Origin of the sequence: Vitiosangium sp. GDMCC 1.1324 (genome assembly GCF_003044305.1) — a bacterium.
GTDB lineage: Bacteria > Myxococcota > Myxococcia > Myxococcales > Myxococcaceae > Archangium.
Genome location: NZ_PZOX01000001.1, coordinates 519,043 through 576,448, shown reverse-complemented (window position 1 = coordinate 576,448; position 57,406 = coordinate 519,043). Strand labels below are relative to the sequence as shown.

General features: G+C 66.8%; 48 protein-coding genes (2 of these 48 running past the window's edge). 29 read left to right on the top strand and 19 right to left on the bottom strand.

Annotated elements, in window-relative coordinates; genetic code table 11:
- The 3 genes in view from DAT35_RS02175 to DAT35_RS02165 are tightly spaced (at most 53 nt apart) and all read left to right on the top strand, a layout consistent with a single transcriptional unit that may run on beyond the window.
- A protein-coding gene (locus DAT35_RS02175) for a DUF1552 domain-containing protein (protein WP_108065188.1) crosses the window boundary here: on the top strand, positions 1-1,322 show its 3' portion. Its footprint begins 22 nt before the window's first position; the window shows 1,322 of its 1,344 coding nt (coding positions 23-1,344); its start codon lies off the left edge, out of view; it ends in the stop codon at positions 1,320-1,322.
- Positions 1,323-1,375: 53 nt separating this feature from the next.
- A complete protein-coding gene (locus DAT35_RS02170; protein ID WP_108065187.1) occupies positions 1,376-1,942 on the top strand; it encodes a hypothetical protein in 567 nt (188 codons plus the stop codon).
- On the top strand, positions 1,939-2,298 hold the full coding sequence (locus DAT35_RS02165) for a hypothetical protein (protein ID WP_108065186.1): 360 nt from the start codon (positions 1,939-1,941) through the stop codon (positions 2,296-2,298). Before DAT35_RS02170 ends, DAT35_RS02165 begins: the two co-directional genes overlap by 4 nt.
- A gap of 55 nt (positions 2,299-2,353) precedes the next feature.
- On the opposite strand, the gene carB is transcribed toward DAT35_RS02165, so the two are convergent.
- Positions 2,354-5,581 (bottom strand): carbamoyl-phosphate synthase large subunit, encoded by a 3,228-nt coding sequence (gene carB / locus DAT35_RS02160; RefSeq protein ID WP_108065612.1) that lies wholly within the window; start codon positions 5,579-5,581, stop codon positions 2,354-2,356.
- 154 nt (positions 5,582-5,735) lie between these two features.
- Here carB and DAT35_RS59770 point away from each other — a divergent pair, with 154 nt between their 5' ends.
- From DAT35_RS59770 to DAT35_RS02145, 3 genes are all read left to right on the top strand, one after another.
- A complete protein-coding gene (locus DAT35_RS59770) occupies positions 5,736-6,452 on the top strand; it encodes a hypothetical protein (protein ID WP_199242774.1) in 717 nt (238 codons plus the stop codon).
- 77 nt (positions 6,453-6,529) lie between these two features.
- The gene (locus DAT35_RS02150) at positions 6,530-7,024 is read left to right on the top strand and encodes a hypothetical protein (RefSeq protein WP_108065185.1); all 495 of its coding nucleotides are present in this window, start codon (positions 6,530-6,532) and stop codon (positions 7,022-7,024) included.
- Positions 7,025-7,027: 3 nt separating this feature from the next.
- On the top strand, positions 7,028-7,597 hold the full coding sequence (locus DAT35_RS02145) for a hypothetical protein (protein WP_146209542.1): 570 nt from the start codon (positions 7,028-7,030) through the stop codon (positions 7,595-7,597).
- A gap of 37 nt (positions 7,598-7,634) precedes the next feature.
- On the opposite strand, the gene coaD is transcribed toward DAT35_RS02145, so the two are convergent.
- From coaD to DAT35_RS02115, 6 genes are all read right to left on the bottom strand, one after another.
- Positions 7,635-8,117, bottom strand: coding sequence for a pantetheine-phosphate adenylyltransferase (coaD, locus tag DAT35_RS02140; protein WP_108065183.1), 483 nt, complete (start codon positions 8,115-8,117; stop codon positions 7,635-7,637).
- Between the two features lie 33 nt (positions 8,118-8,150).
- Positions 8,151-8,708: a 16S rRNA (guanine(966)-N(2))-methyltransferase RsmD gene (gene rsmD, locus DAT35_RS02135; RefSeq protein WP_108065182.1), complete on the bottom strand. Its 558-nt coding sequence runs from the start codon at positions 8,706-8,708 to the stop codon at positions 8,151-8,153.
- Positions 8,708-9,763, bottom strand: coding sequence for a hypothetical protein (locus DAT35_RS02130; RefSeq protein WP_369945022.1), 1,056 nt, complete (start codon positions 9,761-9,763; stop codon positions 8,708-8,710). Before DAT35_RS02130 ends, rsmD begins: the two co-directional genes overlap by 1 nt.
- Positions 9,764-9,863: 100 nt before the next feature.
- Entirely contained in the window at positions 9,864-10,976 is a 1,113-nt protein-coding gene (locus tag DAT35_RS02125) for a hypothetical protein (RefSeq protein ID WP_199242773.1), read from the bottom strand.
- Complete coding sequence (locus DAT35_RS02120; RefSeq protein WP_108065180.1) at positions 10,973-12,613, bottom strand: hypothetical protein; 1,641 nt, start codon at positions 12,611-12,613, stop codon at positions 10,973-10,975. Before DAT35_RS02120 ends, DAT35_RS02125 begins: the two co-directional genes overlap by 4 nt.
- A 165-nt stretch (positions 12,614-12,778) precedes the next feature.
- Positions 12,779-13,780: a cation diffusion facilitator family transporter gene (locus DAT35_RS02115; protein WP_108065179.1), complete on the bottom strand. Its 1,002-nt coding sequence runs from the start codon at positions 13,778-13,780 to the stop codon at positions 12,779-12,781.
- Positions 13,781-13,889: 109 nt separating this feature from the next.
- Between DAT35_RS02115 and DAT35_RS02110 the strand changes: the two genes are divergently transcribed.
- The 5 genes from DAT35_RS02110 (at position 13,890) to DAT35_RS02085 (ending at position 21,080) form a co-directional block, all read left to right on the top strand.
- Positions 13,890-15,473 (top strand): sigma 54-interacting transcriptional regulator, encoded by a 1,584-nt coding sequence (locus DAT35_RS02110; RefSeq protein ID WP_108065610.1) that lies wholly within the window; start codon positions 13,890-13,892, stop codon positions 15,471-15,473.
- 4 nt (positions 15,474-15,477) lie between these two features.
- Positions 15,478-16,467, top strand: coding sequence for an alpha/beta fold hydrolase (locus DAT35_RS02105; RefSeq protein WP_108065609.1), 990 nt, complete (start codon positions 15,478-15,480; stop codon positions 16,465-16,467).
- Positions 16,468-16,674: 207 nt separating this feature from the next.
- Positions 16,675-18,516, top strand: coding sequence for a translational GTPase TypA (typA, locus tag DAT35_RS02100; protein ID WP_108065178.1), 1,842 nt, complete (start codon positions 16,675-16,677; stop codon positions 18,514-18,516).
- Between the two features lie 819 nt (positions 18,517-19,335).
- A complete protein-coding gene (locus DAT35_RS02090) occupies positions 19,336-19,761 on the top strand; it encodes a toxin-antitoxin system YwqK family antitoxin (RefSeq protein WP_108065176.1) in 426 nt (141 codons plus the stop codon).
- Positions 19,762-20,201: 440 nt separating this feature from the next.
- Positions 20,202-21,080: an OmpA family protein gene (locus tag DAT35_RS02085; protein ID WP_108065175.1), complete on the top strand. Its 879-nt coding sequence runs from the start codon at positions 20,202-20,204 to the stop codon at positions 21,078-21,080.
- Positions 21,081-21,155: 75 nt separating this feature from the next.
- On the opposite strand, the gene DAT35_RS02080 is transcribed toward DAT35_RS02085, so the two are convergent.
- Positions 21,156-22,475: a pectin acetylesterase-family hydrolase gene (locus DAT35_RS02080; protein ID WP_108065174.1), complete on the bottom strand. Its 1,320-nt coding sequence runs from the start codon at positions 22,473-22,475 to the stop codon at positions 21,156-21,158.
- A gap of 169 nt (positions 22,476-22,644) precedes the next feature.
- Between DAT35_RS02080 and DAT35_RS02075 the strand changes: the two genes are divergently transcribed.
- The 8 genes from DAT35_RS02075 to DAT35_RS02040 all read left to right on the top strand — a co-directional run bounded on the left by DAT35_RS02075 (position 22,645) and on the right by DAT35_RS02040 (position 29,719).
- On the top strand, positions 22,645-23,436 hold the full coding sequence (locus DAT35_RS02075) for a YopT-type cysteine protease domain-containing protein (RefSeq protein WP_158501513.1): 792 nt from the start codon (positions 22,645-22,647) through the stop codon (positions 23,434-23,436).
- Between the two features lie 24 nt (positions 23,437-23,460).
- Positions 23,461-24,450, top strand: coding sequence for a YopT-type cysteine protease domain-containing protein (locus tag DAT35_RS02070; protein ID WP_108065172.1), 990 nt, complete (start codon positions 23,461-23,463; stop codon positions 24,448-24,450).
- A gap of 44 nt (positions 24,451-24,494) precedes the next feature.
- Entirely contained in the window at positions 24,495-25,436 is a 942-nt protein-coding gene (locus tag DAT35_RS02065) for an alpha/beta fold hydrolase (protein WP_108065171.1), read from the top strand.
- 216 nt (positions 25,437-25,652) lie between these two features.
- Entirely contained in the window at positions 25,653-26,219 is a 567-nt protein-coding gene (locus tag DAT35_RS02060; RefSeq protein ID WP_158501512.1) for a GNAT family N-acetyltransferase, read from the top strand.
- A 70-nt stretch (positions 26,220-26,289) separates the two neighbouring features.
- Positions 26,290-27,153 carry a TauD/TfdA family dioxygenase gene (locus tag DAT35_RS02055; RefSeq protein ID WP_108065169.1) on the top strand — a complete coding sequence of 288 codons (864 nt, stop codon included), beginning with the start codon at positions 26,290-26,292 and terminating at the stop codon, positions 27,151-27,153.
- 47 nt (positions 27,154-27,200) lie between these two features.
- On the top strand, positions 27,201-27,776 hold the full coding sequence (locus DAT35_RS02050; protein WP_233261255.1) for an FcoT family thioesterase: 576 nt from the start codon (positions 27,201-27,203) through the stop codon (positions 27,774-27,776).
- 22 nt (positions 27,777-27,798) lie between these two features.
- A complete protein-coding gene (locus DAT35_RS02045; protein WP_158501511.1) occupies positions 27,799-28,134 on the top strand; it encodes an acyl carrier protein in 336 nt (111 codons plus the stop codon).
- Positions 28,135-28,141: 7 nt separating this feature from the next.
- Positions 28,142-29,719 (top strand): long-chain-fatty-acid--CoA ligase, encoded by a 1,578-nt coding sequence (locus tag DAT35_RS02040; protein ID WP_108065167.1) that lies wholly within the window; start codon positions 28,142-28,144, stop codon positions 29,717-29,719.
- 32 nt (positions 29,720-29,751) lie between these two features.
- Here the strand turns inward: DAT35_RS02040 and DAT35_RS02035 are convergent, their stop codons facing one another.
- From DAT35_RS02035 to DAT35_RS02015, 5 genes are all read right to left on the bottom strand, one after another.
- The gene (locus DAT35_RS02035) at positions 29,752-30,708 is read right to left on the bottom strand and encodes a hypothetical protein (protein ID WP_108065166.1); all 957 of its coding nucleotides are present in this window, start codon (positions 30,706-30,708) and stop codon (positions 29,752-29,754) included.
- Positions 30,709-30,888: 180 nt separating this feature from the next.
- Complete coding sequence (locus tag DAT35_RS02030) at positions 30,889-32,322, bottom strand: DUF4215 domain-containing protein (RefSeq protein WP_108065165.1); 1,434 nt, start codon at positions 32,320-32,322, stop codon at positions 30,889-30,891.
- An 8-nt stretch (positions 32,323-32,330) separates the two neighbouring features.
- On the bottom strand, positions 32,331-33,293 hold the full coding sequence (locus DAT35_RS02025) for a hypothetical protein (protein WP_108065164.1): 963 nt from the start codon (positions 33,291-33,293) through the stop codon (positions 32,331-32,333).
- Between the two features lie 53 nt (positions 33,294-33,346).
- Positions 33,347-36,091, bottom strand: a complete 2,745-nt coding sequence (locus DAT35_RS02020; protein WP_233261254.1) for a serine/threonine-protein kinase — start codon at positions 36,089-36,091, stop codon at positions 33,347-33,349.
- A gap of 350 nt (positions 36,092-36,441) precedes the next feature.
- Positions 36,442-37,854, bottom strand: a complete 1,413-nt coding sequence (locus DAT35_RS02015) for a PLP-dependent aminotransferase family protein (RefSeq protein ID WP_108065162.1) — start codon at positions 37,852-37,854, stop codon at positions 36,442-36,444.
- A gap of 179 nt (positions 37,855-38,033) precedes the next feature.
- Between DAT35_RS02015 and DAT35_RS02010 the strand changes: the two genes are divergently transcribed.
- Positions 38,034-38,453, top strand: a complete 420-nt coding sequence (locus DAT35_RS02010) for a DoxX family membrane protein (protein ID WP_108065161.1) — start codon at positions 38,034-38,036, stop codon at positions 38,451-38,453.
- On the top strand, positions 38,450-39,919 hold the full coding sequence (locus tag DAT35_RS02005) for an aminotransferase class V-fold PLP-dependent enzyme (protein WP_108065160.1): 1,470 nt from the start codon (positions 38,450-38,452) through the stop codon (positions 39,917-39,919). Before DAT35_RS02010 ends, DAT35_RS02005 begins: the two co-directional genes overlap by 4 nt.
- Before the next feature lie 84 nt (positions 39,920-40,003).
- Here DAT35_RS02005 and DAT35_RS02000 read toward each other — a convergent pair whose 3' ends face one another.
- Both DAT35_RS02000 and DAT35_RS01995 read right to left on the bottom strand, forming a co-directional pair.
- Positions 40,004-41,644, bottom strand: coding sequence for a M4 family metallopeptidase (locus tag DAT35_RS02000; RefSeq protein ID WP_158501510.1), 1,641 nt, complete (start codon positions 41,642-41,644; stop codon positions 40,004-40,006).
- Positions 41,645-42,214: 570 nt separating this feature from the next.
- Positions 42,215-42,526 carry a hypothetical protein gene (locus tag DAT35_RS01995; protein WP_108065158.1) on the bottom strand — a complete coding sequence of 104 codons (312 nt, stop codon included), beginning with the start codon at positions 42,524-42,526 and terminating at the stop codon, positions 42,215-42,217.
- A gap of 32 nt (positions 42,527-42,558) precedes the next feature.
- Here DAT35_RS01995 and DAT35_RS01990 point away from each other — a divergent pair, with 32 nt between their 5' ends.
- From DAT35_RS01990 to DAT35_RS01970, 5 genes are all read left to right on the top strand, one after another.
- On the top strand, positions 42,559-43,647 hold the full coding sequence (locus tag DAT35_RS01990) for a metallophosphoesterase (RefSeq protein ID WP_108065157.1): 1,089 nt from the start codon (positions 42,559-42,561) through the stop codon (positions 43,645-43,647).
- Positions 43,648-43,799: 152 nt separating this feature from the next.
- Positions 43,800-44,831 (top strand): histone deacetylase family protein, encoded by a 1,032-nt coding sequence (locus tag DAT35_RS01985; protein WP_108065156.1) that lies wholly within the window; start codon positions 43,800-43,802, stop codon positions 44,829-44,831.
- Positions 44,832-44,840: 9 nt separating this feature from the next.
- Positions 44,841-45,245, top strand: a complete 405-nt coding sequence (locus tag DAT35_RS01980) for a DUF2721 domain-containing protein (RefSeq protein ID WP_108065155.1) — start codon at positions 44,841-44,843, stop codon at positions 45,243-45,245.
- Between the two features lie 222 nt (positions 45,246-45,467).
- Complete coding sequence (locus DAT35_RS01975; protein WP_108065154.1) at positions 45,468-46,538, top strand: TauD/TfdA family dioxygenase; 1,071 nt, start codon at positions 45,468-45,470, stop codon at positions 46,536-46,538.
- A gap of 450 nt (positions 46,539-46,988) precedes the next feature.
- Complete coding sequence (locus DAT35_RS01970; RefSeq protein WP_108065153.1) at positions 46,989-48,038, top strand: hypothetical protein; 1,050 nt, start codon at positions 46,989-46,991, stop codon at positions 48,036-48,038.
- Between the two features lie 15 nt (positions 48,039-48,053).
- On the opposite strand, the gene DAT35_RS01965 is transcribed toward DAT35_RS01970, so the two are convergent.
- Positions 48,054-48,467, bottom strand: coding sequence for a MarR family winged helix-turn-helix transcriptional regulator (locus tag DAT35_RS01965; protein ID WP_233261253.1), 414 nt, complete (start codon positions 48,465-48,467; stop codon positions 48,054-48,056).
- A gap of 146 nt (positions 48,468-48,613) precedes the next feature.
- Between DAT35_RS01965 and DAT35_RS01960 the strand changes: the two genes are divergently transcribed.
- From DAT35_RS01960 to DAT35_RS01950, 3 genes are read left to right on the top strand one after another with little or no spacing between them, the layout of a single operon-like run.
- Entirely contained in the window at positions 48,614-50,005 is a 1,392-nt protein-coding gene (locus DAT35_RS01960; protein ID WP_108065151.1) for a TolC family protein, read from the top strand.
- The gene (locus DAT35_RS01955; RefSeq protein ID WP_108065607.1) at positions 50,002-51,162 is read left to right on the top strand and encodes an efflux RND transporter periplasmic adaptor subunit; all 1,161 of its coding nucleotides are present in this window, start codon (positions 50,002-50,004) and stop codon (positions 51,160-51,162) included. Before DAT35_RS01960 ends, DAT35_RS01955 begins: the two co-directional genes overlap by 4 nt.
- 30 nt (positions 51,163-51,192) lie before the next feature.
- Entirely contained in the window at positions 51,193-54,348 is a 3,156-nt protein-coding gene (locus DAT35_RS01950) for an efflux RND transporter permease subunit (RefSeq protein WP_108065150.1), read from the top strand.
- A gap of 69 nt (positions 54,349-54,417) precedes the next feature.
- Here the strand turns inward: DAT35_RS01950 and DAT35_RS01945 are convergent, their stop codons facing one another.
- From DAT35_RS01945 to DAT35_RS01935, 3 genes are all read right to left on the bottom strand, one after another.
- Entirely contained in the window at positions 54,418-54,921 is a 504-nt protein-coding gene (locus DAT35_RS01945) for a DUF3291 domain-containing protein (RefSeq protein ID WP_108065149.1), read from the bottom strand.
- 97 nt (positions 54,922-55,018) lie between these two features.
- Positions 55,019-55,801, bottom strand: a complete 783-nt coding sequence (locus DAT35_RS01940) for an alpha/beta fold hydrolase (RefSeq protein WP_158501509.1) — start codon at positions 55,799-55,801, stop codon at positions 55,019-55,021.
- Between the two features lie 48 nt (positions 55,802-55,849).
- Positions 55,850-57,406: the 3' portion of an SBBP repeat-containing protein gene (locus DAT35_RS01935; RefSeq protein WP_158501508.1), read on the bottom strand. The gene runs 984 nt beyond the window's last position; the window shows 1,557 of its 2,541 coding nt (coding positions 985-2,541); the start codon falls outside the window, past its right edge; it ends in the stop codon at positions 55,850-55,852.

Here is a 57,406-nt window from a genome sequence, read left to right as displayed (position 1 = left end):
GCAGGACCTTCCTCCAAGGCCTGGGCGCCGCCGTGGCGTTGCCGACCCTCGAGGCGATGCTGGACTCGAATGGCACGGCGCTCGCGGCGGGTACGCCCTTGCCGAGGCGGTTCGCCACGTTCTTCTTCGGTGATGGGGTCATCCTCGACAAGTGGACGCCCGCCGGCACTGGCGCCAACTGGCAGCTCAGCCCGGCGCTGGCACCACTGGTCAACGTGAAGAGCTACGTCAACGTGGTGTCGGGCCACCAGGTGAAGACTCCGAACAGGCGTGGCCACCACAATGGCCAGGCGGGCATCCTCTCCGGATACCCCTTCATCGAGCTGTCCGCTCCCACCGCCAACTACGCCTCGAAGTTCGGCGGGCCCTCCATCGATCAGGTAGCGGCCAGCACCATCGGGCAGGGCACCACCTTCCGCTCGCTGGAGCTGGGCGTCTCCAAACGGATCGTCGCTGGGGAGGGGCCGACGCTCCAGTACATCTCCCACAAGGGGCCGGACCAGCCGATGCAGCCCGAGTACAACCCGGCGGCCCTCTTCACGCGGCTGTTCGGCAGCTTCTCGTCGTCCCAGCAGCTGGATCCCCGGGCTGCCCTGCGCGCCAACGTGCTGGACGCGGTGCGCGGCGATGCGAAGCGGCTCCAGGACAGGCTGGGGAGCGCGGATCGGGCCCGCTTGGACGCGCACCTCACCTCCATCAGCGAGCTGAGGCAGCAGATCCTCGCCCTGCCTCCGCAATACACCTCGGCCTGCGTCAAGCCCCAGACGGTCACTCAGACGAACAGTGACTCCGAAGGAAAGGAGCCACTGGAGGAGGTGTCCAAGGCCATGTCGGATCTGCTGGTCATGGCGTGGGCGTGCGACCTCACCCGAGTGGCCAGCTACATGTTCTCCGGCGGAGTCTGCGACACGGTGTTCCACATGCTGGGGCAGAACCGGGGGAACCACGATCTCACCCACGACCCGAGCGCGCAGGATCAGGTGCACGACGCGGTGGTCTGGACGGTGAAGCAGTTCGCCTATCTGCTGGAGAGGCTGAAGGCGACTCCGGAGGCGGGGGGCAACCTGCTCGACAACAGTTGCCTGCTCTTCACCTCGGACGTGGCCGAGGGAATCGCCCACTCCATCACGGACTACCCCCTGCTGGTGGCGGGGCGAGCCGGTGGGTACCTGAAGTCCACGGGCATCCACGTGCGCTCCACCAGCAACGAGAACACGAGCAACGTCCTGCTCACCTGCCTCAAGGCGGTGGGCACCGGAGTCACGTCGGTGGGAGGCAGCGAGGGCTACAGCGACACCGAGTGCACCGCCCTCAAGGCCTGAGCCGCCCGCCTGCTTCTTGCCGGGGTAGGATTGCGGGCATTGGAGGAAGAAGCATGAACATCCGATGGCTCGTGGTCGTGGTTGCCCTCGCAACCACGACCTCCCTGGCATCGCCCGTGAATGGGACTGCCGAACAGATTTCCAGGGCCGTGCTCCAGATGCCGGACACGCTCAAGGCCAGGATGTTGGCCGCTCTGGCCCGCGGTGACCTCTCTGGTGCCATCAGTCTGTGGCAGTTGGAAACAGGGAGGGATGCCCCCAAATGGCTCCTGGCCTTCCAGTCCGCATTCAGCGCGGACAATCAAAAGGCCGGCCCCTGCATCCAGGTTGCCAGGAGCATCTTCGATGGATTCCAGCGACTCGGAAAAACCCCTACCTATGTCCGGTTCACAGCCACCGGCACACGGTGGGGAGACGACTTCATCGCCTTCGAGCTACGTGCGGGTGATCCTCGTAGCACCATCCAGATCTCGAACAATGCAACCCACTACGCCGTACAGATTGGGGATCGCATCTACGATGCCATGACAGAACCCACAGGGCTCGTCATGACCGAATACATGAAGCGATTGTTCTCGCCTGGAAGCCTTTCCATGCAGACCGTGAGTCAGTTGCCATGAGTCCCGTTCTGCGCGCAGGCAGTCTGTTCGAGCACATGCGTCACATCTGCGAGCGTCCGAGGATGTTCGCCCCCGACTTCACTCTCGACCATCTCCACCTCTACATCCAAGGCTACGAGGATGCGCGAGGAGATGAGGACCTCCCGAGCCAGTACCACCACTTCAGGGAGTGGATCTACAAACAGCACCCGACGTGGCGCGACTCACCGGAATGGTGGGCGCGACACGTCTTCAAGGCGAACTCTGGTGATCTGGATCGGACGCTCGATGACATCATCCGGCTCCTGGATCAGTTCCTGGCAACCGACGGGGCTGAATTCGTCCATTTCCCCGTCCGGCAGACCCAGGAAGACTGAAGCAACCCGGGAGCCGGATTCCCTCTCCCCGGAGGGAGAGGGACAGGCCTGGAACCTACTTCTTGCCGAGGTAGTCCTGGAGCGGACGCACCGTCTGCTCCTTGTGCAGCAGGGCCTCCAGCGCACCCACCGCCATCCGCGCCGCCTGCACTGTCGTGTAGTACGGCACGCTGTGCATCAGTGACTCGCGCCGGATGGAGAAGCTGTCGGCGATCTCCTGCTTGCCGAACGTCGTGTTGATCACCAGGACGATCTGCCCGTCCACGATCTTGTCCACGATGTGCGGCCGACCCTCCGCCACCTTCAGCACCTTGTCCGTCTCGATGCCCTTGGTCGCCAGGTAGTCGTGCGTGCCGCTCGTGGTCACCAGCTTGAACCCCAGCGCCCGCAGCCGCCGCGCCAGGTCCACCACCGCCGGCTTGTCGTCGTTCTTCACCGAGATGAAGACCTTGCCGCTCCTCGGCAGCTTCACGCCCGCCGCCTGCTGGCTCTTCGCGAAGGCCGACGGGTAGTCGTCCGCGATGCCCATCACCTCGCCCGTCGACTTCATCTCGGGTCCGAGAATGACATCCACTCCGGCGAAGCGCGCGAACGGGAACACGGACTCCTTCACCGCCACGTGCCGGAACTCCGGCTCGCGCGTGGCGCCCAGCTCCGCCAGCGTCTTGCCCACCATGCACAGCGACGCCAGCTTCGCCAGCGGCATGCCCGTGGCCTTCGAGATGAACGGCACCGTGCGGCTCGCACGCGGGTTCACCTCCAGCACGTAGATCGCCTTGCCCTGGATGGCGAACTGCACGTTCATCAGGCCCACCACGCCCAGCTCCTTCGCCAGGGCAATGGCCTGATCCTTCATGCGCTCCACCAGGTCCGGCGACAGCGAGTGCGGAGGCAGCGTGCACGCCGCGTCACCCGAGTGCACTCCCGCCTCCTCCACGTGCTCCAGCACGCCGCCCACCAGCACCGCGCCCGTCTTGTCCGCCACCAGATCCAGGTCCACCTCGATGGCGTCCTTGAGGAAGCGGTCGATCAGCACCGGGTGCTCCGGCGACGCGCTCACCGCCTCGCGCATGTAGCGCTCCAGGCTCTGCTGGTCGTAGACAACCTCCATCGCCCGGCCACCCAGCACGTACGAGGGCCGCACCATCACCGGGTAGCCGATCCGCTCGGCCACGCGGTAGGCCTCCTCGTGGCTGCGCGCGACACCGTTCTCCGGCTGCTTCAGCCCCAGCTTCTCAATCAGCTGCGCGAAGCGCTCGCGGTCCTCTGCCCGATCGATGGCGTCTGGCGGAGTGCCGAGAATCGGAAGCCCGGCCTTCTCCAGCGGCACGGACAGGCGCAGCGGCGTCTGGCCACCGAACTGCACGATGGCCCCCACTGGCTTCTCGCGCTGCGACACCTCGAGCACGTCCTCGATGGTCAGCGGCTCGAAGTACAGGCGATCCGACGTGTCGTAGTCCGTGGACACCGTCTCCGGGTTGCAGTTGACCATCACCGTCTCGTACCCCGCCTCGCGCAGCGCGAAGGCCGCGTGCACGCAGGCGTAGTCGAACTCGATGCCCTGGCCGATGCGGATGGGACCGCTGCCCAGGATGAGCACCTTCTGGCGCCCGGTGGGCGGTGCCTCGTCCTCCTCCTCGTAGGTGGAGTAGAGGTACGGCGTGTAGGCCTCGAACTCGGCGGCGCAGGTGTCCACCCGCTTGTACACGGGCCGGATGCCCTTGGCGTGCCGGCGCGCGCGCACCTCGGCCTCGGTGCAGCCCAGCAGGTGCGCCAGGTACTTGTCCGAGAACCCGTCCGCCTTCGCCTCGCGCAGCACCGCGTCCGGCACCTTGTCCAGCTTGCCGAACTCCTGGATCTGCCGCCCCTCGTGCACCAGGCCCTGGATGTGGCGCAGGAACCACGGATCGATGGCGGAGAGCTCGAAGACGTCCTCCACGGACATGCCCTCGCGGAAGGCCTGGGCCACGTACAGCGGGCGCTCGGGCCGGGGCACGCGCACGTAGTCGCGCAGCACCTTGCGCCGCTCCTCCTTGTCCTCGGGCAGCTCGGGCGACTCCAGGCCCGTGCGGCCGGACTCCATGGAGCGCATCGCCTTGAGGTAGGCCTCGCGGAAGGTGCGGCCAATGGCCATCACCTCGCCCACCGAGCGCATGCTGGTGGTGAGGGTGCGGTTGGCGTGGGGGAACTTCTCGAAGTTGAAGCGCGGCACCTTCACCACCACGTAGTCGAGCGTGGGCTCGAAGGAGGCGGGGGTGTCGCGGGTGATGTCGTTGCGCAGCTCGTCCAGCGTGTAGCCCAGGGCCAGCTTCGCGGCCACCTTGGCGATGGGGTAGCCCGTGGCCTTCGAGGCCAGCGCGCTGGAGCGCGACACGCGCGGGTTCATCTCGATGACCACGATGCGCCCGTCGCGCGGGTTGACGCCGAACTGGATGTTGGAGCCGCCCGTGTCGACGCCGATCTCCCGGATGATGCGCAGCGAGGCCTCGCGCAGCCGCTGGTACTCGCGATCCGTGAGCGTCTGGGCCGGGGCCACGGTGATGGAGTCACCGGTGTGCACGCCCATGGGGTCCAGGTTCTCGATGGAGCAGACGATGATGACGTTGTCCGCCGAGTCGCGGACCACCTCGAGCTCGTACTCCTTCCAGCCCAGCACGCTCTCCTCGATGAGGATGGTGGAGGTGGGGCTGGCCTTGAGGCCGGAGCGGCAGATGGCCTCGTACTCCTCGCGGTTGTAGGCGATGCCGCCGCCGGTGCCACCCAGGGTGAAGGAGGGCCGGATGATGGCGGGGAAGCCGATCTCGTCGGCCAGCCCGAGCGCCTGCTCCATGGTGGTGGCGTAGCCGCTCCTGGGCAGCGCGACACCAATGCGCTCCATGGCCTGCTTGAAGAGCAGCCGGTCCTCGGCCTTGTTGATGGCCTCGAGCGAGGCGCCGATGAGCCGCACCCCGTACTTCTCGAGGATGCCCTGCTCCGCGAGCGCCTTGGCGAGGTTGAGCGCCGTCTGGCCGCCCATGGTGGGAAGGATGGAGTCGGGGCGCTCCTGCGCGAGGATGCGCTCGGCGACCTCGACGGTGATGGGCTCGATGTACGTGCGGTGGGCGAACTCCGGGTCCGTCATGACGGTTGCCGGGTTGCTGTTCAGGAGGACGACTTCGACGCCCTCCTCCCGCAGCGCCTTGATGGCCTGGGTCCCTGAGTAGTCGAACTCGCACGCCTGCCCGATGACGATCGGGCCCGAGCCAATGACGAGAACCTTCCGGATATCGTTTCGCTTAGGCATCGAGGGGGGGCCCATAGCAACGTTCGCCCCCGCTTGCACGAACCGTGTGAAAGCGGTAGCCGAAGCGTCGGAAATAGAGCCTGCCTGAAGGCAGAGGGGTCGGTCCCAGGCGGCCGGGCGCTCTGCTAGGCTGGCTCCGTTTTCCGGAGGTTTCATGCGTCGCTGGTCTCTGGCCCTGCTCCTGTCCACCGCGTCTCCCGTCCTGGCCCAGGAGGCGCAGGAAGCTCCCGCCGCGCCAGCGGCCGAGCCAGCCGCCGCTCCCGCGGCTCCGGCCACCGAGCAGGCCCCCACGGGTGAAGCGGCGCCCGCCGAGAAGCCGGCCCGCCGGCGCCGCGCGAAGCAGGAAACCCCCGCCGAGGCTCCAGCACCCGGCGCACAGGCTCCGGCCCCCGCCGCACAGCCGCCAGCTCCCACCGCACAGGCTCCCGCGCCCCCGGCTCCAGCCCCGGCGCCCACGGCCGCGGCACCGGCCGCCGCGCCTCAGCCCGGCAGCGTCCAGGAGCAGGTGCGCGAAGAGGCCCGCTATCTGGTCAGCTACCTGCTCACCAATGACGTGCGCAGCACCGTGCCGATGCTCGCCTTCCCCTTCCAGCTCGAGGAGCGGCGGTTCGACACGCCCGAGTCCCTGGTCGTCACGTGGGTGAAGCAGCTCCGCAACAAGCGGACGGACCTCATCACCCTGTACGACATCGAGGTGCTGACCTACGCGGAGATGGAGAAGAAGTACGGCAAGCCCCCTACCCGGCTTGGCGCCATCGTCCCGCGTGGCACCGAGGTGTACGCCGCCGTGGCGAACCTCTCGGGGCGCGCGGCGGTCATCCTCTACCGGCAAGATGGTCCGGACTGGAAGGCGTTCGCCTACACGGACTGACTCAACTCCGGCGGACTCACGTCCACTATGGGTCCTCCTCTCCTATACTCAGGGTCTGTCCGCGAGAGGGAGGATGCATGCGCTACGAGGGCTTGCTGCTCGTCGTCTCCATCCTGTTCAGCATGGGGTGCGGCCATGATCGCTCGGCTGTTCTCCGAGTGCCCGCAACTCCTGCCGGGCAGGAGCGTCCTGCGCCCGGTCTCGAAACCGAGGACGAGGGCGTGCGCGTCAAGGGGGGCACCCTCTCATCCCGCATCTCGGTGCTCATCGCCAACGGGGAGTTCGCCGAGGCGGAGGCACTGATCGCAGAAGGCACGGCATCGGGGCTCCTCTCTCAGCCCCAGGCGGCCCGATTGTTGGAACGTATCGCCCAGTTGAACACGAAGCTGGGCGAACTTCCCGCGAGGCTCCAGCGGGCTCCGGACTTCCCCTCGCAGCTCAAGGACTACACCCTGTTCCAGATCAAGCGGATGCTGGAGGCAGGCGACTTCAGCCTCGCGACAGAACCCCAGTTGAGGATGGCCAAGAAGCTGCTCGAGAACCCGGACCGCTTGATGGACAAGGTGAGGTGAGCCGTGGGGCATCCCAGCCTCGACGAATTGACGGCGATGTTCCAAGCGGCACGGAAGGCGGGCGCAGTCGACAAGAACAATCCAGAGCAGCTACGGCTCCACCGTGAACTGCTGGCCGCCTGTCCCGCATTTACCCCCAACCTCCTGCGCCTCGCCCGACTGCTGCAGCTCATCGATCAGCCCGGCGTGGACGCCCAGGAGTCATTTGCAGAAGCCCAACGGCTGCTAGAACAGGCCGTTCAGAGCTCGGAACGAAGCGCTCCCTCGCTGGTGGAGCTCGGGTACTTCCTGGACGACATCCGCAACGCGCCCGAGGCCGCGTTCAAGCTCTACCAGGAGGGAGCGGCGAAGGCGCAGGAGACACTCGAATATGCCTGGGCGGGGATGATCCGGCACTGGACGGATCTGCGCACTCACGAGTCGCTGTCACAGGCTCTCCAGCTCGGGGAGCGAGCCCTGAAAGCCTTCCCCGAATCCGAGCGCATCCTCTACTACGTGACGGATGCGCGGCGTTACGCCGCGCAGCAGGGCCTTCTCCCTCCGAACTTGAGTGACGGCCCAACCACCGAGTGAGGTGGTAAACACCGCGGGGAGCATCCCGCCGCGGCGCTCAGCCCTGCTTCGCGTACTTCGCGCGCAGGCTCTTCCATACGTTCGGTGGCACCAGACTCTGCACGTCACCTCCGAACGAGGCCACCTCGCGCACCAGATTCGATGACACGTAGAAGTAGTCCTCCCCCGTCATCATGAAAACGGTCTCGATGTCGGGGGCCAGCTTGCGGTTCATGTTCGCCAGCTGGAACTCGTACTCGAAGTCCGAGACCGCCCGCAGGCCGCGCAGCAGCACGTTCACGCCTCGCCGGTTCGCGTACTCCACCAGCAGGCCGTGGAAGGCGTCCACCTCGACGCGCGGATCCGCGCACGCCTCGAGAATGAGCTGCTTGCGCTCCTCCTCGGTGAACAACGGCACCTTCTTCGGATTCACCGCCACCGCGACGATCACGCGATCGAACATCTTGAGCGCGCGCTGGATGATGCTGAGGTGGCCATTGGTGAGCGGATCGAATGAGCCCGGGTAGATGGCGATGCGCATGCACGCCCAGTCTCGACGCACCACGCCAACGGGTCAAGGAATGCGGAAGAGACTCACCAGCGTGTCCCCGAACCGCCGCTGATCCACCCGCTCGAACCCCTCGTGGGACTCGGGGGCCGCCTCCCGCTTGTCATGCTCGATGACCACCGAGCCCCCGGGCGCCAGCACCCCGTGCCGCGCCAGCCCCTCCAGCACCGTCTCCACCACCCGCGCCGCATACGGGGGGTCCGCGAAGATGAGCTCGAACCTGTCTCCCCGGCGGCCGAGCGTCTCGAGCGCCCGCTCCACCGGTTGCGCGAGGACTTCCACCCGCGCGCCAAAGCCCAGCGTGTCCGTGTTCGTCCGGCAGAGCGACAGCGCCTCCCGGTCCGAGTCCACCAGCACCGCCCTCGAGGCCCCTCGCGAGATGGACTCCAGCCCTAGGGCCCCCGTCCCCGCGTAGAGGTCCAGCACCTTCTGCCCCTCCAGCCACTGGCCGAGCACGTTGAAGATCGTCTCCCGCACCCGATCCGCCGTGGGACGGATGTGCTTCGACGTCGCCTTGGGGCCCGCCAGCGCCCGCCCTCTCGCACTGCCCGCCACGATGCGCATCAGTCGCCCCGGTTCTCCGCCAGGAAGAGCATCGACTTCCATCCCGTCCGCGACGCGCCCAGCGCCGCCAATACCTCGGAGGCCTCGGCGAACGTCAAGGCCTCCAGCCGCGAGGCATCCCGCGCATCCAGCGGCGCGAGCTGCTCGCCCAGCACTCCCAGCAACTCCCCCGCTCCCAGCCCGGCCTTCTCCGCCTTCTGCTCCAGGCTCGTGCGCACCGCCTCCGGGTAGGCGGCCAGCGCGAGCCGCTCGAAGGGCGCCGCGCACTCCACCTTCTTCACCCCCGCCGCCACGTACGTCGGCAGCACCCGGGTCGATCGCCGCCCCGCCTCCCCCACCGCCACTCCCGTTCCATGCTGCCCGGCCAGCTCCACCAGGTTCTGGAGGAACTGCACGTCCAGTTCCTCTTCACCCAGGAGCGTCTCGGGCACCCGGAGGAAGCGCACGTCCAGACCCTGCCGCTGGAACCCTTCCAGCAGCGCGCGGGCGCCCTCCAGCTCGTCGCCCGCGGAGCTGGCCGGCAGGGACACCTCCAGCGACAGCTCGCGCTCCAGCACCGCGACGGCGAGCCTCCGCACCACCTCCACCGCCATGTCAGCCTCGAGCCGCGTCACGTCCAGCGACACCAGCGAGAAGCCCGCGTCCACCAGGCGGAAGATGCCCTCCTGGAGCTGCGCCAGCGTCTCCGGCTCCACCTTCGTTACCCTCACCGGGCCGGCCTGCAGGAAGAGGGGCCGGGCGTGACCATCCGCCTCCGCCACCTGCTGCACCGCCGTCACGAAGCGCTCGGCCGCGCCCCGGTCCGAGAGCGGATGCGGGCACAGGACACCCAGCACCGCGTCCTCGCCCCGAGCCGCGGCCAACAGCCCCGGCAGCATCGCCCGGCTCGGGACAGGCAGGCACGGCAGCGCCGCTGGCACCTTCTCGAGCGCCTTCACCAACTCGCGGGGGTTGAGCACGGGAAGCCGCGAGGCGGTCCCCAGCCGCGCCACCACGCTCGTCGGCCTCAGCGTCAGCACCTTGTCGAGCACGTTCATCCGAGGGCCGAGAATCATCCGCTCCAGATGGGGGCCGCAAGCTCGATGTGGGGAATTTCGTTGAGACCCCTACCTCTGCCCTCCACCCGCCTGCCAGGGAGGCCGCGTCCCGAGCGCTTCAGCGCACGTGGCGAGGCAGAGGTTCCAGCGCCGCCCTCACCGTCGGCTTTGCCCCGGCAACGCCCTGGGGCGCGGCCTTTTCACGGCGGCAACCCGTGAGCGGCTGCACCTGGCTCTTGCCGATCCGGCATGCCACTCCCGTCAGCTTCATGTTCACGAAGTCGGCGATCTGCGCCCCGAACTGGATGGGCCGCCCGTTGACGAGGATGTCCCCCACCACGAAACCGCGCTCGGACGGCACCTCGAAGACGGCGCGTACCGGCTTCTGCTTCGTGCCCCGCACGTATTTCCAGAACTCCTGGGCGTCCGAGCCGTCCGGCGTCTGCCACCCGGCGGTGATGAGCTCCGAGAAGTAGAGCCCCACCGGGTTGGCCAGCGTCACGTCCGCCTTCTGCCGGGTCAGGCTGTTCACCATCGCCCCGATGTGCGGATCGCTGTTGCGTCCCGGCTCCCCGTACGTGCCGCACGCGATGAGCTCCTGCTCGTCCGTGAGCATGCGCGCATTGATGACCCGCACCACGCTCGCCCCCGCCGCCAGCTCGATCTCCGCCCCCAGCGTGTTGGAGCGCTGAATGAGGTGCATCACTCCCTGCGACGTCGAGCTGTTCCAGGGGTTGCGCGGGTTGTACCGGCCCTTGACGAACAGATCCTTCTCCTGCACCCGCGGGCTCACGTGTTTCTGGTACAGCTCCACCAGCTTCTTGGGCGCCGTGGCCGCCAGGAACTGCCAGTACTCCGGCCCCTCACAGGTGAAGGTGACGCGGGTGATCTTCCCCGAGCCCTCATCCCGGGTGACGCTCCACTCGCAGTACTCGTCCTGCACGTCCCGGGAGGCGTCCGCCCTGCGCCAGCGCTGCACGTCGGACACGGACGACTCCTGGACCTGCTTGGGGAATCCCGTCCAGGTGATGTCCAGCTCCTGCGCGTCGTCCGCCGTGTCCGTCTTCAGCGGGTTGTAGAACTGCGCCCGCGGGCCATCGAACTCCAGCTGGTCCGGGAAGCCGCGGATGGCTCCGTCGATGCTGTCGGAGATGAACTCGCTCCACGCCTGCCGCTGCGAGGCCGTGAAGTCGTCGAGGAAACCCGGCGGATCGAACTGGGTCAGCTTCATGGCGTCTCCTGGGGTGGTGAGGAAGAAGAGGCACGGAGGCGCACGCCTCCATCCGGCAGCATCTCCAGCGGCGGCTCCGAGGCTGGGATGTTCGACACCGGGACCGTCAGCCGGAACTCGTTGAGCGGCAGCATGCGGAACTCGCGCCGCCGGGACTCGGCGAGCCGGAAGATGGCGTCGTAGCCCTCGGGCGACTCCAGCCGCGTCTGCAGCGCCTGGAAGTACGCCTCCAGGCGTTGGGAGAAGGCGCGCTCCCAGTCCGCCGTGCCCCACAGACCGAGCAGCTCGTGCTCGGGGCTGTCCGTGGGCAGCGCCCCCGCCGCCGCGGTGATGGAGGCAAGCATCGAGTCTTCCAAGTCGCAGCTCCCGTCCGCCCGGCGCCTGGCCGTCGGCGGGACATGGCGCATCAGGGCCGCCCGGCGCGGGGAGTAGACGGGGTTGGGGAAGTCCACCATCAACAGGCAGGTGGCGAAGCGGCGCGAGAGGATGCGTTGTTGGAGGAGCTGGTTGAGCACATCCAGGTCCTCGAAGGCCGCCTCGGGCACGGGGAAGGCGAAGTGCGCATCCCCCGGGAGGCGGGTGGTGCCGTCGTCCAGGGCCACGTCGTAGCGCCGCAGGGCCTCCAGGTAGAGCCGGCCCGGTACGCTGGGAGGGAGCGGGTCCGCCGGCAGCATCACCTGGTTGAGCAGCGCGTCCGTGTTGAGGAAGAAGCTCGGGGGCAGCGCAAGCCGCTCGTCCGGGGTGATGCGCCGGCTCTCCTTCGTCGAGGTGACGAGGTTGACCGTGGTGGTCTCCAGCACCTGCCGCATCAGCAACGGCACGTCGCGCAGTGTCCCATCCGGCTCGCTGGAGCGCCGCAGGCGGGCCCGGTTCCAGCGGGTAATGCCTGGCTGCACCGTGGAGAGCTGCAGCACGTGGGCGCTCGCGCGGTCGCGGAACAGGGGCTCGGAGCGCAGCGGATCATCCGGGGCGAGCGCCGCATCCACCGTGGCGCTGACGCTGTGCCAATGCAGCCAGGGCGCCTTCAGCTCCTTCATCACCAGGCCGCCGTTGACGTGGCTGTCGAAGGGGCCGTTGCCGCGCGACGGGGCGACCAGCGCGAGGCGCGAGTCCCCGCTCCAGATCCAGGCCGGGTGCTGGCGCTGGTAGAAGTGGAACACCTCGTGGACCGCATCCCAGGCCGCCACCTGGAGGAAGATCTGCTCCGACTCCACGGCCGTCCCGGTGCTGATGAGCAGATCCACCTGACTGCCGGACGCGCGGGTGACGACCAGGCGGAACTGCCGATCCAGCTCCTTCTGCTCCTCGGACCAGGGAATGTGCGCGCCATCGCCCACCACGTAGCTGACCTGGCGCGGCAGCCCCTCCGGGGTGCCATTGAAGGCGTCCAGCGCCGCGAGCAGCTCCCGCAGGGTCCGCGGGAAGGAGCCCCGGAGCAGCACCAGGCGCGCCAGCGGATCTCCAAGCTGCGCAGTGGCCTCCGCCTCGGGAAAGGGCTCCGGCCTCGCATGCACCCCCAGGACGAAGCGGTAGAGGCGCGGCTCCAGCGCGGGTGGGGCCTCGGCGGTGAAGCCCAGCATCCGGGTGGGAAAGGACCGGTAGGACCGGCCTGGAACCTCGCGGAGGTTGGGGCTCACCCTCGCCTCCCGTGCCGCTCGCGGCGCTGCTGGCTCCCAATGGCTCGCATGGCTCCCCCGTCAGGTCGCCATAGTGGGCACACGGAACCCGGACGGAAGCGCCCCCCCGGGTCGCGACACACTGTCCGCTGTGGAACCCGCGCCCGCTCGTCCAGGCGCGAGGGTTCAGTGCACCTCGCCCAGGTGGGCGTAGGTCTCGCTCTCGATCTGGATGGTCGTGTGATCGATCCCGAACCGATCGAAGAGCTCGTGCTTCACCGCGGAGAGGATCTCATCGTTGTTGCAGACCATCGGATCCCCCACCACCAGGTGCGCCGAGAGCGCGTACATGCCGCTGGCGATGGTCCACACGTGCAGGTCGTGCACGTCACGCACCCCCTGCACCTTCACGAGCAGCTCCTTCACCGCGGCCATATCCACGTGCGCCGGCACCGCCTCCAACAGCACGTCCACCGCGTCGCGCACCAGCCTCACCGCCCCCACCACGATCACCACCGAGATGAGCAGCGAGATGAGCGGATCGATCGCATACCAGCCCGTCAGGTACATCACCCCGGCGCCCACCAGCACGCCCACGCTGGAGAGCGCATCGCCCAGCACGTGCAGGAAGGCCCCGCGCACGTTCATCGAGTGCGTCCGGTGCAGGAAGGCCAGCGCTCCCAGGTTCGCCAGCAGGCCGACCGTCGCCACGATCGCCATGGGCCCCAGCCGGACCTCGGTCGGCGCGCGGAAGCGCTCCCATGCCTCCACGACGATGATCACGGTGATTCCCAGCAGCAGCACCCCATTGAGGAGTGCGCTCAGGATCTCCATGCGGTAATAGCCGTACGTCTTCTTCAGATCCGCTGGCTTGCCCGAGAACCACAGCGCCAGCAGGCTCAGCCCCAGGGCGCTGATGTCCGTGAGCATGTGGCCCGCATCGGACATGAGGGCCAGGGAGTTGGTGATGTACCCCCCTACCGCCTCCGCCACCGCGATGGTGCCCGTGAGCACCAGCGCGAACAGCAGCCGGGTGCGATCCTTCCTCCGCTCCTCCTTCAAGGAAGGATGCAGACGTTTCGCGGGTTTGCCATGCCCATGCGCATGCCCATGGCCCCCGCACGCATCCTCGTGCTCGTGGTCATGGTCATGGTCGGACTCACCGTGGGTGTGGGGAGATGTAGTCACGTGCGGATGATGTGCGAACGCTCCTCCACGGAGACGCGCGAGCAGGTAGAGTCCAGAAACATCGCGAGTTCAAGGTTTTTCCCTGTTGAACATCCCCAAGGCACTGCAGATGGTCTCCGAGAAGCACCAGAACCTGCACACCATCATCATGCTGCGGGAAATCATCCGCAAGTGGTGGAGGGCGGAGCTCCACTTCGCGGACCGCAACGGACTGGTGATGGATTGGCAGCGGGGAGGGGATATTCCGCCCACGCCCAACGAGTGCTGCCGCCTGTCGCTCAGCTCGAGGGAGGGCTTGCGGCGCTGCAACCATTCGGTGCGCCAGCTCCACGAGCAGTTCCGGGCGAACCGGCGCCTGCGCCGCGCGCTCGTGCACCCGTGCCACCTGCAGTTCAGCCTGGTGGGCGCGCCCCTCTACATCCATGACGAATACGAGGGCTTCCTGTTCGTGGAGGGCTTCCTGCGCGAGCCCTTCTCGGAGCGCGAGCGCGAGGCCCTGCGGGCGCGGCTGCGCGAGCTGCAGCCGTCGGCTCCGGACGTGGAGCGCGCGGTGGAGCGCCTGCCCGTGCTGGGCGATGAGAATCTGGAGAAGCTGACGGATCTGCTCGAGTACGGCGCCAGCGAGATCGCCGCCTTCGAGGCCGAGCGCGCCCGCAAGGAGGAGCGCGAGCGTCAGTCGCTCTCACAGGGCGGCGGCGAGCACTACCGCTTCGAGGACATCATCGGCCGCTCCGGCCCGATGCAGGAGATCTTCAAGCTGCTGCAGAAGGTGTCCAACTCGGAGGCCACCGTCCTCATCAACGGCGAGTCGGGCACGGGCAAGGAGCTGGTGGCGCGCGCCATCCACGCCAACGGCCCGCGCAAGAGCGGCCCGTTCGTGGTGCAGAACTGCTCGGCCTTCAACGACAACCTGCTGGAAAGCGCTCTCTTCGGCCACATGCGCGGCTCCTTCACCGGCGCCATGCGAGACAAGAAGGGCCTCTTCGAGGTGGCCGATGGCGGCACCTTCTTCCTGGACGAGGTGGGGGACATGTCCCCTGCCCTGCAGGTGAAGCTCCTGCGCGTGCTGCAGGAGGGCACCTTCCTGCCCGTGGGCGGCACCGAGCCGCGCGAGGTGGACGTGCGCGTCATCGCCGCCACCCACAAGGACCTGGGCGAGATGGTCAAGCGCGGCGAGTTCCGCGAGGACCTCTACTACCGCATCAACGTCATCCGCGTGCACCTGCCTCCGCTGCGCGAGCGCCGGGATGACCTGCCGCTGCTGGTGGACCACTTCCTGCGCAAGCACCACCGCGAGGGCCAGCGCGCCCGAGGCCTCTCCTCCGAGGCCATGGCCCTGCTCGGCATGTACGCCTGGCCGGGCAACGTGCGCGAGCTGGAGAACGAGATTGAAAGGCTGCTGGTGCTCGGTGGAGACCAGGAGTGGCTGCCCGCCGAGCTCATCTCCAGCCGCATCCGCGACGCGGTGACGCCCGGGGGCGTGTCCGTCCTCACCGCGCGCGCCGCCGGCAAGCTGCACGAGGCCGTGGAGACGCTCGAGCGCGAGATGATCCACCAGGGACTCTTGAGGACGGGCAATAACAAGAGCCGGCTGGCGCGCGAGCTTGGCATCAGCCGCTCCAACCTTATCTTGAAGATCGCGAAGTACGGTCTCGACAAGGGCCTCCCGCCCGACGCCGAGGCGGATGCGTGAGCCCATGAGCCACTACTTCCGGCAGGACTTCCTCACCGTCCCCGATGGGGCGTCGCTCTACTACCAGGTGCAGGGCGAGGGCGAGCCGGGGATGGTGCTGTGCGACGGCCTGGGCTGCGATGGCTTCGTCTGGAAGTACCTGTCGCCCTACCTGGAGCAACGCTCTCGCGTGCTGCGCTGGCACTACCGGGGCCATGGCCGCTCGGGCCTGCCCCGGGAGCGCGAGCGCATCGGCATGCTCTACACCTGTGATGATCTCAACCGGGTGATGGACGCCGCGGGCATCGGCCAGGCCGTGCTCTTCGCCCACTCCATGGGCGTGCAGGTGGCGCTCGAGTTCCACCGCCGCTATGCCCACCGCGTCCGGGGGCTCGTCCTCATCTGCGGCAGCTACGGCACCCCGCTCGACACCTTCCACGACGGCAACTGGCTCAAGCGGCTCTTCCCCCTCATCCGCCTCACCGTGGAGAGCTTCCCCCAGCCCGTTGCCCGGCTCACCCGCGCCCTGCTCAGCACCGAGCTGGCCATGCAGGTAGCGCTCTCCGTGGAGCTCAACCGCTCGCTGCTCGCCAAGAACGACCTAGTCCCCTACTTCACCCACCTGGCCAACATGGACCCGGTCGTCTTCGTGCGCACCCTGGAGTCCGCCTCCCACCACAGCGCGTGGGATCATCTCCCCCACGTGGACGTGCCCACCCTCATCATCGCGGGCGAGCACGACAAGTTCACCCCGGCGTGGCTCTCGCGGCGCATGGCCGCCCACATCCCCGACGCCGAGTTCATGATGGTGCCCCAGGGCACCCATGCGGCCCCGCTGGAGCACCGCGACCTGGTGGAGCTCCGGGTGGAGCGCTTCCTGCGCGAGCACCTGCCCTCCTCCCCGCCCGCTCCCTCCCGGCAGGACGGCTCCGCCCCGGAGCATGTCGCCTCCCCGCCTACCCGGCAGGAGGACCCTCCGGCGGCCGTCCCCCTGTCCTCGGTGACGAAGGCGTGATTTTCGGGGGGTTGGCCCGAAGCTCCCGGCAGGCCGCCCGCGTACCTTTCTTCCAGCCACGTTGCAGGTGGAAGACCCCCGGCATATAAGCGCCCGCCCTCCGCGTTCCTGTGGGGTTCACACAGGGTCCCCTCGCGGGGACTGGGCGGCTGTTTCGCCCATTCACGACTTTCTCAGCCGGAGGACTCAGCTCCGGCTCGCCTCGCCATGATTGCCCGAGAGAACATCCGCAACGTCGCCATCGTCGCTCACGTCGACCATGGCAAGACCACCCTCGTCGACCACATGCTCCGCCAGGCGGGCATCTTCCGCAGCAACGAAGCCGTGGCTGAACGGGTGATGGACTCCAACGACCTCGAGCGCGAGAAGGGCATCACCATTCTCGCGAAGAACACCGCCGTCACCTACAAGGGCAAGCAGATCAACATCATCGACACCCCGGGCCACGCGGACTTCGGCGGTGAGGTGGAGCGCGGACTGCGCCTGGTGGATGGCGTCATCCTGCTGGTGGACGCGGCCGAAGGCCCTCTGCCCCAGACGCGCTTCGTGCTCAGCAAGGCGCTGGGCATGGGCCTGAAGACGGTGCTCGTCATCAACAAGATCGACCGTCAGGACGCCCGCCCCAAGGAGATCCTGGATCAGGTCTACTCGCTCTACATCGACCTGGGCGCGGACGACCACCAGCTCGAGTTCCCCGTGCTCTACACGATCGCCCGCCAGGGCCAGAGCTCGACCTCGCTGGAGCAGCCGGGCAAGAGCCTGGAGCCGCTGTTCGAGGCCATCCTCTCGCACATCTCGCCCCCGCCGGCGCCGACCCAGGAGCCGCTGCAGCTGCTGGTGGCCAACCTGGACTATGACGACTACGTGGGCCGCCTCGCGGTGGGCCGCGTCCAGGCCGGCCGGCTCACGCCCAACATGCCCGTGGCGGTGATGCGCGACGGCGGCAAGGTGGAGCAGGGCAAGATCGTCAAGCTCTACGGCTTCCAGGGTCTCAAGCGCACGGAGATCGCGGACGCCGGCCCCGGGGAGATCGTCTCCATCGCGGGCATCGAGGCCATCTCCATCGGTGACACCATCGCGGATGCGGAGAAGCCGGTGGCCCTGCCGCGCATCACCGTGGATGAGCCCACGATGATGATGATCTTCAAGGTCAACGACGGGCCGCTGGCGGGCAAGGAAGGCAAGTACGTCACCAGCCGCAACCTGCGCGAGCGCCTGTACCGCGAGGCCTACCGCAACGTGTCCATCCGAGTGGAGGACACGGAGACGCCGGACGCCTTCCGCGTGGTGGGCCGTGGCGAGCTCCAGCTGGCGGTCATCATCGAGACGATGCGCCGCGAGGGCTACGAGCTGACGGCCTCCAACCCGGAGCCGGTGACGAAGACGATCGACGGCGTGCTGCACGAGCCGATGGAGCTGATGTTCTGCGATGTGCCCGAGGGCAGCGTGGGCGCGGTGACGGAGCGCCTGGGGCCTCGCAAGGGCCGCATGACGGACATGAGCGGCCTGGGTGGCGGGCGCACGCGCCTGCAGTTCCGGATTCCGGCGCGCGGCCTCATCGGCTTCCGCTCGGAGTTCCTCACCATCACCCGCGGTGAGGGCATCATGAGCAGCCAGTTCGACGGCTACGAGCCCTGGTTCGGCTACATCCCCAAGCGGGCCAACGGCGCCATCGTGTCGGATCGCCTGGGCGAGACGGTGCCCTACGCGCTCTTCAGCATCCAGGAGCGCGGCCACCTCTTCGTGGGGGCGGGCGTCACCATCTACGAGGGGATGATCATCGGCGAGCACGTCCACCCCTCGGAGCTGAACGTCAACGCCTGCCGCGAGAAGAAGCTGACGAACATCCGCGCCGCCGGCCGCGACGAGAACGTCATCCTCACCCCTCCGCGCGAGATGGGGCTGGAGAAGGCACTCGAGTGGATCGCCGACGACGAGCTGGTGGAGGTGACGCCCAAGTCGGTGCGCATGCGCAAGAAGGCGCTGAGCTCCGGCGAGCGCTACCGCGCCGAGCGCGACCGCAAGCGCGAGGAGCGCGGCGAGGCGTAGCACCTCCCCTCTCCTCCTGAATGAAGATGGGGTCGCCCCGGGCAGCAGGGGCGGCCCCATTGCATTTTGGAGCACGCTCCGAGGGCCCTGATGTGCGCGCCCACAGTCAGCGCCGGTCCGTTGTGCACTGGGCAGCATCGCGAGCCTGTCAGTCTCCCTTGAAATCATGGAATGCGGGTTTCCGTGGAGGACTGCCTGTGCGCTATATGGGACTGATGCTGTGCGGCTTGCTGGTCGCTTGCGCGACGACGAGGCCTTCCCAAGGAGAGCAGGGAGCCGTTGCCGAGAGGCTGGAAACCCTGGAGGACGAATGCGGCGAAACCAGCGTGCTCGCCCTCTGCGACTCGGAGGGTTGCGAGCTGTTTTGGTGCCAGGCCGTGGCACCCTACCTCGCGTCAGGCCAGCCGCTGCAGAGCCCCGGCGGTAGATGGGGGCGCCTGCCTGGTTCCATCGGCCTGCGCACGGAGACGAAAGCCCCGCACGCCCGCTCCGCGACCTTCTCCATCAGGCGAGTCAGCCATGCGGGCGACTCCCCCCAACCCGAAGCGCCAACGGCCGAGGGGGTTCGTGTCTTCAGCGGGCGCGATGTGATCCAGCAACTCGTCCGCCTGGGGAAGCCTGGGGACGTGGCGGCCTGGTGGGGCTCGGAGCCCGGGGCCCACCCTGACCAGTGGCTCCACCCGCTCTCCTACTGGGAGCGCGAGTATCTTCAGGCCATGACCTCGCCTACCGTCCCCGCGCCCCTGCGCATGCGGTCACCGATCGACCCCGGAAATCTGACTCCGAAGGAAGCTCGAGAAGCGGAGTCAGGATCCTGCCATGACAGACATGCCTCGCGTTGACTTCGAAGATCTCGACCTGGGTGATAACCAATTGATCACGTGGAAGGACCAGCCCTTCACGGGTATTGCTGTCGAGTTCTTCCCGAACGGCACTCTTTGCAGCGAAGTGCCTCATCTTGATGGAGTCAGGCATGGATTGTTGCGCGCCTGGTATCCCTCCGGCCAGCTCAGGAAAGAAGCGAGCCTCTGGCAGGGAGGTGTCCACGGGTATAAGCGCGAGTGGGACGAGCAGGGACGCCTCATCTCCGAAATGATAGGCGAACTCGGGATACGAACCTCAGAGAAGACGTGGGATGAGCAAGGCCGGTTGATCAGGGACTGGCACATAGGTCCCAATGACGACATGTATGAGATATTGAAAATCAAGCGGGAATTGTGGGGCCATCTTGCCCCTCCGCTCTGAGCGCAGCACGGGCTCCCGCTGTCCGGCCGCGCTCCGCTCCAGCGCCGTGAGCATCGCGAGCGCTCGATCTCCCAGGGCGCGGTCCTTCCGCCCCAACTCCGCCAGGACCTGTCCCCACGCGAGCTCCACCTGGGGCAGCCGGGGATCTCCCGACGCACGTGCCCCTGTCTTCCTCCAGAATCCAGCGTCCATGTCTCCTCCTCCCGCCCCCATGTTCGTGCCCGGACGGGCGCCTTCATATGACTCATCTGATGCTCCCTCGCCCGCCTGGCGGGCCTGGCATCGGGCCGGTGAAGAAGACTTCGACGAGCCAGTGAAAGTTTTTGAGTGTCACTGTCGTGTTTTCCTACGTCGGCTCCGCAGGTGGGGAACATGCTCCCTCTCCCTCGCATGAGCTTGGAGATATAAGAACGCTCCTCATTCAACCCAAGGAGCCTCGAATGCGCGTGCGCTGGTGTGTCCTCTTGTTGGTTCCATTGGTCGGCTGCGTTTCGCAGAAAGCGTTTGATTCGAAGTCGCTGGAAGCGCGGAACCTCCAGCAGCAGTACGACGAGAAAGCGGAGCAGGCAAAGGCCCTGGAGCAGAAGCTCGCCGAGGCCACGGCCGCCAACAAGGCGGCGGAGAAGGAGAAGACGGAGCTGGAGTCCTCGCTGTCTCAGAGCGACGCGGAGCGCCGTGCGCTGCGCAAGCGCGTGGACGAGCTGACAGCGCTCAACCAGGAGCTGTCCCGGAGCACCGAGAAGCTCGCCGCGGCCAAGGAGGCGCTCGAGAAGAAGTCCAGCGAATACGAGAACCTCGCCAAGAGCCTCAAGGACGAGATCAAGACCGGAAAGATCGAGCTGTCCGAGCTGAAGGGCCGGATGGTGGTGAAGATGAAGGACAAGATCCTCTTCTCCTCCGGCAGCACCAAGCTCAACAAGGAGGGCCAGGAGGCGCTGGAGAAGGTGGCGCAGGCGCTCAAGGACGTGCAGGGGAAGCTCATCCGGGTCGAGGGCCACACGGACAACGTGCCGGTGCCGTCGGACGCGAAGACGGAGTTCGCCTCGAACTGGGAGCTGTCCACCACCCGCGCGCTCGTCGTGGTGAAGCTCCTCCAGGAGCAAGGGGTGCCGCCCACGATGCTCTCCGCGCTGGGCTATGGCGAGTACCAGCCCATCGCCTCCAACCAGACGGCGGACGGGCGGAGCCTGAACCGGCGCATCGAGATCGTCCTCGCCCCGGCCGAGCAGGCCCCGTCCGCGGTGGTGGCCGCCTCGGCGAAGAAGCCCGCGGCTCCGGCTCCGGCCCCCGCCGCCAAGCCCGCCGCGAAGAAGAAGTAGCGGCGCTTCCGGCGGAGGCACTCACGGCAGAGAGGCTCGCGGCGCACATGCACCGCGAGCCTCCGTCAACTCAAGCTAGCCACCGATGGCGCCGTTGATGAGCGGCGCGACGATGCCCATGCCAGGGTCCTCCGCGTTGTACCCGTTGGCGGGCTCGTAGATGCGGATGCGCTGGTTCTCGTTGATGAAGCGCTGGAGGAAGGTCTCCATGGGCACGAACTCGCTGTAGCACTTATAGGTCTGCCCCCACGGCCACTCGAGGTACTCCCACCAGTTGTGCTTCTTCTCCATCTGCTGGCAGGCGTGCGCGCCGATGAAGGTGATGATCGTGCTGCAGTGGCTGGCGTTGATCGCCCGCTCATGCGGGATGAAGTAGCTGTAGTTGTTGTAGAGGTTCAGCTCCGCGACCAGCTTGTCCTGATCTTCCTTCCAGAAGCGGAGGATCGTCTCCTTGTCGTTGGGCGTGTAGAAGCGCTCGTAGGAGAAGCGCGAGTAGTTGTAGTCGCGCGAGTAGCCCGTGTAGGCGAGCTGATCGCTCGGGAACTCCATGGCCAGCATGCGGTTGATGGTGCCCATGTTGTTGCGGTCGAACGAGGCCGGCAGCAGGCCGAGCACCGAGTCCAGGTTCCACGACTGGCGGATCTTCGTGTGCAGCGGGCGTGAGCGGTCATCGACGTTGGGCGCCAGGTAGATGGGGCCCGAGTCGTTCAGGAAATAGCCACGCGCCGGGTTGATGCCGCGGCGGATGAAGTAGTAGCCGGCCGAGGTGGCGGTGCCGCCGGCGCTATATCCGGTGACCAGCAGCTTCTGGACGCTGGGGAACTGCGTCTTCGCGTGGTTGATGGCCGCCATCGTGTTGGCGTAGCCCGAGTGGTGCCAGGTGAGCGGCGGCTGCGCTCCCGTCGAATCCGTGTAGGTGGCCACGTTGTTGCCCACGTGCACGTCGCCCGTGCAGTAGGGCAGGTAGACGATGTTCCAGTCCTTGGTCGCGATGTCGGTGCGGCTGCGGAAGGGCAGGCCCGGATCGGCGCCGTTCACGAGCGGCGACACGTACTTCGCCGTGAACTGCTGCATGTAGTCGTCCACGATGCCGTTCGGGTTGGCCGCACCGAGGATGCCCGCGCGCCCGCTACAGGTGTCGTAGTCCCAGCACGCACCACCACCTTCGAGGAAGAACAGCAGGTTCTTCGAACCGGAGGTGCTCCGGTGAATGAAGAACTTGTACTGGGAGCCGTTGCCACAGACCGTGCCCGGCAGCGCCACCTTCTCCCAGTTGTAGTTGTTGCCACCGTCCACCAGCACTTCGACGAGGGCGGACACCAACACTTCCGCGCGCGCGGTGCTCGGCGGGACCGCGGCGGCGAGTAGAAGACCCAAAACCAGATGCTTTTTCATCCACTTCCTCCTTGGGGTAACTGCAAGAGGGGCCCACGACTGTAGCACTCTCCGTGAATAGTCGGAGCTTCCGTATTCGCGGAGACTTCCCTCTTCCCCAGATTACAAAAATACAGGAGGGACCCCTCTCGCTTCCGGTCTAGCCATGGTATCCTGCTTTCCGAGCGCCATGGACTATTCCAAATACACTTCCACGAAGACCTTGCTGGCGGCGGCCCTTCCCGTGAGGTCCTTCTTTTTCGACCAGGGGAAGGATTGGGTGAATGTCCGGTGGCACGGGGGGGTCTGCGACGCCGCCACCCTGGACTGGGTGCGCCGCAAGGCCTTCAACAAGAGGAGCCTCGGCAGCAAGAAGTATGAGACGGGGTGGATCTGGAACGGAGAGGACCGCCGGAAGCTGGGCGCCAAGCATGTGCTGCTCTCGCAGATCTTCCGCGAAGAGGTGACGGCGGCGGTGAAGAAAGCCCCCAAGCTCGGCGGGCTCATGTTCGGTCAGAGCGGCGCGGCCAAGGCCCAGACCGAGGCGTACCAGGGCTTCGTCGCGCGCTTCCATGGGAACGCGGCGCGCAAGGAGCGCAAGGCGAAAAAGGGCATCGTCCAGCTCGAGTCGGGGTTCGAGAAGATGACGATGGTGAGCCCTGGCAGCGCCGACGGCATGGCGACACGCGACGCGCGTGAGGGGGTCGTGGGGGCGCTCCTCGACACGAAGGAACACCCGGCCGAGGTGAACGGCCAGGCGTGGTGGGGTCTCATGATCGCCCTGCTGCCCTCGGAGGATGGTAGTGGCCATGCGGTGGGCCTGTTCCAGCGCGATGGCTCCTACTGCTTCTTCGATCCCAACCACGGAGAGTACGACTTCGGCAAGGATGCGGCGAGTCTGGTGTCGTTCGTCTCGAGCCTGTGGTGTGTGGCCTACGACGAATACGCGACCATCATTCCGCGCTACCTGGCGCCCATCTGACGCACTCGAGGAAAGGTAATCCACATGGCCTGGGATTGTGTGAGTTGTGGCCGTTCCAATCCAGACAAGTCGGCGGAGACCCAGTCGTTGCTCAAACCCGCGGTCTTCAGCCGGACCTGCCGCTACTGCGGAACGAAGCTCAAACCCAAGCGGGTGATGGAGGAATTCCTCGCGCTCGCGGACGAGCACCGCTTCGACATCGAGGCCTGGATTGAACAGGGCTCGAACCTGGGCATCCAGACCACGATCCACAAGTCGGGGGTGTGCCACGCGCTGGTGGTGGACTGGCTCAAGCAAGAGATAGAAGGCTCGGCCTCCGATTTCGTGCACCCCTTCCTCGTGGTGGACGGTCTGCTCGTCCACGGCGGCATCATTCCCAAGCGGTACGTGGATGAGCAGACCGCGTACCACAAGGAGAAGACCCAGCTGGGGGCCAACAGCCACAAGCTGTCAGAGATGATCGCCACCCACAAGAAGGAGAACGCCGCGTTGGTCAATCGGTACAAGCAGATCCTCCCGGAGCTGCAGAAGCCGGTGACACCGCAGAACGTCGACCACATCACAAAGCTGACCACCGAGGCCCAGGGGCTCAACGAGAAGATGAAGCAGTTGCAAGCGGAATCCTCCGCCTTCCAGGAGATGGTGACGAAGCTGCAGTCGACCGACCCGGACCTCGGGGGGCTCAAGGGCAACAAGCTGGGCAACTTCACGGAGGTGAAGATCGACAGCTTCCAGACGCTCGCCAAGTCGCTGTGCATGGCTTGCAATAGCGCGGGCAAGAATGCCTACTTCAAGGTAGACCTGTCTTCCAAGAGCGGCTCGCACACCATCGGGTGGATGATTGGTGCCGACTTCCGCTTCGCCCTGATGGATCCGAACACGGGCTTGTGGCGCGCTCGGAGCCCGGGAGACCCCTCGAAGTTCCTGCTGGCTCTCTTCAAGATGACGTACGGCGGAATCTTCAAGGACGACTACGTCGGCGGGAAGCTCACCATCTACAAACTCTCGGCCTGACGTCGGGTTGACACGAGCGCATCCCTGGACAGGTTGATGCGCTCATGTCGAACTCCTCACCGTTTCGCAATGAAGCCGCTCGGACCCGATACCTGGCGGCCTACGACGAGTGGAGCACGCGATGGCCCCTGCCCTCGGACGTGCGACTCGTACCGACGTCCTACGGCTCGACGTTCGTCCGAGGCTCGGGTCCCACGGACGCACCGGCCATCGTGCTGCTACCGGGCGCCGGGTCCACCTCCCTCATGTGGGCGCCCAACGTTCCCGCGCTCGCCACCCATCACCGCGTGTGGGCGGTCGACAGCATCGCGGACTACGGCCGCAGCGAGCCCTCGCGCCCGGTACGCACGGCTCAGGACTTCGTGACCTGGCTCGACGAGCTCACCGGAGTGCTGGCTCCAGACCAGCCCTTCGGCCTCGCGGGAGTCTCCTATGGGGCATGGATCGCCGCGCAGTACGCGCTGGCACGACCCGGGCGTCTCTCGGCACTGGCGCTCATCGCACCGGCCGGAACGGTGATGCCGCTGGGCCTGGGCTTCATGTTCCGAGCGGTGTCGTGCGCGCTGCCCTCCCCCTTCTTCACCCGTCGCTTCATGACGTGGCTCGCCCATGATCTGGCGACGAAGGACGCGGCCAGCCGGTTGCTCCTCGAGCAACGCGTCCAGGAGGGGTACCTCGCGATTCGCAGCTTCAAGGCACGCCGGCTGGTCGAGCCCTCGATCCTGAGTGACGAGCAACTGCGCGGCCTGCCCACCCCCACGCTCTTCATGGTGGGAGAGAACGAGCGCATCTTCTCCGCGACCGCCGCGATCGAGCGCCTGCGCCGCGTGGCACCTGGCATCGACATCGAGCTCGTTCCAGGGGCGGGGCATGACGTCACCCTCGTTCAAGCCGAGCGCGTCACGGCCCGCCTCATGGACCTGTTCGGTGGTGGCACCTCATTGCCAGCGGCAACCGGGCGAGTTGACCCCGCGCCCGTCCGATGAGGGGGAACCGCCCCTCTGCCACAGGAGCTCCAGCCGCCCGTGAGGTTGAGCGGACACCTGGCGAGGGGCCTCTCCGCACGCCGTAGAACATGACTCCCGTCACCTCTCCTTTGGATCGACTCCACCCAAAGGACACGGCGATTCCCGCCAGAGGTGATCATGAGAAATTCCGCCACATCTCTTCAGGATGCGGCCCCGGCAGACGCCGGGTCTTCGATGTCACGGCATGGCATCACCCTCCGTTGGCCCGAGCGGCTCGACGAGGAAGAGGCCCTGCGGCTCATCGAGCTGATGAACGCCGTCATCGAGAGGGATCCCATCATCGGATTCTCCTCCAGCATCGACCGCGAGAGCGGCCTGGAGCTGATGGCGGACGTCGACCATGACGTCGCCAAGGGCAACTCGCACCTCCTGCTCGCCTCCGCCCGGGATCGGAGACTCCTCGGAATGGGGCTCCTGCGGCAGAGCAAGCTTCCCCACTGCCGGCACCTGGTCGAGGTCCAGATCGGGTTCATCCACCCCAGCGTGCGTGGGGGCGGGCTCCTCGAAGCCATGTTCTCGGAGATCGTCCGAAAATGTCAGACATTGGGGGCCGAGCTCTTGATGATCGACGTGCAGGAGGGGACGAGATCCGAGCGGCTCTGGAGAGTCTTCGGCTTCCGCCCCTATGGAAGGCTCGAAGACTACGCCCGGGAGGGCCAACGGACTCACGCTGGCATCTACATGTACCAGTACGTGGCCGACCTCGCGAAGCGCTTGGGACCCGACACAGAACACCCATGAACCCCAACCAGGCAGCCACCACGATGTCGGAGTGGTGACTGCCATTGACTGAACGAACCTCGGAGATTCCATGAAGCTCATTCCCCCTACCGCAGGAAAGCTCGGCGCGGAGCTCACCGGCATCGATGTCAGGAACCTGTCCTCGGACATGGCAGTCCAGCTCAGACTTCAGCTCTACGAACACCGGCTCATCGTCATTCGGGACCAGAATCTGTCGAAGCAGGAGTACATCGACTTCGCGAACAAGCTCGGCCGGCCCCAGGTCTACTTCCAGAAGAACTACCACCACCCGGAGCATCCCGAGATCTTCGTCTCGTCCAACGTCCTCGAGAACGGCCAGAAGGTCGGCGTCGCGGGCACGGGCCGGTACTGGCACACGGACTACCAGTTCTTCCAGGACCCCCTCCCGTTCGTCATGGTGTACCCGCAGATCCTCCCGAACACCCGGCGGGAGACCTATTACATCGACATGCAGCGGGTCTATGAAGAGCTCCCTGACGAGCTCCGGGCCTACGTCGAGAACACGCAGGCCATCCACGACGGGAAGTGGCGCTACAAGATCACCCCCGAGGACATCGACCGGGCCCTCATCGACATCCTCAACGACGTCAACAAGCTCGTCCCTCCCGTCATGCATCCGGCGGTCATCCGGCATCCGCTGACCGGCAGGAAAAGCCTCTACATCAGCAGCGGCTTCACCTCGAGACTCGAGGGACTCTCCTACGAAGAGAACATCGAGGTGATGGCGAAGCTCTTCAACTTCATCGAGCGGGAGGATCATATCCATACGCACACCTGGCGCTATGGCGACATCCTGCTCTGGGAGAACAGGGCGCTGCTGCACAAGGCGGGCGATACACCGAAGGGAGAGCGCAGCATGAGCTACCGGATCGGTGTCTACGACGACCTGCCCTTCTACGCGAACGCGGCCTGAACGGCACTCAACGCGCTGAGCCCATTCACCTTACGAGGACAGAAACCATGTACATGTTCGATGAAGTGCGTCTCAAGAGGCGGATCGAAGGCAAGCAGGCCCTGCTGGACGAGGTGTTGAAACCCTATAAACCCAACTGCCACTACCTGAAGAGCGCGTTCGTGGAATACACGGATGATGCGATCTCGAGCTTGACCAGCGGTCAGCCGTCAACGGGCGTGATGACGGCGTGGGGACAGTTCTCGATTCCGGAGTCCTGTTACATCGCGGCCACGGGACACTTCAACGCCGTCGAGTACAACATCTGCTACAACCAGCTCGGCTACTATCTCCTGGCCGAGTGCTTCCAGCACCGGCTGCTGGCGCCCGCGCTCGACTGGACATACTCGGAGTACCTGCACCGGCAGCTCCCGGACTGTCTGATCGTCGAGTTCTCCAGCGCCTTCCGCAAGCCCATCAACTCCCTCGACTTCCAGGGAATGGTCTCGTTCGACGTCGTGAAGGTCAAGAGCAAGGCCACCTTCATCCAGACGAGCTGCAGCTTCAGTGATGCGCAGGGAGGGAGGGCCGAAGGCGGAGCGCTCCTCGCGCTCCTCCACAACACGGCTGCCCCTCGGAAGTGACTGTCTTTTGGAAGGAGCGCCGATGTTGAACGAAACGAATGAACGGCCGGTGGCGGGGCGCGTCCTCGAGATGCTCCGGACAACCCCTCCCCGGCTCCGCGAGGAGCTCCTCCTGGAGCGCCTCCGTGAGGATCTCGGCGAACGGCTGGGGCTCGAGCCTTCCCAGATAGGGACGAGGGACAACCTGATGGAGCTGGGGGTGGACTCCCTGATGGCGATCGAGTTCAAGAGCAGGTTCGAGTCAGAGCTGTGCCTGCGGTTGAGCAGCACCCTCCTGTTCGACCACCCCGAGCTCGAATCGCTGGTGGGCTTCCTGTTGGAAGTCGCGGAGCTCTCCCCCCGCGCTCCAGACGAATGAGACGACGATGAGCCTGATTCGTGAAGTCATGACACTCGCGGAGCTGCCCACCTGCGTCAGCCGGCATCATGGCCAGAAGACAGCCCTGCTCATCCAGGACGAATCGCTGGACTACGAGGCCCTCGAGCGCCAGTCCAACAAGATGGCGCAAGCCCTGCTCCAGGAGGGCATCCGCCCAGGGGAGCGGATCGCCGTGCTCGGCAAGGAGTCCCTGGACTCGCTGGCCTTGCTGTTTGGAACGGCCAAGGCCCGGGCGGTCTACGTGAACATCAACTGGCGGCTCTCCGTGGAGGAGATCGCCTACATCCTCGGCGATGCGAGTCCAAGACTGCTCTTCGTGGACGGGGAGTCCCTCCCCCTTGTGTCGAGGCTCCTCGAGCGGCTGGCGTTCCAGCCGAAGGTCATCACCCTCTCGGCCGCTCATCCCAGCTGGCCGTCCGCGAGCCAGTGGCTCAGCAGCGCGTCCGATTCCGCTCCCGGGCTCACGTATGACCCGGACGAAGTGGTGGTCCAGCTCTACACCAGTGGAACCACCGGCCACCCCAAGGGGGTCCAGTTGGCCAGCAGGAGCTTCTTCGCCGTGGCCCGAGAGATGGACGCGCGGGGAGAGCAGTGGCTGGGCTGGACGGAGCGCACCGTCTATCTGTCGTTCGTCCCCACCTTCCACATCGGAGGGCTCTGGGCCCTGGCCAGGGGACTGGCGCTCGGAAGCACGTGCATCCTGCTCCGGACGTTCAATGCCGCGGCCATCCTCCAGGCCATTCCCCGGTACCGGGTGACGAAGCTCTGCGCGGTTCCGGCGATGTTGCAGGTGCTCATGATTGAGCCGGGCATCCAGAGCGCGGACCTCTCCTCCCTGGAGACCGTGGTGTACGGAGGCTCACCCATCTCCCCTGCCCTGCTGGAACGGGCCATGGAGTTGTTCGGCTGCGGCTTCTGTCAGCTCTACGGGATGACGGAGACGGGGAACGTGGCCGTCTGCATGCGGCCCGAAGACCACCGGGGCGCCCATCACCAGCGGCTGCGCGCCGCCGGAAGGCCACTGCCCGGGGTGGAGGTTCGCATCCTGGACGAGCGCCGGAACGAGCTGGGAGCCGGCTCGGTCGGGGAGATCGCGCTGAAATCGCCGGCCCGGATGGTGGGCTACTGGAAACAGCCGGAGGCGAGCGCGAAGACGATGGTCGATGGCTGGGTGCTGACCGGCGATGCGGGATACCGGGATGAAGAAGGCTTCGTCTACGTCTGTGACAGGCTCAAGGACATGATCATCTGCGCTGGCGAGAACATCTATCCGGCGGAGATCGAGAACGTCGTCCGGAGCCAGGAGGGCGTGGCGGACGTGGCGGTCATCGGCATCCCCGACGAGCTATGGGGAGAGACAGTGAAGGCCATCGTGGTGCCCAGGCCCGGCTTCACGCTTCGCCCGGGGGACATCATGCGGCACGCGAGGAGCCACCTGGCGGAATTCAAGGTCCCCAAGTCGGTGGACTTCGTGGAGCAGTTGCCAAGGAACGCCAGCGGCAAGCTCCTGAAGGAGCAGCTCCGGCGGCCCTACTGGCAGGGGCGCGAGCGTCGCGTCAATTGAAGAGGACCCCACGTCAGGGGTGTTTCAAGCCGTCATCGCGACGAACAACCGAGCCATTCAAAGAAGGCACCATGCAAAGCCATGACTTCCTTGGGAACGTTCCCCAAGGAAGATTGAAGGCAGTAATAGGCCCTGATCTGCCGATCCGTTTCGATCGAACGCTCTTGTAGCAACAAGCTCGTGGGCCTGGCTCGCAGTATCTCGAGCTCTTCTTGAGTCAGAGGCCGAACCCCCTGTCTCCCATGGGGATTGATGTCGGTGTCGAGCAGAACCAGGTTTGGCTTACCGCCCGAACAGGACACCGTGATCCTGGCCCATACCGGACCGATGAGCTCTCCGCTCGTCAGGCTCCGTAGATTCGCGCCACGAGCATAGGCGTAGAACACGAGCGAATCGTCTGTCAGGGGCCACGTCGACGGAAACGGGTCGGAGAGAGCGGTCTGCCAGACGAGCGAATCTGGGCTTTGATGTTTTGGCCTTACAGCTTCAATCCATTTTTCCTGAGCAATATCGTTGACCGACTTGAATAGAGCGTCCGCGCCCGATTCCGTCATCAGTATTCCTTTCGCTTTGGCCCCACCGATCTCCCCTTTCATGATCCGGATCAAAGATTCTGGATCCTTGATCGCATAGATCGGGGTTTTGTTCTTGGTGAGCCGCGTGGCGACACCGCTCGAGTTGTAAAGCCAGAGACTCGAAGCTCCGTTCATTTCGATCTTGAGATCATGAGTCCAAACCATCTTCTTCGCGACCGGATCCCAGATGACCTTATCCAGCTCTGGCTGTTCTTCTTTCTGATTCCAGATTTCACTGAAGGCACCGATCGCCTCAGGTTCATCGATGACCTTCGCGGCCTGCCCCTTTTGAGCCACCGTGATCTTCGTGATCGTAGGCCTGGATTCGCTTGGCCCATCGGCGCTCGTCTTCCCCCCATGAACCGGTTGAGCCAATAAGAACTTCTTGAGGATCTTTGAAACCGACCAGGCCATGGCGTCTCCCGGAACGAACGATGGGTTCTTTCCGGGCAGAGCATAAGAAGAACAAGGGCCCTTGAGGAGGAAAGATTGGGGTAGCCGAGCCCGCCGCCGAATCCTCCACCCGGTTAGGACCACCGACGGAACCGATGCCCATGGGACTTCCTCCCCCTGGACGAACCCAGGGCTGTAGTGTCAGGGACGACAAGTCCCCGCTGGATCGCCATCTGGCTTGCGGCACGTCAAGCCGGGCTCACAGTCTTCGGTCTTCGTGCAACCGGTGTTTTTCGGACAATCATTACCAGCTCCGCCGTCCATTCCCTCGACGTCGAAAGACTCGTCCTTGACCGACTCACCGATGAGTTGGTTGCCGATCGCGCCTTCTACCTTGTTCGTGAGGCGCACCGCACTCTTGTTGTTATCGAAAATCTCCGCCTTGATATCAAACTCATCGGCGCCGTTGATCGCATTGGCTATAACGGTGGCCACTTCCATAGGCGAGTAAACGTTGACGATATTGACGGACGCATGTGGCCAGCGTGTCCCACCGGCCTTGTTGAACTCGAAGACCTGGGTACGCTTGCCATCGTTGAGGGAGAAGCTCTCACCATCTTTGATGCTGCCTCCAGACACTGCGTATATCCACCCGGTCGCCGGCGCAGGCGACCTGTTCTTGCACTGGGCATCGCAGGAACCACAGTCGTCCGCGTTGCCATCATCGCACTCCTCGCCCGCCTCTCTGTTCACGATCCCGTCACCGCAGCGGGCAATGGTGCAATTGGTGTTGCAATGTGGGCTGCTCACGGGGCCATCGTCGCACTGCTCGTTGTCATGGGAGTTGACGATGCCGTCTCCGCAGAAGTTGCGCTTGCACGTATAGTTGCAGTTCGGTGGGTCGCTGATTCCGGGGTCGCACTCTTCGGCTCGATTCAAGAACCCATCACCGCACCGGGCCATCCGGCACGTGTCGGTGCAATCGTCCTCGTTGGAGTCGTTGCCATCATCACACTCTTCACCGTCGTGGATGTTGATGATGCCGTCTCCGCAGAAGTTGCGCTTGCAGGTAAAATTGCAGCTCGATGGACCGCCGATTCCGGGGTCGCACTCTTCGAGCGGGTCCAGTTCTTGCGTCTGGCTCTTCAAGAACCCATCACCGCACTGGGCAATCCGGCACGTGTTGGTGCAATCGTCCTCGTTGGAGTCGTTGCCGTCATCGCATTGCTCACCTTCATCGATGCGGCCGTTGCCGCAGTTCTCGCGTGAGCGGCAATCACTGCTGCAACCATCGCCATCCGTGAGGTTGCCATCGTCACAGACCTCACCGAGGACCTTGTCCTCGAAGTGGTTGCCGCATCGCTCGTTCGACTCGCACGTCCTGTTGCAACCATCACCATCAATGAGGTTGCCGTCATCACAGACCTCGCCCTCCTGGACGACGCCGTCGCCGCAGTCTGTCTTGATGCAGACATGCTGATCAGCAGCGCACTTCTGTCCCGCGGGGCAGACCAGGTCGGCTCCACAGTCCACACTCATGGGCTCGAGGCAGGACTGAAGCGGCAGGGCCAGGAGTACCAGCGCGAGCGTGGTGACGCCCCCCATATGTACGTGGGGAAGATGCTCTCGTTTCATCGTGCACCTCAGAATCGGAAGGAGGCCAGGACGCCGTTCGTCCCGCCAACCAGGGGAGTGACGTTCACCGTTGCCTCTTGCTGGTTCGGATCCACTGGGATGGCCTGGGGCTGATTGAGGTAGGCGAGGACTACGCCGGTGATGAACGCCGCCCCGCCCAGGGCATATGCGCCGTATGCCGCCCTCTGCAGGTTGTCTCCCTGGGTTCTTATGTTCGCGATGCCTTTTTCCTTGGGATCGCAGCCGTCATCGCACCAGTCCAAGACCGTGTCGTCGAAGCGGCGGTAGTTCTTGCTGCTCCGCAGGTGCAGCATTCCTCCCCCCGCCGCCGCGGCCACTCCTGTCCCCATCACCGCCCAGGGCATCCAGGAGGGCCACCGTCTCTGGTACGTGAGGAGGAGCGGCCTCAGGACAAGTCTCACCTGCTCTCCAGGCATCAGCGTCCGGCTCTTGTCCGTGGTCACATAGCCCTCCTTGAGGGCAGACGTGGTGTGGATGCCGGGACGTACCAGCCCCTGGTAACGCCCCGGTCCCACGAACAATGTCTGGCCGTCCAGCGTCACGGTGGCGCCGGGCTCATCGCAGGAGATGTCCAACCGGACGAGCTGCGTGTCGAGCAACTCCTTGAACCGGCTGGCGTTCTCGAACTTGTCGGCGCCCAGCGGCTCCGCCCCGTAGTGCATCGCCGAGAGCAGGTGCTCGTAGACCTCGATGGGCCGGTCGAGCCGCATCAGTGCCAGCGCCAGGTTGTAGTGGATGGCGGGATGGTTCCAATGCCGAAGGGCCTGGAGGTACTTCTCGGTCGCCTCGACAAAGACGGACTCCGTCAGCGCGGAGTTGGCTTCGTCGAACAGTTCGCGCGCCGTCCGCTGGTCCTGCTGGCTGACCCCCTGAGTCCAGGGACGGGCCCCACCCACGAGTTGCTGGGACTGGGAAGCAGCCGGAACCGCCCACAGCAAGAGCCCTGTCATCACAACACCAGGGACGAGCGACAGCCTTCTCCTCAGGTTGCTCACGGTCACCCTCACTCCAGACTCTTGATGATCGGACTGCGGAGCTGCGACTGCAGGCGCTGAGCGCGCTCCTGCTCACGGCGCAGCGACTCCTCGAGCTTTCCCTGGGCCTTGTGCGCCTCGTCCGCGCTCTTCTGGGCGCGCAGCCATGCGAACCGGGCGCGCCTGCGAAGGAACTCGGTCTTCCTCAGCGCCGAGCTCAGCGCATCATTCTTGAGGAGGAGTTGCTCGTTGGCGAGCTTCGCCTTCATGTCGGCCTCCTCCTTCGCCTGCTGCTCCTTCTGACGCTCCAGCTCCTTGGCCTGCACCTCGCGCAGGTGTTGTTTGGCCTCCGCTTCGGCACTGCGCGCCGTCGCCTCCGCCCCGCGTGCTGCCGTCTCCGCATCACGGGCCAGCGCCTCGGCTCGCAGCGCCATCTCCGCCTGACGTTCGGTCTCCTGCTGCGCTTTGTGGATGATGACCAGCGCCACCGCCGCGGCGACCACCAGCAGGGCCAGGAATGTCGTGGTGGCAATGACCAGGGTCCGCCTCAGCCGCGTGGCCCGTACGGCCTGGGCGAAGACCGCCTCGAGGAAGTCGCGTTGTTGCTGGGGGAGCTCCCCGCGGAAGCGGCGCTGGAATCGCCGTGCCTCCTCCACCATCTCGCCGCGCCAAAGCAGGTTGCTGTCTCGGTTCTTGGCCTGCCACTGCCGGGCCGCGTTGCGCAGTTGCTCCAGGAAGCCCGCGTCCTCCTGGCCCTCGTCCAACCAGCGGCGCAGCGTGGGCCAGCTGTGGACGAGCGACTCGTGGACGATCTCCACCGTTGCGCCCATGGCGCCGCCTCCCGTCTGCACCACGAGCAGGCGTGCCTGCACCAGGTGGTCGATGAGGCGCTGCATCTCGCCCGGGTTCTTCGTCAGCTCGCGCAGTTCGTCCGCCGAGACGAGGGCACGTGTGCGCTCGGGCGTCACCAGACAGAGGAAGAGCGCCCGGACCAGGGTGCGCTCCTGGGTGGACATGCCAGCGAGCACGTTGTCGGCGTGGCTGGAGAGCGCGCCCGCGATGCCACCGATGGATTGGTAGGCTCTCTCGGTGAGCAGCTTGCGCGCGGGATCTCTGGCTTCCCACAGCCGGGTGGCGGCGAACTGGAGCAGCGGCAACGCCCCCTGGGTGGACTCCAGGTGCTCCAGCATGTCGTCCACCAGCGCCGGAGTCTCGAAGCGGTAGCCGGCCATCTCCGCGGGTTGCACCAGAGCGTCGCGCAGGCCCTCGCAGTTGGGCGGGGTGAGGAAGCAGAGTCCCTGGCTCAGCTCTGTCATGAAGCGCTCGTCCTCGGGCACCCGATCCAGGAAGTCCGAGCGAAGGGAGAGCACGACGCGGATGGGCGAGGTGGCATCGTCCGCGATGCCCAACAGGCATGCGGTGAAGGCCAGGCGCTCCCGGGCGTCCGGCACCAGCGTATAGAGCTCCTCGAACTGGTCGATGAAGAGGAGGACCTTGCGGCCCTCGCGCCGGGCGCGGCTGCGTAGCACATTGCCCACGAAACCGGGTTCGGCCCGGAAATGCTCGACGAGTCTCTGCTGCTCCTGGATGTCTTCCTCGATGGAGCTCGACGAACTCACGAACGGCGCCACCATGCTAGCCAGCGCGGAGAGAGGGTGGCGGCCGGGGCGGATGACGAGCGACTCCCAGGCCGTGCCCGAGCGCTTGAGGACGGGCACCAGTCCCGCGCGCACGAAGGAGGACTTGCCCGTGCCCGAGGGGCCCACGATGGTCAGCAATGGCTGGTCATGGATGCGATTCACCAGGGCGGCAATCTCCCGGGTGCGGCCGAAAAAGCGGTCCGCATCCACCTCCTGGAAGGAGCTGAGGCCCGCGTAGGGGCTCTCGTCGATGCGCAACTCGCGGCTGTAGCGCCCAGGCAGAAAGGGTTCCAGAGCGCGCAGCAAGGCGAGTGCGTCCGGGAAGCGCTGGTCCTTGTGCTTGAGCAGACAGCGGTCTACGACGGCAGCCAGGTTCGGTGGTGCGTCTGGTATCACGCTCTGCAGGCGCGGCATCGGCTCGTCGAGCAGCGCGGTCACCGCGAGCTGCGGGCCGCCCACCGAGCCCAACGGATGTTGGCCCGAGAGCATCCGGAACAGCATGATGCCCACGGCCCAGATGTCCGTCCGGTGGTCGATGGGCACCCCGTTGCCCCACTGCTCCGGGGACATGTACGCCATCGTGCCCAGGATGGCGCCGCGGCGGGTGAGGTCGTGGGCGTCCTCTTCGAGGAGCCGTCCCACGAAGGTATCCGTAGCGGCCCCGGCTGGGCATTCGTCTCCCTGGAGCACCTTGGCGATACCGAAGTCGAGCACCTTGATGGCGCCCGCATCGGTGACGAGGATGTTCTCGGGCTTGAGGTCCCGGTGGACGATGCCCTGCTCGTGGGCACACGCCAGTGCGCGCACCACCGGCACCATCAACTCTACCGCGCGAGGCGGAGGCAGCCGTTGGCCGGCGACGAGCTTCTTCAACGGCTGGCCCTGGAGGTACTCCAACACCATGAACGGGCCGACGTGGGACTCACCAACCTCGTAGATGATGACGATGTTCTCGTGGCTGCAGCGGGCAGTGGCTCGGGCCTCGAGGATGAAACGCCTGGTGAGGCTCACGTCCTGGGTGTGCAGGAACTTGATGGCCACGCGGCGGCCGAGCCGTACGTCGCGCGCGAGGAACACAGTGCCCATGCCGCCGCTGCCGAGCTCGCGGATGAGCTCGTAATGCTGAATGCGCATACCAGGTTCTGGACTGGTCGCGGAGACCGGCTGGATCGGATCAGGGGTAACCCTGTGCCTGGCGTTGCTCTCGTTCTTGCTCATGTCTGGGTAGAGCTCCAGGGACAGCCTCGAGCCAGATGAGCCCGTGACTGAATGGCCGCATTCCCAGACGGGAATGCGTGAGTCCCCCCGCCCGCCCATCCCCGCCCGATTGCCCCAGAAGGGAGCCTTGCGTGTCTACTTCGGGGCAACGACGCTCAATGATGGGCACGGATGCCTCCTCGCCTACCCCCACCAGGGTGCAGGGAGACTGTCAGCTGTTCGTCGGAAGCCCCTCCACAGGCGGGAAGGGCCCGACCCGTGTCCGCTCATCGCGCGGGAATGAGCTTCGAGAGAAGCTGGAACGCCTTTTCGAGTCCCTGCCGGTTCGTGCCACCGTATCCCAGAGCAAGGCCCCGCCGTCCCGTGTCGATCGAGTACTTCGACAGCCCTTCGAGGGTCAGCCCGGCGGCTCGTGCCCGCTCGATCAGGCGGGCCTCGTCGAGGCCCGGTTGGAGCGCGACCGCGACGTGGAGGCCGGCATCGACGGAGATCAACCTGCCCAGGCGCCGGCCGGGCCCACGAAACCAGTCGACGATGAACTGGTGGCGGGCGCGGTACTCCTTCCGGGCGCGGCGCAGGTGCCGGTCCATCATCCCCTCGGACAGGAACCCCGCGAGCGTGCGCTGGAGGAGCGCGGGCGAATGCCAGTCGACGAGCTGCCGCAGACCCGCGAGTGAAGACACGAGCTCGCGGGGCGCGACCAGGAATCCAGCGCGCAGCGAGGGCGCCAGCGTCTTCGAGAACGAGCCGACGTAGATGACCCGCCCTCCCGTGTCGAGCCGCTGCAACGGTTCGAGCGGGCGATCGCTGAAGCGGAATTCGCTGTCGTAGTCATCCTCGATGATCACCGAACCGGTGGTGCGAGCCCAATCGAGCAACTGACGGCGGCGGACCAGGGACAATACCGGCCCCAGGGGGAACTGGTGGGACGGAGTGACGTAGACGAGCTTCGCGCGTGACGGAAGCGCCTCGACGACGAGGCCGCTGTCATCCACCGGGATGGGGGCGACCCGGGCGCATCGAACCTCGGCCAGTTTGCGGAAGGGGACGTACCCGGGGTCCTCGACGGCGACGATGTCTCCGGGTTGGGTGAGCGCACCGATGATGAGGTCAAACGCCTGCTGGGCTCCCGCCGTGATGACGACCTCTTCTGGCGTGGCCCGGACACCCCGAGACCGGTGGATCCAGGTGGCGATCTCCGCTCGCAGCACGGCGTCGCCCGCCGCGTCCCCATAGGAAGCACCCGCGGCATCCAGGCTTCGCAGCGCTCGAGCCATCTGCCGTCGCCAGTCGAGGAGGGGGAACAGAGCCGTGTCGGGCGCTCCCACCCCCAGATGGAGTGAGGGGGTTTCTTCCGTCACCATCGGTGACAGGCCCGCGAGGCGGTGGCGGGGCATCGCTCCCCTGCGGACCCGACCCCCCGGGACCGCGGACTCGGGTTGCGCCGCCACCCGGGTGCCCGCTCCGCTGGCTCCCTCCAGAAAGCCCTCGGCGACGAGGAAGCCATACGCGGTGGTGACCGTGTAGCGAGAGACCGCCAGCTGCTTCGCCATTTCCCTCGAGGGCGGCAGCCGGTCACCCGGCCGGATGCGACCCTCGACGATCGCCTCGCGGATCTGCTCGTAGATCGCCCGCGCGAGGCCGCGCCGATGTGCCTGTTCGGTCAGATAGATGTCCATGAACGCTCGAGGACTCCCGGCAGGCCGCTCCCCTGCTCCGCTCCTGCACCCGCACGGTGCCCTGGAGTGGCCCGGAACTCAACTTGGTCTGGTCGATTCATGCGCATCTTGGTCATCGACGCAGTCCAAGCTGGGGCATAGAACGCACCCACAATCCCCTGTCGTGGAGACTCGCAACCATGCGCGATGCAAACGCATCACGGCTGGAACAACTCACCCTGCTCTATGCACGCCTGGCGCTCGGCGCCGCCTTCCTGTCTGGCATTGCCTCCCGCTTCGGCCTCTGGGGCAAAGGTGTGGGCTATGGGAGCTTCGAGAACTTCGTGAGCTACACGGCCGAGGTCAACTCCTTCATGCCCGCGTTCACCATCCCCTTCCTGGCCTGGACGGCCACCGCCGCCGAGCTGCTCCTGGGCATTGGCTTGATTGCCGGCGTCCGGCTGCGCCAGGTGGCGCTCGGCAGCGCGTTGCTGCTCGCGCTGTTCGGCACGGCCATGGCCATCTCCTCGGGCATCAAGTCTCCGCTGGACTACTCGGTGTTCTCCGCATCCGCGGGAGCGTTGTTGCTGGCATGGAATCATCCTGGAGCGAAGTCATGAGCGCACTCGAACACACGACACTCGTGGACCGCATCCGCCAGCTCGAACGGGAAGCCCAGCCGCTCGAGCCCGGAACCGCCGAGCGCGAGCTGCTTCGCCATGCCGTGATGGAGTCCTCCGAGCGCTTCCTCCGGAACATCGAGACCCTCAAGGCTTTCGACGACTCCGAGGACAAGGGCATCGGGTTGCTCCAGGCACCGATCTCGGAACGTGGCATCCCGCTCGAAGCCGCGCTCGAGCTGCTGGAGCGTGAGGTGGTCCGGCCCGGAGGCAACCCCGCCTCGGGGGGCCACCTGGCCTATATCCCAGGGGGTGGGCTCTACCATTCCGCACTGGGCGACTACCTGGCCGCGATCAGCAACAAATACGCGGGGCTCTTCTTCACCGGCCCGGGAGCCGTCCGGATGGAGAACATGCTGCTCCGCTGGGTCGCCGACCTGGTGGGCTACCCCGCCACGGCCGGCGGCAACATCGCGTCCGGAGGCAGCATCGCCAACCTGGCGGCCATCGCCACGGCCCGTGATGCCCATGGCCTGAAGGGGCGCGACTTCGCTTCGGCGGTGGTCTACCTCACCACCCAGGCGCATCACTGCATCGAGAAGGCGCTCCGGCTCGCGGGCCTCGAGGAGGTGCAGGTCCGCTACATCCCCATCGATGAGCGCTTCCGGATGCGGCCCGACGCCCTGGAACAGACCATCGCCGCCGATCGCGGCCAGGGCCTCAAGCCTTGGTTGATCATCGCGGCCGCCGGCACGACGGATACCGGTGCGGTGGACCCGCTCGACGCCATCGCGACCATCGCCGAGCGCGAGCGCTGCTGGTTCCACGTCGACGCGGCGTATGGGGGCTTCTTCCTCCTGACCGGGCACGGCCGGCGCGTGCTCAAGGGCATCGAACGGTCCGACTCCGTCGCCCTCGACCCGCACAAGAGCCTGTTCCTGCCCTATGGCTCGGGAATCGTGGTGGTGAGGGATGCCAGATGGCTCGCGGCCACCCACCGCTATTCTGGCCACTACATGCAGGACGCCCTGCGGGAGCCTGGCGAGATCTCTCCCGCCGATGTGTCGCCCGAGCTCACGAAACACTTCCGGGCCCTGCGCATGTGGCTGCCGCTGATCCTGCTGGGGACGGAGCCCTTCCGGGCGGCGCTCGACGAGAAGCTGCTCCTGGCCCGCTATTTCCACCAGGAGATCCAGGCCCTCGGCTTCGAGGCTGGCCCTCCTCCCGATCTATCCGTCGTGACCTATCGCTGGGCCCCTCCAGGTGTCAGTCTGGAACGCGCCAATCAGCTCAACCAGGCCATTGTCGACGGGGTCCGACGGGACGGCCGGGTATTCCTGTCTTCGACACTGCTCGATGGCCGGTTCACCCTCCGCATGGTCGCCCTGTCGTTCCGAACCCACCAGCGGACGATCGACCTGGCCCTTCGGATCCTCCGCGAGCAGGTCGCCGCCATTGGCGCCTGACGAGAATAAAAGGGCCGCCCGGTATGCAGCACCGGACGGCCCATCTCCCCTCCAAACCCTTACGGGCCGTGTTTCAGACGAGGCTCAGATACCGGCAGCCGTCCAGGCAGCCTGCACCGAGTTGTACTGGGGGCTGCCCAAGCCGAAGATGGCCGCGGCCGCGTTCAGCGTGGCCGTCTTCGCGCCCGCGAAGTTGGTGCTCGAGGTCATGTACGAGGTGAGGGCCCTGTACCAGATCCGCGCAGCGTCCGTGACGCCGATGCCCGTGACCGTGATGCCGCTGTAGTGGTGCGTGCCACCCACGGCGACCAGGTAGAAGACCTTGTTGGGGATGCCCGAGTTGATGTGCACGCCACCGTTGTCCGAGGTGCCGGTGTAGCGCTCGGTGTAGTGGTCCGGGTCATCATCCGTGGTGTAGCCGCGGTTCGGAGCGGCGTGCGGGTTGTCCATGTAACGGAGCGCATCGCCCGAGGTGGCCGGGGTGTAGGAGGCCTCGCCCACCTTCCAGGTGTTGGCGGTCGGGGCGCCGCCGGTGGCGTAGAGCTCGACCATGGCGCCGAACACGTCGGACATGGACTCGTTGAGCGCTCCGGACTCGCCCGAGTAGACGAGGGCCGCGGTGCGCTCGGTGACGCCGTGGGTCATCTCATGGCCGCAGATGTCCAGGGTGACGAGCGGCGAGAAGGTGGTGCCGTCACCGTCGCCGTACGTCATGTACGAGCCGTTCCAGAAGGCGTTGTTGTAGCCGGTGCTGTAGTGCACCACGGACGAGATGAGGGGCGTCACGCCGTCGATGCTGGCGAAGTAGCCCGGGCCGCCGCTGCCATCAATGCCGTTACGGTTGTGGACGCTCAGGTAGTAATCGTAGGTCTTCTGGGCGCCAAAGTGCGCGTCCGCTCCGGCCGACTGGGTGCTGGCGGTGGTGTTGGTCCCCCAGATGTTGTCCGCGTCCGCGAAGCGGTACACGCTGGTGGTCGTGTTGCGCATGTCGAAGGTGCCCACCTTCCGCGTCACGTCCTCCAGGTAGTAGGTGGTGCCGCTGAGGAAGGTGGTGCCCGCCGGCGAGCCCGAATAGAGCGTCTTCAGGGTACCGGTGGCGCCAGCGGTCTGGAGGTTGTCATAGCCAAACACCTTCTCGCCCGTCTTCGCGTCAATGAAGAACACAGGCATGGAGGTCTCGGCCGATCCGTCCTCCTGGCGCAGCTGCACCTTGTAGGTGAGGTAGTCCTTGCCCTCGTGGCGAAGCACCACAAGCTGGGACTCCGGCCTGGCGGTCAGCTTGTCGAAGCCGCCATGGAGGCTGACGGCCCGGGCAATGGCCTCGGCGTCATTGAGCCGGGGCGTCACATCCACCTGGATGCCCTGGCGGAAGTCGTCCGTGATGGCCTGCAGCGCTCCAGCCGGATCGTAGTGCACGATGGCCTCGCCACCGACCACGGGCACGCCCTTGTACGCCTGCTGGAAGCGCGTGTGCTCGAAGGCCAGATCGTCCCGCTGGAAAGACTTGCGCGCGAACTCGGCGCGGGTTGCGCCAATGGCCGCCGCGGCCTTCTCCAGGTGCGCGCTCAGGTCCTGCTCCGCGCGGCCAATGGCCTGCTGACCGACTTCCGAGTCAGTGCCAGGATTGACAGGCGCCTCCGCTCCGCAGGCGGACAACGCGCCCGCGGCCGCGAGGCCCAAGAACATACGACTGTTGAGTCCAAACTTCGCCGAGAACCGCTTCATGGGGACTTCTCCGCGACAGCCCATGCGCACGAGGTGCGCCCGCACAGGCAGGTTTGACTGCAAGTCATCACCCGGGTCGTCCAGGTGATAGAGACAGTTATCAAACCTTCTTTCCAGAACTGTCAACCCTTCGAGACTTACGTGGAAACGCTGATAGCCCAGAAACGTTGCGTTGACAGGTTGACAATCGCAACACGGCAAGCCCCAGGTCTCTCAGCCCATTGCTCGAACCTTCGCGCACTCCGGATGGGTGTCTCTCCGCCGCCAAACCCTTGATTCCTCTGCACCCGGCCGACAGGTATCGCTTTGCGCCGCAACGGTTTCCGAGCGCCTCCAGGCAGCCATTCGCGTGATGTCTCTTCGGCAGTGTCTGTGTTTTTCTTCAAGGACACGGCACCTTCACTTGCTGTATTTCCGAGCCACCACAATAAGTGAACACACTCCAGTGCATCAGATTTCCTGGAATTGATATCTTTCCAACACTGTTGCCTGTCACGAAAACGTGAAGGGGCCACCCCCGGTATCCAGGCTGGCCCATGAAGTCTCAACCCCATTGGCAGACTGAGAGACCTACCAGATGCAGGCGTCTCCCCCGGCCGGAATGGATGAGAGCGATCCATCAGGAACAATCCCGCCCGCGACAGCCGAGACCGGACGTTTCCGGAGGGTGCGATCCGAGTAATACATCCCGAAGGCGTAGACGGTGCTGCTCGAGCGCTCACGCAGGGTCGAGCCGCACTCCGGCTTGTCCGGGCGGTCGACCAGAGAGCCCAGTGGAATCGTCTTCACGTTGGCCTCGCCGCCGTAGAAGGCGAGGTCCGACGGGTTGGTGACATGGGTACCGCGGCCGAGCACCCTAGAAGCCAGGCGTGATGGCAGCATGACGGCCGCGAGCGGGTTACATATGGAACTCGATGCCCAGCCGAGCCCGCCTCCGAAGCCGCTTCCACCTGCTCGCGGCCGTCCTCGTCACCCTGGTCCAGATTCCAGCCGTGCTCTGGCTCTGCTGGCTCACCCGCACGCCCCTGCCAGCACTCGTGGCGGTGCTGGTCTCTCCGCCCTACCTGCGCCAGATCCAGGCGCCCTGGCAGACCACTCCCCGTGCCCTCTCGACCTACCTGGCGCTGGCCTGGTGGTCCGCCTGCCTCGTGCTCGACGTGCTCCTGGCTCCAGCCGCGCTGGCCATCCGGGCGGGAGTGCCCTCGGCCGCCGCCTGGGGTCTGGCCGGCGCCATCGCGCTCGTGATGGGGATCGACGCGGTCCTCGGACGGCCCAGGTTGCGCCGGCGGGTGGTGCGCGTCGCGGGGCTGCCTCCGGAGCTGGAGGGCTACCGCATCGGCCAGCTCTCCGACATCCACTGTGGCCCGCACGTGTCCGAAGCTCGCGTGGCCTCCTGGGTCGCACGGCTCAACGCGCTCGAGCTCGACCTGGTGACCGTCACGGGAGATCTGATCACCCATGGCTCCACACACGTTGACGCGGTCGCGCGGGCGCTCGGCGGCCTCCGAGCGAAGGACGGCGTCTTCGCGTGCATGGGCAATCACGACTACTTCACCGACGGCGAGCACCTCGTGCGGCAACTGAGGCGCAACGGCCTCACCGTGCTGCGCAACGAGGGAGAGGTGCTCCACCGGGGCGGTGCCCGCCTCTATGTCGCGGGCGTCGATGACACCTGGACCTCGCGCGATGACCTGGAACGGGCCCTCGCGGGGCGGCCGGAGGGGGTCCCCACGGTGCTGCTCGCGCACGACCCCGACCTGTTCCCGGAGGCCCAGGCCCGCGACGTCGAGCTGACGCTCTCGGGCCACACCCATGGCGGCCAGCTCGGCGTCCCGGGCATCCCCCGCCTCTCGCTGGGGCGGCTGGTCACCGTCTGGGCCGCCGGGCTGTACCGGCGGGGCCGCTCGTGGCTCTACGTGAACCGGGGCGCTGGCACCACGGGCCCGCCCGCACGCCTGGGCGCTCCAGCGGAGCTGGCGGTCATCACCCTCCGCCGGGGGTGAGCGTGCTCGCCGGGCACGAGGGGCTCACCCGTACTCCGAGCACGACTCGCCCATGAAGGCATCGGCCGGCCGGAGCCCCGGCTTGCGCTTCCCTCGGCGGACTTGTCAGAGTCTGGACGAACCCATCCACTTCGGCCCGAGGAGATCGCTCGATGAGAGTCGCTCATTCCCCGCTGCATGCCCGCCACGATGGTGGCAAGGAACTCCATCGCGGCGAGCTGGTGCCGTGCTTCGAAATGCCTGTGCGCGCCGACTACATCCTGAAGGCGGTGGAGCGCGCGGGATTCAAGGTGAGCGAGCCGCGCCCGTTCACGCAGGAGTCGCTCCTGCGCGTCCACGATGCCAGGTTCGTCGAGTTCCTGCGCACCGCCCACGCCGAGTGGCGGGCCGCCGGCAAGGAAGGCTTCATGCTGCCCAGCGGCTTCCCCGCCCGGAGCCTGCGCCGGGACCACATCCCCTCCGGCATCAACGGCAGGATGGGCTATTACTCCTTCGACGCCAGCACTCCGATCGTCGAGGGAACGTGGGATGCGGCACTCGCCGCCGCCGGGTGCGCCCTGACGGCCGCCGCATGGGTCGCCGAGGGCGACAAGAGCGCGTATGCCCTGTGCCGTCCGCCCGGGCACCACGCCGGGCATTCCCTCTACGGCGGCTACTGCTTCCTCAACAACGCGGCCCTGGCGGCGCAGTACCTGAGGGATCATGGCTTCGCGCGCGTGGCGGTGCTGGACGTGGACTACCACCATGGCAATGGCACCCAGGACATCTTCTGGGAGCGCTCGGACGTGCTGTTCGTGTCCATCCACGGCAACCCGGAGACCGAGTACCCCTACTTCCTCGGCTACGCCGACGAGCGCGGTGGAGGCGCGGGCGAGGGATACACCCGCAACTTCCCGCTGCCGCGGGGCACCGGGTGGAAGGAGTACAGCGCCACCCTGGCGGCGGCGATGGATGTCCTGGGCGGGTTCTCACCCGATGCGCTGGTGGTGTCGCTCGGCGTCGACACCTACGAGGGAGATCCGATCAGCGCCTTCAAGCTCGCCACCGGGCACTACCCGCTGATGGGGCAGCGCCTGGCCGAGCTGAAGCTCCCGACGGTGTTCGTCCAGGAGGGCGGCTACGCGGTGGAGGAGATCGGCACCAACGTCGCGGGAGTGCTGGAAGGATTCCTGAGCAGGCGCTGACTTCAGCTTATGGAACTGACGCTCACCACTCCCGGGCTTCTCTTTCCAACGGTGTCGTTGCTGTTGCTCGCCTTCACCAACCGCTTTCTCGCGCTCGCCGCGCTGATCCGGAACATGTACGCGCAGTACAAGACCCAGCCCGACCCGGTGCTCCTCCCGCAGATCAGGAATCTGCAGCTCCGGTTGCGGCTCATCCGAGACATGCAGTTCCTGGGTGTCTCCAGCCTGTTCCTGTGCGTCGTATGTATGCTCTTGCTCTTCGCGGGCATGAGGCAGGCGGGTGAATATGTCTTTGTCGGCAGCCTGCTGCTGATGCTCGGTTCACTGGCGCTGTCCATCCGGGAGATCCAGATCTCCATCCGTGCGCTCCAGATTCAACTGGGCGATCTGGAAAGAGAGGAGCGGACCCGGTGAGGGATGGGCCCGCTCCTGTTGTTGACGCAACAGACACGCCCCGTTAATCTGGCTTCACGATGCGTTCCATGTTCACCCGCTTTCCGATGACCGCCTCCGGCCTCTGTCGTCGCGGCGGGTGTTGTCAGGCGCGCTAGCCACGCTCCTCCGTCAGTCCGTTCCACCTGAGCGCGGGTCGAGCCAAGGGCCCGGTCCAGCCAGGTGTCGAAGAGGGAGTGCCCCATGGTCATTGCTCGATTCGAAACCCACGACGACTTCCTGCGCGTCCACTTCGCCGCCAAGGAGCCCCCCCACTCCTCTGACTTCCATTGGTTCTGGCTGCGGCACAACTCCGAGCTCGATCGGCACCCGATCACCCACGAGCGCATCGTCTGCTCCTCCGAGCTGCCCATGGAGCTGCGGCCCCGGTTCGTGCGCATCGCCGAGGGCGCGACCGCCCTCGACATCGACTGGGGCGACCGCGCGGATGGGAAGGTGAGCCGCTACGAGGCGGACTGGCTCCGCGCCCATGCCTACGCGCCTGACCGGAACCCGGCCCCGGCGCCGTCCTCCGACACCAGCTCCATCACCATCGATTTCGCGCGCGTGGGCCAGTCACTGGGGCGGCTCAGCCTGCGCACGATCGAGCGCGCCGGGGCCCTCATCGTTCGCGGCTTCGGCACGGACACGGAGGCCCTCATCCAGCTCTTCGGCCGCGAGGGGCTCTCCGTCATCGAGACCCACTTCGGGCGCATCGAGGATCTGCGCACCGACAACACGACGAACCGCAACACCGACCAGCTCGGCTATACAGACAGCGCCGTCCATCTCCACACGGACCAGCCGTTCCTCGACCGGCCGCCGCGCTACCAGCTCCTGCACTGCCAGCGTCCGGCCGAGACGGGCGGCGACAACTTCGTGGTGGATGCGCTCGCCGCGGCACACCACCTGGCGGACATCGACCGGCCCGCCTTCGAGCTGCTGCGCACGGTGCCAGTCACCTTCCACCGCAGGCAGAAGGCCTTCGAGCGCGTGCTCGTCTCCCCCATCCTTGACTTCGACGCGCCCGGGGGCTTCCGCATCCGCTACAGCTACTTCACCCTCGCCCCCCACCGCCGGCCCTTCTCCGAGATGGAGGCGTGGTACCGCGCCTACAACCGCTTCGCCCAGCTCGTGCGGGACGAGCGCCACCAGTACCGCTTCCGCCTGGAGACTGGAGACTTCCTCGTCTACGACAACTGGCGCATGCTCCACGCGCGCACGGCGTTCACCGGCGCCCGCTGGGTGCGCGGCGTGTACTTCGACGCGGCATAGCCACGCGCTCCTTCCAGGCGGCCGAGGCGGGCCGCCCGCCCGCCCTCTCCCTCCCCACGCCCCCCGGCAGGTCTCCCCGGCCCTTCACCGGGTGGACATCCACGCACCGGGAGCATCTACCTCCCGGGACTCCCTCTCTGTTAGAAGGCGGGAGTCGGCGAAGGGGAGACCGTGGACGCTGCCTGGATTGACTGCCCGCACTGCGGACTCAAGCACCGGCCGAGGGCCCAGGCCCTCTGTCCCCGTTGTGGCCGGACCTCGACGGCCGGCCGTGAGTCCGCCACGGCCATCCCGAGCGTCCCCACTCCCCGCCCCGCCCCGGCCGTCCCGAGTGCCCCCGCCGCCGCTCGCGCCACTCCCCCCGCCCCGAGCGCACCCGCGGCCCGCCCCGCTCCGGTCAGCCCCCGCGCTTCCGCTCCACCCGCTCCCGCCCGGGAGTACGTCCCCACCGTGGAGTACATCCCCACCGTGGAGTACATCCCGTCCCTGGAGCCCACTCCGGCCGCGCGAAGTGCTCCCGCTCCCGACCCGGAGCCGGAGGCTGCCCCAGCACCCGAGTCCAACTCCGCGCTCCCTCTCGGCGGCGGCATCCTGCTGCTGAACGCCGTGCTCCACCTGTTCGAGTTCCTGTTCCTGCCCTCCTTGTCGACGGATGCCTCGGTCCGCGCGGCCCAGCTCGCGGGGACGCTCGTCGGCGTGGGACTCGACGCGGTGCTCGGCGTCAGCTTCCTCCGAGGCAAGACGCAGCTGCGCACCCTCGCCTTCGCCCGGCTGGCCGTCGGCATGTTCGTCTTCGGAGGCATGAGCCTCCTCCAGGCGCAGTTTCTCTTCACGCTCGTCGTGTTCTCCTTCAGCTGCGGCGTGCTGGTGCTCGTCTGGGGCAAGCCCTCGTCCTTCCTCGCCGGCGTCGGGCTCACCGCCGTGCTGCTCGGCGTGGCCGTCGAGGTCATCGGCTTCACCCGGCTCGCCTCCACCCAGTCCCTGAGCGAGCGCATGAAGATCGCGCTCCGGCCTGATCTCGAGGGGCAGTCACTCGGCGAGGATGAAACGGTCGTCGGAGACCACCACCCCTACAAGCTGCGCGTGCCCTCGCCGGGCTGGTTCCGCCGCAAGCCTGAGGTGGCCCGGGCCTCGGATGCCAACCTCGACCTGTGGCTGTCCCATCCGGACTTCAACGCCAACCTGACGGTGTCCGTGCGGAGTTGGAGCGACGCGCAGGTGGAAAACCTCCGGCTCGCAAGGGACCAGGCGCTGAAGGATCTGCGGGTGCAGTACCCCGATTTCCAGGTGACCGACACCTCCGACAACGGCACCCCGCTCCAGGAGCCGACCATCGCCACGCTCACCGGGAGCGCGGCCCGCAACGGCAAGCCGTTCCAGTTCGAGGTCTCGCTCTACAGGACGCGAAACATGCTGCTGCGGGTGACGGCCTTCGCGCCCGCAAGCTCCTTCGCGACGCTCCACCTCGAGGGGGCGACCACGGCCCTCCGGCCGAACTAGCGGACACTCGCGCCGTCAGGACGGCGGCGCCTCGTCGGCACCCTGTGCCTGCGTCAGCCCGGCGTGCAGCTTTTCCAGCAGGCGCTTGAGCTCCTCCATCTCCGAGGCGCTCAGGTGCCGGCCCGCCTCGGCATCCACCCACTGCGCCACCTCCGCCAGCACCTCGAGATCCGGCCGGCTGGCCTCGGTGACCTCGAGCCGCACACAGCGCCGGTTCTCCCCCGCGCAGCGCCTCACCAACCCGTCCTCCACCAACCGATCCACCAGCCGGCTCACCGCCGGCGCGTCCATCGTCAGCCGCTCGGCGAGCTCCGCCTGGGTCCGCACCCCCTGCAGGGCGATGGCCTTCAAGGCCAACAGCTGCGTGAAGGGCCTGCTCGTACGCCCACTCAGTCGGCGGGTCATCAGCCGACGGATGGCGCGACGCACAGCGGCCACTTGCGCGGGAAGGGTCATTCACAGTAACGATGCTTGCATTTCACAACCGTTGTCAATATCACTGGTCGCGCTGGCCGGCCGGGGGGCAAACCGGATAGCGCATGTCGTCTCGATTCTTCTTCTGGTGCTGCCTGGCTATGACCTTCCGTTCCGCCCTCCTTTTCGTGGTGCTCGTCGCGGCTCCCGCCCTGGCTGACCAGGAACCGCTCGTGCCGGCGCCGCCCCCCTTCCAGCCGCAGGTGGACGAGCCGATGCTCGCCCCGGCGCAGCCCGCCGCCCGGCAGGTGGGCAGCTGGCAGGAGGCGCTCGGGCTGGTGCGCGAGCGCTCCACGGATCTGCGCAGCGCCCAGGCCAACGTCGAGCGCGCCGAGGGCCGCTGGCGCCAGGCCCTGTCCACGCTGCTGCCCAACGCCCGCCTGTCGGTGGGAGTTGCCTATGATCTGCTCAACCCGAACGCCTCCATCGGGCTCACGGGAACCCCGGTCTCCGTGCCGGCCGGGAGCGGCAATCCGGCCACCGTGCCGCTCGCCTCCGGGACGGTGTCGCTGACGCAGTCGCTGGTGGACGTGAGCGCCTGGCGCGGGCTGTCATCGGCCTCGGCGGCCCAGGACAGCTCCAAGGCGAGCCTCCAAGACGTGCAGCGCCGCCTCACCCTGGGGCTGGCGCGCACGCTGGTGGCCACCGTGGCCGCCGAACGGACCGCGGAGATCAACCGCGTGGGCCTGCGCCGGGCCCTGGAGCGCGCGGCGCTCGCTCAACGCTCCTTCGAGCTGGGCGCGGGGACGCAGCTGGACGTGGTGCGAGTGCGCCAGGACGTGGAGCTCGCGCGGCAGGCCCTCATCTCCGGCGACGAGCTGTTGCAGCGCGCCCGCGAGGCGCTCGGCCTGGCCCTGGGCCTGACCGAGGAAGTGGGCGTGAGCCCGTCCTTCAATCTCCAGGGACTGGTGGAGGAGACCCACGCCACCTGCGCGCCACTCCAGGGCGTGAACGAGCGCCCCGATCTGACGGCCGCGCGCACCCAGTTGGAGTCGGCCCGCGACAGCAGGCGCCAGGCCTCCGCCGGCTACCTGCCCTCGCTCAACCTCAACAGCAGCCTCTATGGCTACACCCTCGAGCCCACGCCCAACGGGCGGCTGGCCACCTGGAGCATCGCCGCCGTGCTGTCGATGCCGCTGTGGGAGGGCGGTCTGCGCGGAGGACTGGTGCGCGAGCGCACGGGCATCGAGCGGCAGGCGGCCGAGGCGCTCGAGAGCACCCGGCGCAACGCGGAGGTGGAGGTGGCGCGCGCCCGGCGCAACGTGAGCGTGTCCGAGTCGCTGGTGAAGACGGCGACCGAGGCCCGGGAGCTGGCCGCGAAGACGGATCAGCTCACCCGCCGCGCCTACGAGGTGGGCCGCGGCAGCAGCCTGGAATTGGTACAGAGCGGGGCCGCCCTGCGGCAGGCGGAGCTGTCGCTGGCCCTGCGTGAATTCGAGCTCGTCCAGGCCCGCCTGGACTCATTCTTGACGGAGGCCCGGTGCGACTGGTGAGAAGGGTACGCCCCCTGAAGGCGCTTGTAGTGGGAGTGTGGGGTGCCGCCCTCGTGGCGGGTGTCTCGGGCTGCGGCGACAAGCCGGCGGCCAAGGCCGCTCCCCCACCGCGAGAGATCGACGTGGTGCGGCTCGCCCCTGCCGAGGTGCGTGATACCGGCGAGTACCTGGGGACGCTCCTGTCGCGCCAGAGCGTCACCGTGCTGCCCCAGGTGGCCGGCTACGTGCGCCGCATCCACGTGCGGCCGGGCCAGAAGGTGGAGGCGGGAGATCCGCTCATCGACGTGGACTCGCGCGAAGAGACCGCGGCGCTCGAGAGCGCCAAGGCCCAGCGCACCTCCGCGGAGGTGAACCTCGAGCAGGCCCGCCGCACGCGCGCCCGCATCGAGTCCCTCTACAAGGAGGGATTGGCGAGCGCCCAGGAGATGGAGCAGGCCCGAGCCCAGGTGGACGCCCTCGAGGCATCCACGCGCGCCGCCGCGGCCCAGGAGGCCCAGCGCGAGGTGCAGCTGCAGTTCCACGCCGTGCGCGCCCCCTTCTCCGGCACCGTGGGCGACGTACTGGTGCGGCTGGGTGACTTCGTGAGCGCCACCACTCCGCTCACCAGCGTGGCCCAGGCAGACGTGCTCGAGGTGAGCGTGGCGGTGCCGTCCGAGCGCGCCCGCTCACTGCGGCCCGAGACGCCGCTCGAGGTGCTCGACTCGGAGGGCAAGGTGCTGCTCACCAGCCCCGTCTTCTTCGTCGCGCCCCAGGCGGATCCGCGCACCCAGCTCGTGGAGGTCAAGGCCGCCTTCCGCAACACCGTGGGCCTGCGCCCCAGCGAGCTGGTGCGCGCCCGCATCGTCTACTCCACCCGCAGCGCCCTGCAACTCCCCGCGCTCGCGGTGGTGCGCCAGAGCGGCCAGCCCTTCGCCCTGGTGGTGACGGACAAGGGCGGTCAGTCGGTGGTGGAGCGCCGCCCCATCAAGCTCGGGACGCTCGGGGAGATGGCCTACGTGGTGGAGGGCGGGCTGAAGGAAGGCGAGCAGGTGGCCGTCACCTCGCTGCAGTCGCTGCGTGACGGGGCGCCGGTGAAGGTGAAACAGACGGCCCCGTCCGCCCAGGCCGGAACGGAAGCAGGCGCCAGCGGCGGTGGAGCCGCCGGGGGCAGCCGCTAGCACATCGCAGGCAACGAGGGCTCCAACGCCGTGTTCGTCGACTTCTTCATCCGCAGGCCCGTCTTCGCCGCCGTCTGCTCCATCCTGCTGACGCTGGTGGGGGCGATTGCCATCCCCACACTTCCCATCTCCCAGTACCCGGACCTCGCGCCGCCCCAGGTGACTGTCACCAGCGCCTACGTGGGCGCCAACGCCGAGGAGGTGGAGAGCGCCGTCACCATCCCGCTCGAGCAGGAAATCAACGGGGTGGAGGGCATGCGCTACATCAGCTCCACCAGCAGCAACGACGGCACGAGCACCATCACCGTCACCTTCGAGCCCACGCGCAACATCGAGGTGGCCGCGGTGGACGTGCAGAACCGCGTGAGCCGTGCCGCCTCTCGCCTGCCCGCCCAGGTGAACCAGACGGGCATCGTCGTCAACAAGGCCTCCAGCCAATTGCTGATGTCGGTGGGCCTGTCCAGCCCCGACAACCGCTACGACGCGAAGTTCCTCAGCAACTACGCGGACGTGAACCTGAAGGACGCCATCAAGCGCGTGCGCGGCGTGGGCGAGGTGCGCATCTTCGGCGAGCGCAAGTTCTCCATGCGCCTGTGGCTCAACCCCACCGAGATCGCCCGCCGCGGCATGACGGCCCAGGACGTGATCCGCGCGCTCCAGGAGCAGAACCTCCAGGTGGCCGCGGGACAGGTGGGCCAGCCCCCCTCCAGCACCGAGCAGCCCTATCAGATCGCCGTGCGGGCGCACGGCCGGCTCGTCGAGCCCGAGCAATTCGGGGAGATCGTCGTGCAGCGCGGCACCGACGGCAAGCTGGTGCGCGTCAAGGACGTGGCCCGCGTGGAGCTCGGCGCGGAGAACTACGGGAGCATCCTCCGCTTCAACGGGAAGACGGGCGTAGGCATCGGCATCTTCCAGCTCCCCACCGCCAACGCGCTCGACGTGCGTGACAGCGTCTACCGGGAGCTGGAGCGGCTCTCCAAGCAGTTCCCTCCGGGCATGGAGTTCCAGCCGGGCACCGACACCACGCTCGCGGTGCGCGCCTCCATCAACGAGGTGATGCACACGCTGGTGGAGGCCATCGCGCTCGTCATCCTCGTCATCTTCCTGTTCCTGCACGGCTGGCGCAGCGTGCTCATCACCGCCATCACCCTGCCGGTGTCGCTGGTGGGCACCTTCGCCTTCGTGTACCTGATGGGCTTCTCCATCAACACGCTCACCCTCTTCGGCCTGACGCTGGCCACGGGTCTCGTCGTGGACGACGCCATCGTGGTCATCGAGAACATCGAGCGGTTGATGGCCGAGCGGGGCCTCACCCCCCTGCAAGCAGCGAGCGAGGGCATGAAGGAGGTGGCCGGCGCGGTGGTGGCCATCTCCATCGTGCTGGTGGCGGTGTTCGTTCCCGTGGCGCTCTTCCCGGGCACCACAGGCGCCATCTATCGCCAGTTCGCGCTGACCATCGCCGCGTCCGTGGCCCTGTCCACCTTCTGCGCCCTCACCCTGACGCCGGCCCTGAGCGCCCGTCTGCTCAAGCACCACCACGGAGAGAAGTGGGTCTTCTTCCGCATGATGGACCGGGCGCTCGACTGGACGCGCGACACCTACAGCAAGGCCCTGCGCGGGCTGCTCAAGTACCCCGTCGTCATCCTCGTCGCGTTCCTGCTGTGCATCGGCGGAACGGTGCTGCTCTTCCGCTCCGCGCCCACCGGCTTCATCCCCGACGAGGATCAGGGCTACCTGATGATCGGCATACAGGGCCCCGAGGGCATGTCGCTCGCGCAGGCGGAGAAGGTGCTGATCGAGGCGGAGAAGGTGCTGCAGGCCCAGCCCGAGGTGGTGACCATGTTCGCCATCGGCGGGTTCTCCTTCCAGGGCACGGGCTCCAACTTCGCCAGCATCTACGTCCCCCTGAAGCCATGGGAGGAGCGGATGAGGCCGGAGCAGTCCGTGGCCGCGATGGTGGAGCGGCTGCGCGGGCCGCTCGGCAAGATCGGCGGCGCGCGGGTGATTCCCTTCCAGCCTCCCGCCATCCGCGGCGTGGGCTCCGTGGGCGGCTTCCAGTACATCGTCGAGGACACCGGCGGTGGCCGGACCCTGAGTGAGGTGGCCACGGCCGTCCAGGAGCTCGCGGCGGCGGGCAACGAGCAGGGCCAGGTGCGTGGCGTCTTCACCACCTTCAACGCCGACACCCCGCTGCTGGATGTCGAGGTGGATCGCCAGAAGGCCAAGGCGCTCGGGGTGCCGCTGGATCAGGTGTTCGGCACCATGCAGGTCTACATGGGCAGCCAGTACGTCAACGACTTCAACTACGCCAACCGCACCTACCGCGTCTATGTCCAGGCCGAGCAGCAGTTCCGCGACAGCCCGCAGGACATCGGCGCCTTCTACGTGCGCAGCGAGGGCGGCTCGATGATCCCCCTGGAGTCGCTGGTGCAGGTGACCCCCACCGTGACCGCCCAGTCCATCCGACACTACAACCTCTTCCGCTCGGCGGAGATCAACGGCCAGCCCGCCCCCGGCGTCTCGTCCGGTCAGGCGCTGGAGCTGATGGAGCAGCTGGCCGCGGAGCGGCTCCCCCAAGGCATGAGCACGGAGTGGACGGGCATCAGCCTCGAGCAGAAGGAGAGCGGCGGGCAGACGATGGTCATCTTCGCGCTGGGCCTGCTGTTCGTGTTCCTGGTGCTCTCGGCCCAGTACGAGAGCTTCACCCTGCCCTTCGTCATCATCCTCTCGGTGCCGCTGGCCATCATGGGCGCCCTGGGACTGCAGGTGGCGCGAGGCTTCGCCAACGACGTCTTCTGTCAGGTCGGACTGGTGATGCTGGTGGGCCTGGCCAGCAAGAACGCCATCCTCATCGTGGAGTTCGCCGAGCAGCTGCGCGCCAGCGGCAAGAGCGCCGTGGACGCGGTGGTCGAGGCGGCCGGCGTGCGCCTGCGGCCCATCCTCATGACGTCCATCGCCTTCCTGCTGGGCGTGGTGCCGCTGATGACGGCGAAGGGCGCCGGCGCCGCCGCGCGCAACTCGCTGGGCACGGCCGTCTTCGGAGGAATGCTCGTGTCCACCGTGGTCAACTTCATCTTCATCCCCGGCCTGTACGTGCTGATGCAGCGGCTGCGGGGAGAGACGAAGCGGCCACAGGAGCCCGCGCACACGGACGGCGAGCACGTCGCCCCCGCGCCCGCGCCGTGAGCCCCCGAGGCCTGGGTCCCTCCCGGGGCCCAGGCCCGGTAGAGCGCTGGGACTGAAGCAGGGTGGCGTCTACGCCCGACCCACACGGGAGGGCTCGGGACGCATGTCGATCCGGCCGCCGTCCTCATCCGGCGCGGGATGGCGCTCACGGAAGGTGAAGGCGTGCGGCGTGGGTCCGTTTTCGCGCAGATGCCGCAGACGCGCCATCGCCTCTTCTGCTGTCGGGACATGGCCGGCCGGAATCCACCACATCACCTGATACGCCTCCGCCGACTTCTCGAACCACTCGCGCCGGCGCGCCATCACCGGCGTGTGAGACGAGCGGTAGACGAACTCGAACAGCAGCTCGACCGACTCCCAGACCGACATGTTGATGATGAAGTTGGGATCGTCGCTCACCTTGATGTCGGTGGCATTGCCGTCATCGCTCTTGAGGCGCCAGACGAAGCCGGGAGAGGACTCGGCGAGCGCGTTGATACGGTCGAGCGCCGCCATGAAGTCCGCGAGCTGCGGACTGTCGAGCGGCGCGATGGCTCGAGCGACGTTGAGCTGGGCGATGTGCCAGGCCTTCATGTGACCTCCATGCCAGGGAGCAGCCCTCCATCCTGAGCCCGCTCGGCGGAGAGGGTCAACATCCCGAGCGGAGGCTCCGCCGCCCCATGAGCCCTGATCAGAGCTCGGCGAAGGTAAGCACCTCGCGAACGAAGAGCTCGGGCGCCGTGAGCATGGCGAAGTGACCCTGGTCGGGCAGAACAGCGAGGCGGTTGCGCGGGAGCACGCCCTGAAGTGCCTCGTCTACCTCGGCGCAGAGCGAGGGACTGACGCCGCCGCGCATCAGCAAGGTCGGCACGGTAAGAGCCGCGTAGCGTTGGAGGTCCCGCCATGCGACCTCCACGACGCGCCCCTCGCGCGCCAGGGTGTGGGCCGAGGCCACTTGCGCGCTCCAGTCAGGCAGGGTCTTCATGCGTTGTACCTCCGCTTCGTCCACGCTGATGAGTTCTCGCAGGAACGTCTCGAGTACCTCGGCGTAACGCCCCTCGCTCACGAGCACCTCCATCCGGAGAAGGGCCTCGGGCGAGCCAAAGCGCTCCAGCGGCGCGAATGGGGGCTCATAGAGGATGAGCTTGCCGAGGTTGCGAGTGAGCAGCGAAGCCCCCAGCGCGCAGATCCCCCCAAAGGAGTGCCCCAGCAGCACCACCGGACCGGGCACCGCGTCCACCAGGGTAGCGAGGTCCTCGTACTCGCGCTCGATGCTGTAGGAGGACGCGTCCCCGCTCCGCCCACGTCCACGCCGATCCAGGGCGTACACGGTGAAGCGCGCCGCGAGCGCGGGCATGACGACATCCCACGTGGAGTGATCGTAGTTCGTCCCGTGCACCAGGACGAGTGAAGGTCCCGCTCCAGTGCGCGCATAGGCGAGCGGGGTGCCATCTCTCGACAGGAAGGTTTCCAAGGCAGCTCCAGGCAGGAAGCGTCACGAGGTTCAAGCAAGAGACAGGAGTCATGGCGCGTGCTTCTGCAGGAGGATGTCATAGCCTCCCGCGTTGCGCTGGCCTTCGAAGGCGCCCAGGGTGCCTCCCGCGGTATAGGGGGCGCCTGAGTCATCCACGCAGACCGCCTCCGCATGCTCGTCCTGGTCGGTGCCACTCTGCCGGGTCCAGAGCGGCAATCCCTCGGCGTCCAACTTCAGCAACACCACATCCTGGCCTCCGAAAGAGGTAGCGCCCAGGGCACCCAGGGTACTGCCCGTCAGGTAGAGGTTGCCCGCCGCATCCCGGGCGAGCCCTCCAGCGAAGTCGGATTCCGCCGATCCATAGGTGCGGCTCCACTCCCTCGCGCCGGAGGGAGAACGACGCGTGAGGAACAGGTCCTCCTGACCCAGCTGTGGGTTACCATCGAACGACGCGCCGACGCCCCCGGCGACGTACACACGGCCCACCTCGTCGACGGCCACGCCCACGGCGTAGTCGTAACCGGCCGAGCCGAACTGGCTGCGCCAGAGCACCTTGCCCTCGCCGGTCAGGGCAACCACGAACGCGTCGGCATCTCCCTGTTGTGTCACCCCATCCATGCTGCCCTCGGTCGTGCCAGCCACGTAGAGGGTGCCATCCGCGCCGACGGTGATGGCCTCAGCCTGGTCATGCATGTTCGTGCCCAGCAGCCGCGTCCATAGGCGGTTGCCCTCCGGGTCGTAGCGCGTCACGAATGCGTCCCCTGTGAGCTCGCCGGCATTGGTGTTGCCATCCAGGTTGCCATAGGTGAAACCCGCCACGTAGACGCTCCCATCCGGGGCCACGGCCACTGCCGTGGCCAGCTCGAAATCAAGAGAGCCGAACTGGCGTATCCACTTCACGCGGCCCTCGGCGTCGAACTTCACCAGCAGCACGTCGTAATCACCCGCATTGGAGCCTCCGAGGCTGCCTGCGGTGGCACCCGCGACGTAGAGATTGCCTCCCGTATCATTGGCGATTGCGTAGGCCAGCTCTTCTTGAGAGGTGCCCAGCTGACGCGTCCACTGCCGCGCGCCCTGCGTGTCGTATCTCACCAAGAAGAGATCACTGCCACCCGCGCTCGTATTGCCGTCCAACCCATCCTGGGTGACTCCCGTCGCGTAGAGACCGCCCAGGGGAGAGTGGACGAGGCCATAGGCATACTGATCTCCGGATGCGCCGAGCTGGCGGGCCCAACTGGCCGGCGGTGGAGTGACCTTGCCCCAGCCATAACCCAACGCACAGGCACCCGGTGCATTAACCTCACAGCCGTCCAGGTACTTCACCACGACCGCGTCCTTGTCCCCCGCTCCGCCCGTGGATGTGCCGAGGCCCCCTTCGGTGTAACCCGCCACGTAGACGCCACGCTCCCGATCCGCAGCCACGCCCAGCCCCCAGTCGCTCCGCAAGGAGGGATTCGCGTCGTTGACGGAGCCGAGCTGCCTCACGCCCAGCCGCGCCCCCGCTGCGTCGTATTTGAGCAACACCAGGTCATTGCTGCCAAGCGCGGCCCCCGACATCAGGTCCAGCGGGACCGAGCCGGTGACGTAGACATTCCCCCCGCCGTC

Bases quoted from the DNA above. Each gene is read 5' to 3' on its own strand.
- DAT35_RS02025 (WP_108065164.1), bottom strand. From the start codon at position 33,293: ATGACAGGGCTCTTGCTGTGGGCGGTTCCGGCTGCTTCCCAGTCCCAG.
- DAT35_RS02070 (WP_108065172.1), top strand. From the start codon at position 23,461: ATGGCCTGGGATTGTGTGAGTTGTGGCCGTTCCAATCCAGACAAGTCG.
- DAT35_RS02085 (WP_108065175.1), top strand. From the start codon at position 20,202: ATGCGCGTGCGCTGGTGTGTCCTCTTGTTGGTTCCATTGGTCGGCTGC.
- DAT35_RS02040 (WP_108065167.1), top strand. From the start codon at position 28,142: ATGAGCCTGATTCGTGAAGTCATGACACTCGCGGAGCTGCCCACCTGC.
- DAT35_RS02005 (WP_108065160.1), top strand. From the start codon at position 38,450: ATGAGCGCACTCGAACACACGACACTCGTGGACCGCATCCGCCAGCTC.
- DAT35_RS02035 (WP_108065166.1), bottom strand. From the start codon at position 30,708: ATGGCCTGGTCGGTTTCAAAGATCCTCAAGAAGTTCTTATTGGCTCAA.
- DAT35_RS02080 (WP_108065174.1), bottom strand. From the start codon at position 22,475: ATGAAAAAGCATCTGGTTTTGGGTCTTCTACTCGCCGCCGCGGTCCCG.
- DAT35_RS02105 (WP_108065609.1), top strand. From the start codon at position 15,478: ATGAGCCACTACTTCCGGCAGGACTTCCTCACCGTCCCCGATGGGGCG.
- DAT35_RS02055 (WP_108065169.1), top strand. From the start codon at position 26,290: ATGAAGCTCATTCCCCCTACCGCAGGAAAGCTCGGCGCGGAGCTCACC.
- DAT35_RS02170 (WP_108065187.1), top strand. From the start codon at position 1,376: ATGAACATCCGATGGCTCGTGGTCGTGGTTGCCCTCGCAACCACGACC.
- DAT35_RS02010 (WP_108065161.1), top strand. From the start codon at position 38,034: ATGCGCGATGCAAACGCATCACGGCTGGAACAACTCACCCTGCTCTAT.
- DAT35_RS02045 (WP_158501511.1), top strand. From the start codon at position 27,799: ATGTTGAACGAAACGAATGAACGGCCGGTGGCGGGGCGCGTCCTCGAG.
- DAT35_RS02020 (WP_233261254.1), bottom strand. From the start codon at position 36,091: ATGCGCATTCAGCATTACGAGCTCATCCGCGAGCTCGGCAGCGGCGGC.
- DAT35_RS02125 (WP_199242773.1), bottom strand. From the start codon at position 10,976: ATGAAGCTGACCCAGTTCGATCCGCCGGGTTTCCTCGACGACTTCACG.
- DAT35_RS02130 (WP_369945022.1), bottom strand. From the start codon at position 9,763: ATGATTCTCGGCCCTCGGATGAACGTGCTCGACAAGGTGCTGACGCTG.
- DAT35_RS02015 (WP_108065162.1), bottom strand. From the start codon at position 37,854: ATGGACATCTATCTGACCGAACAGGCACATCGGCGCGGCCTCGCGCGG.
- DAT35_RS02150 (WP_108065185.1), top strand. From the start codon at position 6,530: ATGCGCTACGAGGGCTTGCTGCTCGTCGTCTCCATCCTGTTCAGCATG.
- DAT35_RS02090 (WP_108065176.1), top strand. From the start codon at position 19,336: ATGACAGACATGCCTCGCGTTGACTTCGAAGATCTCGACCTGGGTGAT.
- rsmD (WP_108065182.1), bottom strand. From the start codon at position 8,708: ATGCGCATCGTGGCGGGCAGTGCGAGAGGGCGGGCGCTGGCGGGCCCC.
- DAT35_RS02165 (WP_108065186.1), top strand. From the start codon at position 1,939: ATGAGTCCCGTTCTGCGCGCAGGCAGTCTGTTCGAGCACATGCGTCAC.
- DAT35_RS01995 (WP_108065158.1), bottom strand. From the start codon at position 42,526: ATGCTGCCATCACGCCTGGCTTCTAGGGTGCTCGGCCGCGGTACCCAT.
- coaD (WP_108065183.1), bottom strand. From the start codon at position 8,117: ATGCGCATCGCCATCTACCCGGGCTCATTCGATCCGCTCACCAATGGC.
- DAT35_RS01980 (WP_108065155.1), top strand. From the start codon at position 44,841: ATGGAACTGACGCTCACCACTCCCGGGCTTCTCTTTCCAACGGTGTCG.
- DAT35_RS02050 (WP_233261255.1), top strand. From the start codon at position 27,201: ATGTACATGTTCGATGAAGTGCGTCTCAAGAGGCGGATCGAAGGCAAG.
- DAT35_RS02060 (WP_158501512.1), top strand. From the start codon at position 25,653: ATGTCACGGCATGGCATCACCCTCCGTTGGCCCGAGCGGCTCGACGAG.
- carB (WP_108065612.1), bottom strand. From the start codon at position 5,581: ATGCCTAAGCGAAACGATATCCGGAAGGTTCTCGTCATTGGCTCGGGC.
- DAT35_RS02075 (WP_158501513.1), top strand. From the start codon at position 22,645: ATGGACTATTCCAAATACACTTCCACGAAGACCTTGCTGGCGGCGGCC.
- DAT35_RS01990 (WP_108065157.1), top strand. From the start codon at position 42,559: ATGCCCAGCCGAGCCCGCCTCCGAAGCCGCTTCCACCTGCTCGCGGCC.
- DAT35_RS01960 (WP_108065151.1), top strand. From the start codon at position 48,614: ATGACCTTCCGTTCCGCCCTCCTTTTCGTGGTGCTCGTCGCGGCTCCC.
- DAT35_RS02030 (WP_108065165.1), bottom strand. From the start codon at position 32,322: ATGAAACGAGAGCATCTTCCCCACGTACATATGGGGGGCGTCACCACG.
- DAT35_RS01985 (WP_108065156.1), top strand. From the start codon at position 43,800: ATGAGAGTCGCTCATTCCCCGCTGCATGCCCGCCACGATGGTGGCAAG.
- typA (WP_108065178.1), top strand. From the start codon at position 16,675: ATGATTGCCCGAGAGAACATCCGCAACGTCGCCATCGTCGCTCACGTC.
- DAT35_RS01945 (WP_108065149.1), bottom strand. From the start codon at position 54,921: ATGAAGGCCTGGCACATCGCCCAGCTCAACGTCGCTCGAGCCATCGCG.
- DAT35_RS02110 (WP_108065610.1), top strand. From the start codon at position 13,890: ATGGTCTCCGAGAAGCACCAGAACCTGCACACCATCATCATGCTGCGG.
- DAT35_RS01975 (WP_108065154.1), top strand. From the start codon at position 45,468: ATGGTCATTGCTCGATTCGAAACCCACGACGACTTCCTGCGCGTCCAC.
- DAT35_RS02065 (WP_108065171.1), top strand. From the start codon at position 24,495: ATGTCGAACTCCTCACCGTTTCGCAATGAAGCCGCTCGGACCCGATAC.
- DAT35_RS02000 (WP_158501510.1), bottom strand. From the start codon at position 41,644: ATGAAGCGGTTCTCGGCGAAGTTTGGACTCAACAGTCGTATGTTCTTG.
- DAT35_RS59770 (WP_199242774.1), top strand. From the start codon at position 5,736: ATGCGTCGCTGGTCTCTGGCCCTGCTCCTGTCCACCGCGTCTCCCGTC.